Origin of the sequence: Peribacillus sp. YIM B13481 (assembly GCF_042787985.1) — a bacterium.
GTDB classification, from domain to species: Bacteria; Bacillota; Bacilli; order Bacillales; family DSM-1321; genus Peribacillus; species Peribacillus simplex_A.
On sequence record NZ_JBHZPE010000037.1, the window covers coordinates 1 to 51,168 of the forward strand.

Consider the following 51,168-nt stretch of genomic DNA (forward strand, 5'->3'; position numbering starts at 1 on the left):
TCCTTAGTGGTTGGTCGATGTGTACCCCCACAGTGGACTTTCACCACCTAGATAGTTGCCATGCCTGGCACACAAGAAAAAGTCTCCCCTATCCGGGAGGCTTTTAAATTTGGCCTATTTTTCTAACATGTTAAATACTTGCTCCACATCTTTATCACCCCGTCCTGATAAATTAACGATCAGGATATCATCTCTTGTTAACTCTTTTGCTAACTTCATGGCGTAAGCTAGAGCATGCGAGCTTTCGAGAGCTGGGATGATCCCCTCTGTTTTGGATAACACCTGAAAAGCCTCAAGAGCTTCTTCCCCTTTTACCGTCACATACTCCGCTCGTCCGCTATCTTTCAAAAAACTATGCTCGGGTCCAACACTTGGGTAATCCAAGCCGGCCGCTATGGAAAATGTCGGTTTTGGCTGCCCATGCTCATCCACTAACGTCAAACTTTTGAATCCGTGCAATACTGCCGGGACACCTTGCGAAATACTAGGGGCTTCAATTGGTTCTACACCAATTAAACGGACATTTTCTTCTTTGATATAATGTGCAAAAGCACCAATCGCATTGCTTCCCCCTCCTGCGCAAGCAATGATGGCAGTTGGGAGCTTTCCTTCCTTTTTAACGATCTGGCGTTTTGATTCTTCACTTATGATTGCTTGAAAATGCTTAACGATCGTTGGATAGGGATGCGGGCCCACTGCTGAACCAAGCAAGTAAAAAGTATTTTCATAGTTTTGCACCAAATCATTTAATGCCTCATCAACGGCATCCTTTAATCGCCCCTGTCCCTTTTCGACCGCTACAACTTTTGCACCCAACAATTCCATCCGAAAGACATTCAATGCCTGCCTCTCCGTATCCAGCTTACCCATATAGATTACACACTCTAAGCCGAACATCGCACATGCTGTTGCAGTCGCTACACCATGCTGTCCAGCGCCAGTTTCTGCGATGATGCGATTAGCACCCATCCGTTTAGCGAGCAGGATCTGTCCAATCGCATTATTAATTTTGTGAGCACCTGTATGATTCAAATCTTCACGCTTCAAATATATTTTTGCCCCGCCAATCTTTTTCGTTAAATTCTGTGCAAGGGTCAACGGGTTTTCGCGTCCGACATATTCTTTCAGATAATATTGAAACTCCTCAATGAATTCCGGGTCATCCTTATATTTCAGGAACTCCGTTTCTAAAATATCCATAACTTCCTGTAGTTCACCCGGTACAAAGCTCCCACCGAACTCACCAAAGTATCCCCTGCTCTTGATCTCACTCGTCATACTCTTCTCTACTCCTTTAAAAGGTATTTTTCTCCTCTAGTATATAGTAATTTTTTATATTTTTTCAAACTATTCTGTTTATTTGGTGAAAATCGAGTTTGTCTACAGTTTTTTTTGCTTGTACAATTTGAACGTTGATTTCCAATCCAGGCACTCGCTTTCCGCGGGCGGTCAGTGAGCCTCCTCGGCTTGCGCCTGTGTGGGTCTCCCCTAGACGCGCTTTTCCCGCAGGAGTCTCGTACCTTCCGCTCCAATCAACTTTGAGTATTAAAACTTAAGGTGATGAGGATGCTTTCTAAACATGATTTTATTCAGCGAGATCGATTTGAAATGCGCCAGTGCGAATAAGCGGAAATTTAAAAAAAAAATCGTTCGCAAGGAAACACGTGCGTATCAAGGACGACTTCAAGAAGAAATATATCAAACCGTGAAAACCATAATAAAAAACCTTTTCCACCGGATAAACTTAATAAGGAAGAAACCAAAGAAATTAAACAAAGTACAACTGACCGTGAGAGTGGTTACTATGTCAAAGATGAACGAACAAAACAGTTTGCCTATTCATTTGTGGCTACCGACCGCAACGGTTTTGTACTGGGGACAATTGTAACACCTGGACATGATAGTCACATCTTAGAGCCACTTGTTGGACAAGTAATTGAAAAAGCTGGAAAACCAAAAGCTTTTGCCGCAGATGCAGCTTATAAAACACCGGCGATTACAAGCTATCTATTTGGTAATAAAATAACACCGGCTTTACCGTATACACGTCCTCGAACAAAAGAAGGATTCTTCTGCAAATATAACTATGTTTACGATGAACATTTTGATTGTTACCTTTGCCCTTCGGGAGAGCTATTAAAGTACTCAACAACGAATAAAGAGGGCTATCGTGAGTACAAATCACCAAAACCCATTTTTATCAAAGTGTACCCAAAGTAAAGACCATCAAAAAGTAGTGACACGTCATATTTGGCAAGATTATATGGAAGAAGCAGATCATCTGCGTCATCATCAAGATGTAAAACCTATCTATGCGAAACGTAATGAAACGATTGAGCGTGTTTTCGCAGATGCAAAAGAAAACCATGGCATGCGTTGGACTACTTTAAGGGGACTTAAAAAATTGTCGATGCAGGCGATGCTCACTTTCGCTGCCATGAATAAAAAGAAGATGGCCAATTGGACATGGCTATGTCCAAAAATCGCCTAACATAGTAGGCTCGTAGAGATCCAATTCCTTAATATTGAGCAAAATTCAAAGGGAATTTCAAAAGGGGGTTCGGAATGTTTTAATTCCGAACCCCTTTTGTCTACAGACAGAGTGTCCCACATAAATGGGACACTCTGTCTCTCTTATAATTCCAATAAATGCGATCCGTCAAAGAAAAACAGGTAACGGCTGGTTACTTTCTTATTCAATATCCCTTCAACAGCCCTCGTATATAGCTGAAGCTGCATCCGGTATCGATCGGCAAGGATTTCTTTAGCCCCTTCATACCCGCTAGCAAAACGGCCAGTGATTGTATCCGTTTTATAATCGAGTAGCACAAGACCTTGTTCATCCTCAAAGATACAATCAATCACACCTTGGATAAGGATCTCCTCTTCGCCAGTTGCCCAATCGCTGTAAGCCTCTTTTGCAGGCACCGACATCGTAAATGGCACTTCACGGCGAATGCTCCCGGCCCTCTGCATTCTTTGGCCGATTTCACTGTCAAAGAAATCGACAATCGTTTCCGGATCCACAGCTTCTTTCTGTTCCTCCGTCAACAACTCTCGTTGAATCAAGTCTACCATCAGTTCCAGAATCGATTGAATGGTAATCTCTTTAGATAGATCAATATGCTGCATGACTAAATGTGTAATCGTACCCCTTTCAGCAGGTGTCAGTGACTTTTCTTGCATGAAAGTCGGACGCTTCGTGATGGGACGTTTAAATTTACGTAACAACTCCGTGGAGCTTTGCTCGTCCTTCAATTCATATTGACGTTTTAGTTCAGAAACGGATTGTTTGGAACGATACACCGTCGCCTCATGCTCGGGGTACTCCCATTCGAGCTGTTTTTTGATATCATCATAAAATTCGGAAACCATCGCGACCTTCTCTGATTTTTGGACATGATCGAGTATTTGCTCCTGTACCAGCGCCTCTTCCTCATCCAGGACAGCAAGTTCTTCACTCGGAATGACGGAAATGGACCAATTCGATGGATGCGACTCCATTTCCAAGCCAAGGCCTGCAGCACCAAGGGAATCCCGATGCCGGACAAGGGATGGACCAATCCAATCAAGATAGCTTTTTGCACCTGCCCGTACATAGTCCTTTAAAAGCCAATCTCCATGTGCCGCATTACTTTCCCAGTTCTGCTGCGTTTTTTCTGCATCATTGATGCTGGCAATTAAATAAAGCTTTTCTTTAGCTCTAGTAAGTGCCACGTAGAGGACACGCATCTCCTCGGCAATTAATTCAAGCTGCTTTTTTTTCTTAAAAGCCAATTGAGGGAGGGATGGATAAGTTATCCGTAATTCGGAATTCACATACTTAGCCGCAAAGCCATAATCCTTATCCAGTAAATACGGCTTGCGTATATCCATCATATTGAATTGCTTGGAAAGACCGGCAAGAAACACGATCGGGAACTCAAGACCCTTTGACGAGTGAATCGTCATCAGGCGGACTACATCTTCCTGTTCCCCTAAAGCCCGGGCTGCCCCTAGATCATCTCCACGTTCTTGCATCCTTTCTATGAAACGCAAGAAACGGAACAGACCGCGGAATGAACTTGCTTCATATTGCCTTGCCCTGTCATACAAAGCTCTTAAATTGGCCTGGCGCTGTTTACCACCTGGCATCCCTCCTGCAAAATCATAAAACTGCGTTTGGCGATATAGAAGCCAGATCAAATCTGATAATGCTTCCTGCCTGGCAAGCTTCCTCCACTTTACTAGCTTTTTATAAAAAGTTGAGGCTTTTTCATATAGCCCGGGATGTTCTTCCGGGTCACTCTTTCTGTAAAAATCAGCTAATGCTTCGTAATAGCTCCCTGTATGGAATAAACGCACCTGTGACATTTCTTCTTCATCCAGCCCGACTATAGGTGAACGGAGAACGGAAGCCAATGGGATATCCTGCTGCGGATTATCAATCACCTTCAATAAGGAAATCATGATGGCCACTTCGGTCGCTTCAAAATACCCTGTCGACAAATTGGCATAGACTGGAATCCCCTGCTTTTTAAATTCCTCCATGATTTGCGGTGCCCACGGCATCGAGCGAAGAAGAATGACCATGTCACGATATGTGGCAGATCTGTACTTTTTGGTTTTCGTATCATATATCCGATGCTTTTCGCCTATAGCCTTTTTAATGAGCTTAGCCATTTGCCTTGCTTCAAGCTGCGCTTTTTCAAGTTCCTCAGCCTCAAACCCGCCATCCGATCCTTCCATGTCCGAAAGGGCTCCCGAATCGGCTGTTCCATCAATTAAATGGAGTTCAATTGGGTTTGGATCGTCTTCGGGATATGGGGCACCTTTCTTCAATTGGGCATCTTCATCATAATCAATCTCACCGACTGTAATGCCCATCAACTGTTGAAACAAGAAGTTCGTCCCATCGAGAACTTCCTTTCGGCTCCTGAAATTGCGGTTTAAATCTATTTTAAGTCCGGACTCAACACCATCATGGGTAAAACGTGTGTATTTTCCAAGGAAGAGATTCGGTTCCGCAAGCCTAAAGCGGTAAATGGACTGCTTGACATCGCCTACCATAAACAGATTCCCATTATATTCGCCGTCAGCCGTCACCAGTTTTAAAATGGATTCCTGAACAAGGTTCGTATCCTGATACTCATCTACGAGAACCTCCTTGAACTGATTCCTGTATTCGAAAGCTGCCGCTGAAGGTTTTCGTTCGCCATCCACAATCTCCCCTGTCAAAATCCGAAGACAATAATGTTCCAAATCAGCAAAGTCCACTAAGTTCTTTTCTGCTTTTGCAGCAAAGAATCGATCGTCAAACTGTTTAACAAGCATTACAAGTGTATCGACATAACCCTTGAGCTCCCTTATATCGCGCAGATAGCTTTCCGGTTTTCGGGAAAATAACTCTTCCTGTAACGATTTGATGATCTTCTTCGCCTTATCGCGATACTTGGTAGCCTCATCCGATACTTCCTTGATAAAATCTTCACCAGTAAGCCGTTTTGCCGTTCCAAATTTCACGTTTTGGATTTCTTCATAAAGAGAATTCCAGGATTGGTCTTTCACTTCCGAAAGTTTAGCAACCAGGGTCAAATCGGCTAAATAGTTCTCAGCCCTTGGTGCCGGCCCCCCAGGGACTTTTGTCAACGCAAGCGACCGTTCCAATAAATCCCTGGCAGTGTCCAGTTGTAAACCAATATCGAATTTCAATGAATCGATAAACGAAAGGTCATCAATCCCATCATCATCAGCCAACTCATACATGCTTGCTGCACCATTGAGCCATCTGTCCGGATCAGGATTTGATTGCGAAAAATCATACAGCGATCGAACTATATTCTGAAGTGCATCATCATTTCGATCGCTCGTAAAAGCATCAACCAAATTAAAGAACTCATCATTATCATTTTGGCCATACTGTTCCTCGAAAAGTTCTTCCATCACTTCATCACGGAGTAGCTGGATCTCTGTAGAGTCTGCAATCCGGAAGCCTGGGTCGATTTCCGTCAGGTAATAATACTTCCGGATCACCTCTAAACAAAAGGAATGAAGTGTGGAAATTGAAGCGCGATTAATCAAGCTCAACTGCTTCCGCAAATGCTGTGAATGCGGATTTTCATTGATCGCTTTTTCTAATGCCTCGCTTACCCTATGGCGCATCTCGGCAGCCGAAGCATTGGTGAATGTAACGACGAGCAGTTCATCAACATCGATTGGATCTTCTTCTGAAATGACTTTTTGGATGATCCGATTGACCAGGACCGCAGTTTTCCCTGAACCTGCAGCCGCCGCAACCAGTATGTCCTGATCTTTAGCCCATATCGCCTTCCACTGATCTTCCGTCCAGGTCACGTCTCCTGGCAGAGCAGGGATTTTCGTTTTACTCATCGCTCTCCCCCTCCCCTCTTAATAGCTCAAGAACATCATTTTGTTTCTTCTGTGCTAAATTCCTAAATTGATTCTCCTCGAGTGACTGGTCGAATTGGCATACCGATTTAAAGGAACAGAAGGTGCACGGCGTTTTTTCCTTTAATTTATATGGCGTTATATCCACATCACCATCGACCATTCGATCACCAGCCTCCTGATAAACGCGGCGCACATGATGATTCAGAAGCGAAAACTCTTCCCTGCTGGCTACTTTGGAAGCCGCCAGGAGCGAACCATCCTTTTTAAATCCAGCTGGAATAATATCCGACTTACCTGAATTTTCAATATCAAGCGAAGTATCCATCATCTGAATGACATTTGAATGATCCAGTACAAGTCCATTCATTTTAAAACTTTTATAAATTTCTTCTTCAATTTTATCCAAACTGAGCATTCCCTTTGATTTGACAACAGGATTATGCACATGAAAATACAAAACGCCGGCTGGAATAGCTTCCTTTCCAATTAGCGACTTCGAATGGGTGACGACGATATCAAGGTATGTCAACATTTGCAGCGCAAGTCCATAATATACTTCACTCATGTTCAGTTCCTTTTCACTCGACTTATAATCGAGCACACGCAAATAGACACCCTCACCTTCTTCCGCTTTATCCACACGGTCAATCCGCCCGATCAATTCCATCTTCGTACCGTTTTTCAATGTGAAAGAAAGTGGCGGCAGCTCTCCATTTTTTCCGAATCCGAGTTCTAATCCAATTGGAGCAAAACCGCTCATCTTTGCATGTTCACTTAATACGATTGAGGCTCGTCCAATCACGTGTTCCAGTTTCCTGCGTAAATAGTGATGGCGGTTCGTACTTAACAAAATCTGATTTTGAAGTTTAGGAGCAAGTTTCTCCACAGCAATTCTAGCCAACTCCAAACATTGTTCCTTCGTCAAAGCAGACCAAGGAATATCATGTTCCTTTAAGTAATCCGAAATTATTTTCAACGCTCCGTGGAACATCTCACCAATATCCGGTGCATCCAAACGGAAAATTTGCCTTTCCCTCAATTTCAAGCCATGAGCGGCATAATGGGAAAACGGGCAGCTATTGAACATTTCCATCCGGGATACACTCGTAAGAATGCTCTCACCATATAATTGCTTGCTTGTTTCCTCTGATAATTTCTTTGTTCCATTTTGATAAAAAAGGCTCGATAAAACCTTGGTTGCTGAAGGACCGGCCTTTTCATCCTCCAAAATGGAATTATATACATCCCACCAAAGTGAATGGATTGGATAGTTCCTTTTTTTCAGCTGCAATTGGGCAGCGAGGTACGATAGTGCCACATCATAATTCGCCGCATATTTCACCTGTTCCTCAGCAGTCAGATCGGATGGATCGTTCATATAATACACATCGGAAACGTTAAGCAATACGTCCCTTACCCTTTTCAAATAGGATGAGGGTAAAAGTGCCTTTCCTTCCTCATCGGCAAGCGGATATGATAAATAAAGGGCCTCAGCAGGTGTAGTAAAAGCTTTATACGCAGTAAACTCCTCATCAAGGAGGCGCACCTTTGAATTTGGAGCAACATCAAGTCCACCAGCCAGCAGCACCTCACGATCACTATCTGAAAATATTCCGTCAGATAAAGCCTTTCCTGGCAAAACCCCTTCATTCAAGCCGATGACAAAAGCTGTCCTCACATCATCCAGGCGGGATAAATCGAGATTAGCTACTAGGACTTGGTCAATTGCCGGCGGTACCAAAGAATATTCAAGTGACTCCAGACCAGCTTCAATGACTACCGCAAACTGTTTCATGGAAAGCTCTTCCCCGCTCAGCAGTTCAACGAATTGGTCTAGTAAGTCGACAACCGCATTCCACGTTTGCTCATGCTCTCTAGCTGATACCAAATCACCCGCTTCTTCTGCCTCCTGTTTCAGTTTTTCCAATTTTTCCGGTACATGCAATTCCTCAAGATATAGATAAAGGGCCTCACACAATTCCCTGCCATTAGCTGCCTTTTTAACACGTTTTGATAGCTTCAAGATGGGCTCGGTAAATAATTGCTTCATCTCATTCAGCTCTTGCTCAAGCTTCATTTCCTTATCCGTCTGGTTTCGGTCCTCTAGTTCCAGTCCGCGGAAACGCCGGTAGGTCCAACGCTCTTTGGACGTCCACCTGCTTCCTTTAATTCCACGGGCCAGCACATAGTTTTCCAGCTTATCAACCTGTTCGCGCATTCTATCGTGATTTTTTTGCAGCGGAAATAGAAGCTCCGTCTTGATTGCACGAAATACCGGCTCATAACGCCAATATCCATTGATGATCTCCAAAGTCGAACGAATCAGTTCAATCAGAGGATGATTCAGCATGGTCCGTTTGGAATCGACGAACAAGGGGATTTGATAATCCCGAAAAACGGTTTGTAAAATATCTGTGTATGCCTCTCCATTTCGGACTAAAATCGCAATATCACGGAAACGGTGCTGTTTCTTTCTGACAAGCGTCAAGATGTCCCGGGCAACTCCTTCAATCTCAGCTCTGCGGTTAACTGCCTGGGCAATCGTTACATCAGGTGACTGCCCAAACGTCCGTGCAGGACGAATGGCAAAGTAAGTTTCCAGATGATTCAGGCCCGGACTCTTTCCAAACCTTTCCGTCCCTTTTAAGATTCGGTCTTCTGAAATGGGTATACCGTTCCTCAATCCAGCCTGATAAAGGTTATGATAAAGATTTCCCGTTTGCCTGAATAATTGCAAATCATCCGGAGCATATTGTCTGTAGGGCTGATCTAACGTCAGCGAGACCGTTACACTCCTGCACAGCTTCATCATTTCTTCCACAATCAACAATTCCTGTGGCGTCAAGCTATAAAAACCATCGATATAGATATCCGCATTCCTTATATATGAAGACTCAGACATTTTCTCGATAAGCAAAGTGAAATAGTCTTCGGAATCTAAATATTTGCCAACCATTTCATCCTCAAACGCCTGATAGACCAATTCAAGGTCATGAAGTTTATCCTGAATGCCGCTGCCGGAGGGTGATGTTTCGGTCAAATAGTTTTGAATGTCATCCGGTTTGATGCAATACTGCTTGAACTCAGCCAGCATAAGCTCCATCTGTGCAATGAACCCCTGCTTATCAGCAGATCGACGAAACATCTTTAACTCTTCTTTTTTATCCTCCATGATTTTCCTTATCAACATATTAACGCCAACGCTGTCCAAATGGAGCCGGCTCATTCCCCCAGTTTCCTGAAGAACGCGCCAAGCAAGCCTGCTAAAACTGAAAACCTGTGTACGGATCATTCCGGCAAGGCCTGGTGTTTTAATTAATTTATATTCAGATAGAAACGTCATCTGATCAGGAACGAGGTAGATAATTGGATTGCCTTCGGGATTTTCTGCCAATTTGGTGCGAATTTCGCCCAATATATTCGAAGTTTTCCCTGCACCCGATCTTCCCAGTAAAAAACGGAGTGACATCTCTTTTCCCCCTTATACAACATAATATCTAGATCCATCATACCAGAAATACTTTCGTCTTTTTGACTAGGTTTCTGTTTCCAATTAGATTTACATTCTATTATTTTACCGTTTCCCTTTAAAAAACACCAACCGTACGTTCGCGTTTCCTCCAAAAGAAAAAGCCCTGATAATTTTCGGGCTTCCTCAATCATTCACCTGTAAATTTATAATTGAACTCTTTGATCGGCCAATATCGAACATCGACTTTACCGACAACATTTTCAACTGGTATGTAACCAAAGTGACGGCTGTCCGCACTTTCAAGGCGATTGTCACCCATGACAAAAAGCTTGCCCTCCGGGACTGTTGTCATGCCCGTCAATTCCTTTAATGTAAAATCGCCCGTAAAATCCTGTCCCGGGAAACCTTCCTTGTATTTCTCAAGATAAGGCTCATCCACTTTCTCACCATTTACGTAAAGCCAATCATCTTTATAACGAATGCGGTCACCTGCAATCCCTATAACTCGCTTAACATAATCTTCCTGTGCATTCGCATGAAAAACTATAATGTCAAAACGGTTGATATCTTGAATCTGATAATGGATTTTATTCACGACAAGTTTATTACCGTCTTCAAGAGTCGGCTGCATCGAATCCCCTTCAACATCATAGCTTGAAAAGAAAAATGTACGGATTAAGATGTAAATAACAAAAGCTATCATGGCTGCTTTTATCCAATCGGACAAAGAATTCTTGTTTGTTTTTTCCATCTGGTTCAACCCCTACTACATTTATATACTAATTTATTGTCCTTCTTCTCTCTTCATGCTTTTATTTAATCGGACTTCCAGTCTTTTTCCCACATACCATAGGATAAAGATGACAATCCCAATAATGATCGTACGTACAGGCTTATGTATTAAGGATACCAAATCGTAACCTACGAAGCTGATCGTAAAAATCATCACCGCTTTCCCTCCAACGACTGCAAGTCCATATTGCAAGGGACTTACCTTTGAAAGTCCTGCCACGATATTCACGATGGCCGACGGTGTAAAAGGGAAGCAGAGCAGTATGAACAAAGGACCGAATCCATGGCTTTCCACCCAAACCATCAACCTCTGCACCTGCTTATGTTTTTGCAAAAATCGAAAAAACCTCATTTGACCATATCTTCTAATAACTAAAAAGATCAAAAAAGACCCCGCTACTGCACCAATCCAAGAAAATAAAAATCCCCACCAGAGACCAAAAGCCGTTGCATTTGCAAGCACGAACACCACTAAGGGTAAAAAGGGCAAAAAAGCTTCCAACATCGGCAGTAAGATTCCGGGAATTGGACCGAATGAGCGATATTGCTGAATGAGCGCCGATATATTATCAAGTGTAAACCACTCACGTATAGTATCCAAATCCATAATTATCTCCCTCGACATGCTACTATCAAAGCAGCATAAACTTATTAAAAACCGTTTACTTTAGATATATCACTTTCCCCTGAAATTGCAAGAATTATTATCCATATATCTTCATACTTTCCCTATCTCAGGAAAACATAATCTTGTTAACAAAAATTTCATCATTTCTCAAAACTTCTTGCATATAAACTGAAAATACATTAGGATAAACAAGCGGGAACAAACGTTCTATTTTTCACAAGATATACATATTAATATTAAAAACGTGCTTTTTTAGAAAGGAGCGGTCATGATGACCCGCATTCCAGAAGATGACCGAAATATGATTGAAAAAGCCATCTACCTCCCTATGGTTATTACAGTCTTAAACCGGGATCTCAAGGTCATCGAAATTAGTCCGTTTAAATTAAAAAGGCCCTATTCGGAACTAGTCGAGCATATATTAAAAGTCGTTCAGGACGATCTTGCCGAGGTACGGCGCTATTTGCGCAAGGAGAATATTAAAGTAAGTGAAATCAAACGTGATGAATCCTTCACGATGTACTGTTTTTTATATAAAGGATATGAAGAACATCATAATTATTTCAATCCCCGCCTTCGGAATAAAACGGAAGACTTGTTATGTTATTACTTTTTCGAAAAAAGTCACCATGCTAGGGATATTTAGCGGCTTATCCCTATGCTGCCATCCTCCATGTATGATTATCTGTTAATGATATAGATGCATTGGGGTGTAGGGAAAGTATGACCATTAAAAAACGCATCTCTTCTTTCCTGCTTCTTATAGATGAGTGAGTCAATTTATCATGACCAAGATCGATAAGGCTCACTACCCTCAACTATTGTCATAAACCGTTTGCACATTTAGCTGCTTACTGATTATGACAAACATTTTCGAGGACACAGTCTTAACGAATAATAGGCCGGGCTCGTATGCTCATATTTAATCGGTATTTTACTCACATCTTATTCTGTACATTTAATAAAACTATTCCCCAACACTATCATTTTAGAGTCAGCAAAACGTTTTTGCAAAAGATTGTTATAAGTCTATATTAGAGACAAATGAAAACGTTATCCTTTACCTTACTTTGGTCACGGCAGATGAATAAAACGGCAAATCAATATAATCTCTATCATTATGTATAAAAAGACCTTTGTGAAACATAGAGGTTATCTATTATATTGTGAAGTGAATAACTCACAAACTTATACTCCTTTGTTTAATCGTAAAATCATTGGATGTTAAAATAACCCTCCCTCAATTTAGAAAACTTAGGAGTAATCTATATTGTGGGCTGGAATTAATTATTTTTATAAAAGTACTAACGGTAATAATATTATTTGAAGAGGGAACATGGTAGGAGGGAAACATCACATTTACTAAAGAAAGGACTGAAAAAATTTAAAAAGAAATCGACGATTTATGGAAGTGTTATTTGAAGATTAATAATAGAGCCCTTCTCTTATGAGAAGGGCTTGCTTTAATTTTGACTAAATGCCGTTTGCATCCTTTACATTCCAGTCAGCACTGTTACGATTTTCACAGCCTGGATCCGCCTTCCTTCAATTGCTTGGTATATACTTTGACATTACCTCTGAAGCCTTGACTCCATTTGCCTCGGAGAACAGATAGAACGATTTCCTCTTTGTTTCCTCAATCCTCTGGATCAGTTTCGTTTTTAAAAAAGATGTCCGGTGCAGCTGGTTTTCAAAAGAACTGCATGATACTTCTATATCGATGGTTTGTCTATTCCTGAATGTGATGGTTGTATGTTTGGAATCCAGGCGATCATAGGATACCACATGCTCATGTGATAACCAGATGCATTGAGGACGCAACGGAGATGTAGTTGGAAAGAAGAAGATCGAACTGGTCGGATCAATTGCAATCGGTGCTTTATGTGTGATGTTTATGAGCTGTTTCGTGCCTTGTTTGCGTCCTTCATAACTTGATCCGAAAAACTCACAGCTTTTCTTTACTATTTCCAAAGGTTTAAACGGGGAGATGAACTCGTCCTCCATTTCAACGATACGGGCATATATTTTACTTCCATAATTAATTGGTGAAACCATTAGTGTATAGGGCGTGATTTCATATTCCTCGATGATTCCCTGACTGTTTTCCTTCATTTTCAATCCACCTCTTCCTCATTGCATTAAAAAGTAAAACTATAAACACCATTTTACTTTACCAAACCTTATACTCTTAATCGCTTGTACCCTTCCATTCCCCATTGTACAAAAAGGTGAAGGGAGATAGTAAATATATGCTAAATTCCTCACTATAATAGCACAACCTGTAAAGATAAAAAGCAAGTTCACAAAAAATTAAAAATTCTTTTAAAAAGTGGTCATTTCGTCATCTAAACGACACATTCTCTATTAAGTTTAAATTTTTTTGAATTTTCAGTTGATTTTATCCATTCAAATCCATATACTAATAAAAAGGGTCAGGGGTGGTAACTTTGAAAAATGAAAAATCTTATTCAGAGTCAGTGAAGTCCTTATCAATGAGCGAAATGAAAAACGATGCTGTGGTTCAGGAAATGTTAATTGATATGATTATTCTGGAATCCGTCCTTACTACCAAAAAGAATATCCTTGCGAAACAGATTGATGAAGCCCTGGATATGAAAAACAAACCTTTATTCCTAAAACTAAGTTCTGAAATGAACGTTTTACTGAAACAGTTTGGAAATTAAAATGAATGACTAAAAAACAGCCTGATAATCAAAACAGCCTCCCATAAAGTGGGAGGCTTTTCTTTTTATTATCACTCTTTATGAAACATCCCCATGACCTCGGCTGTTTCCGTTATATTGACAAAAGCATTGGGATCCACTTCTTTTATCATCGCTTTTACATCGGTTAATTGATAACGGGTAATGACTGTCATCATTACTTTACTCTTTTCTCCAGAGTATGCACCTTCACCATCCATGACTGTAATTCCTCGATATAGGTTGGTCAGGAGCTTCGTTTTCATTTCGTCACTCTTTTTCGTAACGATCATTAATGTTAATTTAATGTGATTGGAATGAATCGTATCAATCACCTTTCCTGCTGCATATATGGAAATCAGCGTATATAATGCGGCATCCCAACCAAAGATGAAGCCTGAGATAACCACCACTACTGCATTCATCACCGAAAGCAATGTACCAAGTGGAAAGTCGCTCTTCTTAGCCAAAAGCATGGCAATGATATCAAAACCGCCGGAAGATCCTGAAGCGCGAAAGATGATGCCTATACCGAATCCCGATATGATTCCGCCAAATAAAGAAGACAAAATCGGTTCAGTGGATATTCCATGTACCGGAATGAGATATAAACTGACTGATATCACGACAACTGAAAATATCGTATAGGTGATAAAGCGTCTTCCTAATTTCAGGTATCCAAGAATTAACAATGGCAGGTTCAATAGAAAATTCAATATCCCTGTGTTGACTGGAGTAATGATTCCGAACATAATCGCAAGTCCACTAAGTCCGCTGCTTAAAATTAAATGAGGTATCAAAAATAAGTTGTAGGCTACTGCAACAAGCACTGAGCCTATAGTGATGCAAAGTACATTATACATATCTGATCTCCTTAAAACGAACTGGGAATTTAATTTATTATATTAGAGAACCTAAGATTTTTAAAAATAATAGTTTTTTCTGAAAACGACATTTAAACTTCCACTTTCCTGGTATTAGGAAGAAAAAAAGCCAGCTGATTTTCAGCTGGCTTTCAATCACCCTTTGTATCTGCATTTTCAACCGTGGAAATCCGCTCGAGCATGGTTGGATGGGAATACCGCAGCCACTTTACCAGGAATGGCGGATTGACCTGGCTCAAACCCGACCTCGTGAGTTCCTGGAAGGTAGTGATTGCTGATTCTTTATCCCCGGTCATTTCAATGGCATAACGGTCAGCCCTCGTTTCTTGATATCTGGAAACATAATTGGACAGCGGACTGGCAGCAAACAGCAGAACAGACGTTATTAAAAGAAATAATGGAAGAGAAGAAATGTTATCAACCGTACGTACCTTTAACAGGTGGCCCCAGCGCCTTATGATATAATTCATGATTTTCGATGTCAGCCATAGACCGATTAAAGTCATTCCTATATAACCTGCAATCCCTATATAAATATGCTTTTCGACATAATGGGCCATTTCATGTGCCATGATGAAAAGGATTTCATCTTCCTTTAGCTTGTTCAGGGTCGTATCCCAAAGGACTATCCTAGAGTTGGAACCTATACCGTTCACGTATGCGTTCAAGGCATTTGTCTTTTCCGCCATATTTACTTCAAATACGTGTTCAGCCGGAATTTCAGCCTGTGAGGCAAGTGCCAATATTTCCGTTTCCAGCTCTTTATTTTTGAGCGGATAGAATTCATTATACAGCGGATCAATCAATACAGGCTGAACAAACATCAAGAACAAGGTAAATGGAATGGACAACATCCAAGCATAAAGCCACCACCTCTTCACACTTTTCTTCATTAACCAATATAAGACGGAAACGATGATGAACATCATTCCAAAATTCACCCAGAATTCGATGACTCCATCCTTCATCCACGAGGTGAAACTTTGTGTACTGATATGGTAACTTTTACTTATCCGATAACCAATGAAGCGGATTGGAAATAGTGCCAGGTAAGAAATCACAGAAAGCCAGAATAAGTAGATGCCCGTTTGGATCACTTTCCGTTTCGAAACCGCCAAAGATGACCTTTCAAAAACTTTTGAAAAGCCAAATAATAAAATGAAGAAATACAGCAGCCATTCATATGGCGTAGAAACGAAAAAAATAAAATTTCGCAGGCCTGAATATTCTTCGCTAAGCTTTAGTTCCCTAGCATTCAAAAATGTTGCAGGGTCTGCTGCAGTACCACGCAATGCTTCGGGAATGGAAGTATCCGCCCCGTAAAAAATATACCAATACATCACTGCTGCATAAAAGATAAATAATAGAATCGCTCTTCCTGCCCATTTTCTAACCATGATGCCCCTCCTTAAACGAATCTCCCTCTTATTAGTTTAATCCAAAATGGACAGGTTAGAACCCCATTTTCCTTCTATAATTATTTATTCCATAAATGTTCAAACAATCTTGATCATTAAATGCACGTCACGATGAAATAGTCTGGAAATACAAGGAGGCGGAACATAAAGCTTGTACCAGAGACATTTAAGATAAATAAAGCGGAGGATGGGAGGCATTACAAGGTATAGGTGAAGATATAAAAAGGATCGCAGACCCGTTCGATTTTCTTTTTCGAGATTAAGGCACCGCCTAATTTGTCCATACTGCCGCCACCCATATTTGCTTTAAGATGAAAATCGTCTCATCAAAGTCCTTGCGGTGAATATTAATCGATAAAGAATAAGGGTAAAAGGCCATTTTGAAACAAGCCGATTAACGGAGCGGAGGGCTTTAGTGGTCATCCCTTCATGATGCTATTTTTAAAACTATACAAAAGTGCCATAAGCTTCGGGCGATTCAGTTTTCTGTATACCCTGCACCGTGCCGATGGATAGAAAAAGTTTTTTGAAATTTGCTAATTCGTTTGGCATTCAGTGAGTAGAATAAGCAGTTCATGCTCGCGTTTGGAAAAAGACCCCTAATTTTTCTATTTCCTTGCCCGAAGATATTGGTGATTTTTCACCATCTGCTGCAGCTTCTTCAATAGAAAAGGTTTAAATGAAATAAAGATAAAATCAAAATTCAAACTGTAAAAGGCCATCACCCGTTTGCCTTCAGGATGATAGCCTTCTTTTTTGTTCCTCATCAATGAGTGTATCAAGTCTCATGATGCTTTCCTTTGCCCGGAGAAAATCAATCTTACGGTAATGGTGTTTTCCACCTTCTTCTTCATCTTTTTCGTCGGCCCATTTGACGACCTGCTGAAGCGGTGTTCGAATAATATCATTTGAAGGTAAAAACGAATCGGTGTGAAATAAAATGGCGAGGGAAATGGTCTTTGCCTTTATCGGGTTCTCTCCCAAACGGATTAACAGTTTATGTGCTCGTTCTGCGCCTTTAATAGGATGGATATCATTTTGTTTGTACAGATCATAATCCCACTTACCATTGCGATACCAGGTGAAATGGCCCATATCATGCAGAAGTCCTGCTTTAGCCGCAATATCAGGGTCTATCTTATATTCGTTTGCTAGGTGAAACGAATGATAGGCTACCGCAATCGCATGTGCCAGACCTGAACGGTTCAAGTATTTTTGAGCAATGGGATGTGTAAAAACATCTAAAAGCTTTACATCTCTCATCTAAACCCTCCTTACAATTATGTGGAAATTTTTAATGACAATCATAACTCTTTTCGAAACAAGAATCAAGGCTTTAAGCTACCCCGATATATTTTATGCAGCGAGATGCACATTGGTTGTACAAAAAAAGGACCATTGCAAGTTATAGGCAATGATCCTTTTGATTAACCAAATTCAGTTTTGTATTACATGGGTTTTTAAGGAACGCCGTAAAATTTTACCGGTTGTGTTTTTTGGCAATTCATCCAAAAACTCAATTTTTGCCGGAACCTTATATTTAGCCAAGTGTTCCATGCAATAGGCAAGTAGTTCTTCCTCGGTCAATGCACTGTTTTTCTTTACCACGAAGCAGTGAACAATTTCTCCCTGATTGGGATCCGGCACGCCTATAGCCGCTGCCTCAACTACTTCAGGATGGCCATACAGAATCTCTTCCACTTCACGTGGATAGACATTATAGCCACCGACGATGATGAGTTCCTTCTTACGGTCTACAATGAAAAGATACCCTTCATCATCCATCCTGGCTAAATCGCCTGTATATAACCAGCCATCTTTCAAGACCGCCGCCGATTCTTCAGGCATTTTATAATACCCCTTCATTACATTCGGACCTTTGACAATCAATTCCCCTACACCATTGATCGGCACTTCTTCCCCAAGCTCATTAACGACTTTGTTTTCCACTCTGAGGATGGAGGTTCCGATGGATCCTGCCTTCCTTGGACGATCCAAAGGATTGAAACAGGTAACAGGAGATGCTTCTGAAAAGCCATACCCTTCTGAAACCCTGACATTAAATTTCCGCTCGAATGATTCAAGCAGTGAAACTGGCATGGCGGATCCACCTGATATGCATATCCGCAATGACTTCAAAGCGTCTTCTTTTACATCTGGATATTGGAAAAGAAAATTATACATCGTAGGCACTCCAGCGAAAACGGTTGCATTATATTTTTTGATTTGACTGAATATTTCCTTTGGACTGAATTGCGGGACAATTAAAAGCGTACCTCCACTCAATAATGGGGCATTTACAACTACCGTTAAACTGAAAACATGGAACATTGGCAATGTCGTAATGACACGGTCATTTTCCGTGATTTTTAAATATTCACCAACATCATGTGCATTGGAGAATATATTGGTATGTGTGAGCATGGCCCCCTTTGGTTTTCCCGTTGTCCCGGAAGTATAGAGTATGATTGCCGTATCTTCAGGATCCAGTTCTGGTCCTTTATAGCCTTCATCCCCTTTCTCGACCATTTTTGTAAACGATTTCATTTTTGGGTAGATGTTCAATTTGCTAGTTTCCCCATTTTCCGGCTGTGTTTCACAAATTACATACATATCTACACTTGAGAGGATCGAGTTCATTTTCTCGAATAAGGGTAAAAGCTTATCTAATGCCACAACGACCTTTACATCGCCGTTATTCAGGATGTATCCAATCTCGTCAGGTGTGTAGATTGGATTTACGGGAATTACGGTCGCCCCTGTACGTAAAACTCCATACAACGAAATAATGAAATGTGGAGAATTGCCTAAAACCAGCGCAACATTATCACCTTTTGAAACACCCAGCCTATGTAATTCGTCTGCAAACTTCGAAACGGCTTTATCCAATTCCCCATATGAGGTGGATTGATCCATAAAATAAAAAGCTGGCTTGTCCGCCTTTCTTAAAGCAGTTTGATGAAGCTGTTCAGATAAATTCATCATTCTCCCTCCCCCCTGCAAATATAATGAATGAGTAATCATTCATTTTTATTATATTAAAAGAAAATGATTACAGCAACAATTTTATCCAAATTCAAGCAATTACTGTCATAATTAGACACAAAAACCGTCCTACTTAGTCAGGACGGCATTTCAGGCTTAATATATTAGGGCCAATATTTCTTCTTTCGTTACATTGCCAAAATAATGCCGAACATCTATCTCATCTAGTACATTGCTGATAGCTTTCTTTTCATAGCGTGATCCAGTAAGCTTCTGTTCAATATCCGCAACCTCTCCGACCCCGAAGAAGTCACCGTAGATTTTACAATGCTCAATGATTCCCCTGTTAACTTCAAGACGGATATCAACAGATCCCACCGAGAATCTATGCGAGTTTTGTAAGTTGAATTTAGGCGATTTTCCGTAGTTCCACTCCCAGTTTTGATACCTTTCTTCCGAGATTTTGTGAATTTTCTCCCAATCCGCCTCCGTTAAAACATACTCAGTGACCTCACCGCTTTCCTTAAAAATATTTTGCAGTAGGAATGAGCGGAATTCTTCAACAGACATCGGTTCTTTTAAAAAATCAGCGATATTACCGACGCGGCTTCTTATCGATTTAATCCCTTTAGACTCGATTTTATCTTTTTTCACTTTTAAAGCGGATACAATGTGATCCATTTCTGATTGAAACAACAATGTCCCATGACTGAACATTCTGCCCTTCGTTGAAAACATCGCGTTTCCGGAAATTTTCTTTCCTTCAGCCAGGATATCGTTACGTCCGCTTAATTCAGCTTGTATTCCTAGTTTTTCGAGCGTTTCCACGACAGGCTGGGTGAATTTCTTAAAATTATGGAAGCTATCCCCATCATCTCTCGTAATGAAACTGAAATTGAGATTCCCTAAATCATGATAAACCGCTCCACCCCCTGAAAGGCGGCGAACAACGGTAATGCCATTTCCATCTACATAATCGGCATTGATTTCTTCAATCGTATTTTGATTCCTTCCTATGATGATTGAAGGACGATTAATATAGAATAGAAGATAGGTCTCATCTATATTTAAATGTTTAAGCGCATATTCTTCGATGGCCAGATTAATTCTTGGATCCGTAATTCCATTATTATCAATAAAAAGCACAGTTGTTCCTCCTTGTAGACTTCATTCATACCATTAATATTTCATAGTTGGAATTCGAGATTGGTTTTAGCTACAGCTATTTCCCTTTTGAATACCTCGGATGCTTCTTTTTTAAGTTGATTAAGATCCCCATAATGAGGGAGATGAGTTAACAGCAAAAGCTGTACGTCGGCCTTGGCTGCTAGCATGCCAGCTTCTCTAGCCGTCATATGCCCTGCCTTTGAACCATCCATATCGCTGTAAAAGTTACTTTCACATAATAAAACATTTGCGTTTTTAGCGAAATCTGCAAGCTCATCCATATATGAACTGTCACCTGTGTAAACAATCGAATGATTTTCAGCTTCAATCCTCATAGCAAAACATGGTACTGGATGTTTCGTTTTCATGAACGTGAATGTACACGGTCCTATTGTTAAGGGTTCATCAGCAGAGTAGACTATTCCCTTTGTCACGTCTTTATAAGTTAACTTTCCAAATTCGGCTTCGTCTAAATCATGGCCATAAATAGGAATGGACCTTTTCTCGCTGCCCAATATCTGCTGTATGAGCGCGGCGTGTTGCAGGACACCAACATCCGCTATATGATCCGGATGGTAGTGAGATAATACAACTGCACCAAGATCCTCCGGCTTCATATGATTTTGCAACTGTGATAGAACACCGCTGCCACAATCAAGCAGAATGCGAAAATCTTCATATTCAAGCAAATAGCCGGAACTTGCCTCATTTTTAGCTGGATATCCGCCCCAGCAGCCAATTACGGTGATTTTCATACTTAGGCACTCCTTTTTTACTCAATGACTTCCCCATTAATATAAACTATTCTTACCCTTATTTCACCTTTTTCACTTATGTTATAAAACAAACATTGACACATCTACTCTGTTATAATACAATGTAATCATAGAAAAGCGAATAATAAAAATACAGGAGATGATGTTCATGATTCAAAGTAGCATTGAGTTCTTTAAAAACCTGCCTCCGAAACAATGCATGGAATGCGGAAAAAAAATCGAAGAACAGCACGAATGTTATGGAAACCACTGTGATCATTGCCTTTCTGGAGAGTAGTGTAGTGTTTTGTTTCACCATCCGCTTCCCAATTAGCAGGATGATCTCATATAAATTCAGTCTCGCAGCTGAAAACCATCCCAAATATAAAGAAGAGAAACCGATGATCGGTTTCTCTTCTTTATTTCGATTCATTGCATTTTAAGCCAAAAAAATAGAATTATCACGGAGTGGATAATCCTTTGAATAAATATATTTTAAATAGTTCAGCAATTTCCTCTTTTCCTAATGGGGCATGATTCCTTTCCCAATCAAAAATAAGGGCAAGGTACATCTTTAGCATCAGGAAAGCTGTTATCTCTGGATCACAAGGCTGTATATAGCCCTTATCAATCGCAATTTTAAGTTTTTCCTTAATGTAAGATACAATGGCTTCTTCCATTTCATTTATCATTTCCTGAACGGCCGGAGTACCAATTTCCCGCTCTTCCTGAAGAAGTTTTAAAGATAATTGATGTTCCTGCCTGAACTCCAGGATTCGATAAACAGCCCGATGCAGATTTTCAAAAAAGGATAGTTGTTCATCCAAAGATTGTTCCGCCTCATATTTCATTTCCTCTATCATCCGCTGAACGATTTCTTTAAACAGCTCTTCTTTATTTTTATAAAAGGTATAAATTGTACCTTTCCCCACATTGGCAATTTTAGCGACTTGATCCATCGTCGTTGCCTTATATCCAAAAAGTGAAAACGACTTGGTCGCAGCTTCTAGAATTAATTTTTTACGATCAACAGACATTTCCCACCTCATTTCTGACCAAACGGACAAAACGGTCATTAAGTTCAACAATATCATACCAAAAATTTTCAGTCTTTTCAATAAAACTTTCAATTTTCTAGGGAAATAATGGCCATCCTCATTACTGGACAGCCACTTTCCTAAAACAGGTTATAAAATTTCATCACCAGGATACGCTTTTCCAGATGTAGCTTATCTTTCAACTTCATTTAAAAAATATGTAAGGTCATCGCAATCATGGATGAACTGCATATCCCTTATTAACAAATCATTTTTCCTGTAATCTGTTTAAAATGATTGTGGCCAATGCATCGATGAATTCAGGTTTAACATTGGGCATATCCGGCCGGTAGTAACCTGCACCAATATCTTCCGTTACAACCTTACATTCATAATCGTTATCATAAAGGACTTCAAGATGCTCAGCAACAAAACCAACAGGTATATAAATGAAAGCTTTATAACCTTTTGCTTGATGAAGATCTCTGGTTAAGTCCTGTACATCCGGCCCTAACCATGGTTCAGGTGTTTGTCCAGCGCTTTGCCAGCCAACTGCGTAATTGGTAACCCCTGCGCCTTTTGCAATCATGTCTGCAGTTTCTTTCAGTTGATTTGGATATGGATCTCCTAATTGCAATATCTTTTCTGGGAGGCTATGCGCAGACACAATCAAAGCGTAATTATCGCGCTCTTCCGAGGTCATTTTCCCGATTACTTCTTTTAATTGGTCTACCCAATATTGAATGAATTTCGGCTCATCATACCAGCTTTCAACAGAAGTGATGGTCAGGTCACCCAATTTAGCGGCTTCATCCTGAGCACGTCCATTATAAGACTTCACGCTGAATGTTGAAAAGTGCGGTGCCAATACAATACTTACCGCTTCTTTGATACCATCATCATGCATTTGTTTCACTGCGTCTTCAACAAAAGGTTCAATATGTTTCAGTCCTAAATATGCCTTGAATTCAATTTCTTCCTGAACGGAATTCAATTGCTTTTCAAGGGTTTCAGCTTGTGCTGCAGTTATTTTTGCAAGCGGTGATAATCCACCGATCGCTTCATATCTGCCTTTTAGATCAGCAATCAATTCATCGCTTGGTCGTCTCCCATGACGAATATGTGTATAATATCTTTCAATATCCTCTTCAGTGTACGGAGTACCATAAGCCATGACTAGAAGGCCCATTTTTTTTCTTGACATCAAATTACACCTCTTTTAAAGATTTCGTTCTTTTATTGTGCATCCATTTAAGGATTCTTAGCAAATGGTTCGCTCACCTTACTTCATTTTTGATGAATATTCATGAATGAAGGCGGTCAGCCTTTTCAGTGTTTCAGGGTTTACGGAAGGGAAGACCCCATGTCCAAGATTAAAGATGTAGCCATCCTGTTCCATGCCCTGATCCAGGATCCTTTTCGTCCGATCTTCTATAACATCCCACGATGATAATAGCAGGGCAGGATCAAGGTTACCTTGAACCGTTTTCTGTATTCCCATTTGTCTTGCTTCTGTAATTGGAAGTCTCCAATCAAGCCCGACCACATCAATTGGAAGATCATTCCACTCGATTGCCAAGTGACTCGCACCGACCCCGAACATGATTAGCGGTACATTTTCTTCCCGTAATGAAGAAAAAATACGATTCATGATTGGCTTGATGAATACGCGGTAATCTTCAACGTTCAATGCACCCACCCATGAATCAAAGATTTGGATGGCTTTAACGCCAGCTTTAATTTGTGACTTGACATAGATGATGATCATATCGGCTAACTTATCCATTAAAGCAAACCACGCCACTGGCTCGGAATACATGAAAGCTTTCGTCTTATTGTAGTTTTTGGAAGGTCCGCCTTCAATCATGTATGAAGCAATGGTGAATGGTGCACCGGAAAAACCAATCAAAGGTACCGACAATTGTTCAGTGGTCAACATTTTAATCGTGTCCAACACATATGGGATGTCTTTCTCTGGGTCCAATTCACCTAACTTTTCAACATCTGTCAACGATTGGATCGGATTGGATATGACTGGACCGATTCCCGACTGTATCTCAACATCCACACCAATGGCTGGTAGCGGTGTCATAATATCTTTATATAAAATTGCAGCGTCTACATCATATTGCTCAACTGGCAATCTAGTCACATAAGCGCATAATTCCGGCTGATGAGTAATCTCAAAAAGGGAGTACTTCTCTTTCAATTTACGGTATTCCGGCTGTGAACGGCCAGCCTGGCGCATATACCAAACAGGCACATGATCCGTTTTCTCTCCTCTCGCAGCTTTTAAAAATGTATCATTCGTAATTTCCTTAGACATTAATATCCACCTTTCAAGCAATCACGTTTCTATTTTTATTCATTACTTACATAGAATATCAGAAGGATGTTGAATTTCAAATCGAATCTCCTTAAACTATAGCTTTTTCTATAATAGAAGTATAGCCAACATATTTATTTGTCAGGAAATCGACGTTTTTATAAAAATCTCACCGATTTCCAAGCCTTTTGGTTTGATTGGAAATGGTAAAAGCATTATTCATTGGGTAAAATGGGTATACAGTTACTATATAGAAATTGGAGGGGAATTTATGAATGTATTCATCACTACAGGCACCTACGATTTTTTGAAAATCAAAAAAGATAAGCACCCGAATGAAAAAATATTACTTATGCAGAATTCTGGCACTACAGTCCTTTTGCATGAAACATCAGGTAAAACGATCTTCAGCTCGCCACGTAAATATGAAGTAGTGGATGGGAAAGGACACCTTCAAGATCATGGATATGTAGTCATGAACAATATCCCTGTCAGTGAAGAAGGACGGCCGGTATTCGAACATCGTTTTAAAAAAAGGGCCGGTTTCATTGAAAATGAACCAGGTTTCGTCGCCCTCCGTATCCTGAGGCCAATCAACTCTGAAACTTATGTAATCTTAACGATTTGGGAGAAACAAGCTGACTTTATGAGCTGGCAGAAATCCAGTTCCTATCAGGAGGCCCATAACAGCGACACAAAAGCTACTATTACGAATTCCAGTCAGAAGATGTTTTCTGGTGAAGCCTATGTAACGCAGTATACATTGGTGAAGGATCCCCAAGAATAATCTTTTCCTGATCAATAAGAGTCCCATCCTCTCAAGGATGGGACTTTTCGGTTTCAGAGCGTTATTTTGGACGTCCAAATTATGAAAAGAATGTATTAAGCCAATAAACAATCCGACAAATTCCTTCTTTATTTCCGGGGAAATGTAACAGATATATACAAAGATCTCATGTTTTTTTATAAATGCTCCTCCGTCTTACGAACTTATACAAATTAATCAAGGTTAAACTGTATGCAGCTCCTAATGCATAACCTGCCAAAATATCAGTTGGAAAATGAACGTTCATGGCGATCCGGCTTATCCCGATTAGCAGAACCAGACAAACGAAACCGATTCCCATTACCCATTTCAATGAGTTACCTTTAACTTCTTTTAGAATGAAATAAGCAACCATACTGAAGAAAATAAGTCCTAACATTGCGTGGCCACTTGGAAAACTGTAGCCACCTGTCTCCAGCAAATGGTTCTCAGGACGCACCCTTTGAGTATGATTTTTTATCCACTCGTTTAAAACATCGCCGCCAGCCATTCCGATAGAAAAGACGGCCATGGGCAAATAATTCTTCTTTATTATCCATAAATACAGGACACATAGTAGGCTTACAATTCCAATGACCTTGGATTTACCAAGATAGGTAATAGACTTGAAGAAAGTGAACGGAATAGTATTCTCACCCACGGCAAAAAGTTCTGCAATATACGTATCGAACGCTAGCGTTTTCTCACTCTGGACTTCATGCATCAAAAAAAAGAATAGCAACAGGCAAAGTAAAACCACAGCCATCCAAGAATATTTAATCATTCATACAACTCTCCTCAAGGTATTTAATTCACTTTGGATTATTCAGAATATGATATACTATTTACAATTAAACCAATCATTGGGAGGTGCAAAATGATACAGCGATTACACGATCTTATAGATGGTTCTTATGAAGAAATGGTTTCAATCAGGCGTTATCTTCACCAACATCCTGAGCTTTCTTTTCAAGAGACCCAAACGGCTGCCTTCATCGCTGAATATTATGAAAAACTTGGAATCGAACATCAGAAAAATGTAGGCGGTAATGGTGTTATTGCTAAGATTACTGGCAGTAAGCCTGGTAAAACGGTAGCAATGCGCGCTGATTTCGACGCCTTACCGATTCAAGATGAAAAAGAAGTTGCCTATAAATCAACCGTATCCGGGGTCATGCATGCGTGCGGACATGATGGCCATACAGCGACTCTCCTGGTTCTTGCAAAAAATCTGAATGCCCTGAAGGATGAGCTCGAAGGCCAATATATATTTATCCACCAGCATGCTGAAGAATATGCTCCAGGGGGCGCCAAACCGATGATTGATGCGGGTTGCCTTGATGGAGTGGATGTAATTTTCGGCACCCATTTATGGGCTACGGTCCCTACTGGAACAGTCCAATACGCTTATGGACCTCTAATGGCTGCTGCTGACCGATTTGAGATCATCATTCAAGGGCAGGGTGGACATGGAGCACAGCCTCATAAAACCCGCGATGCAATCGTAGTCGGCTCTCAGCTAGTCATGGCCCTACAGCAAATCGTAAGCCGCCGCCTTAATCCAATAGATTCTGCAGTCATTACCGTTGGTTCCTTTGTAGCCGATAATGCCTTTAACGTCATTGCAGATAAGGCAAAAATTATCGGGACCGTCCGTACTTTCAAGGAAGATGTCCGTTCATTTATAAGGGAAGAAATAGAGCGGATTGTTAAAGGAACCTGCCTAGCTGCGGACTGCACCTATGAATATCGATACGTTCAAGGCTATCCGGCTGTCATCCCACACGATGAGGAAACTAAATTCATGATTGAAAGCACTGAGTCCATCAAGGAAGTTTTGGTTACAGAGGAAATTGACCCGGATATGACAGGTGAAGATTTTTCTTATTATTTACAAAATGTGAAAGGTACATTCTTCTTTACAGGAGCCAGGCCAAAGAATGAACATACATACCCGCATCATCATCCTTTGTTCGATTTCGATGAAAAAGCGATGCTCATTGCAGCCAAAATATTAGGCACTGCTGCTGTAACCTATCATAATAAGGAACAATCATCCCCAAAGGTGAATGAATCTTTATTGCGGTAATGATAAAGGGACGGGTTTCCCGTCCCTTACTCTTTTAGAAGTCTGATTCGGTAACAATTGACAGCCGTCTCCCCAAGTTGTTCCAACAAATGATGGTTGGCATATGCACCGACAGCTGCCCCAAACCCTGGGACTAGCTGGAACATTTTAATGACATCGATGTGATCGCGATATTCCTGCTGAAATTCTTGCCAGTCTATTTCCGGCCATTTCCCTGAATCCCATTCTTCTATTACCCGTAATGTTTCCAGTTTTTTTCCCTCGCTCGAAAATGCCATCTGAAAGATATGGAGTATGAACAGGCGTTCCTCATATTTATTTGGATCAAAACCATATATACGGGATATTTCGAATAATAACTTCATCTTGATGCTAAGCAGTAATGGGAAATCAGCCAATCCAATTAAAAGCCCTGCCGCTCCGGTTCCCACACCTTCTATAACGGCTGTTTTCCGATAGGCCGTTACAGTTTCCGCAACCCATTCTTCTTTTTGCTGCAAGGATAGAAACGCTACATTTTTTTCTTTAGACATATATTTCGAACCTGATAATACGGCCTCAATCATCCCTTTAATACTATCAGTAATCATTTTGTGCACTCGTTCCGGAATATAACTATTCATTTTGATTTGCGCCTTTTTGGACATCCGCTCAAGCCTGCCGGATTTCTTGGCTACTTTCTTTTTCCATGATACTAGTTCCGATAATGCCTTTTGTCCATATTCATCCATCAATAACACCTCCATTAAATATGTATATACCCCCTACGAGGCTTTTAGTTTCAATTTTCATTTCTTAAAAGAAAAAGCTGATTTTATGAAAAATCAGCTTCTGATTAAAAGTTTTTAATTTTCTTTGTTGCATAATTTTTAAAACCGAATAAGAATACAAGTCCCATTGCCAGTGCGGCTAAGGCGGACATCCATTCCCCTTTCACTAGCAGGACCAAGCAGAAGACCAGGTCCTCAAATAATAGGAAAAAGGAAATTAGCTTTATGACTGCAGATTCTCTCATTTTTGCTGGCAATGGATAAAGTGAGACCCACACTTTCCATTCATGAGCCTTCCAAACCGGTAACAATTGCAGGGCTGTCATAAACAGGAACATAAAAGTTACAATTAAATGTGCCCATATGTTAGTGAATACACTTAAAATAACGGAGCCAATGATAGTTAAACGAAAACAAAGTCCCACATAATCATTGGATCGCAACAAAGTACGGGCGTAAAGATAGGTATACGTTGATTTTTCACCATATGGAATGAATGATAAAAGCCAGTCCATCCATTTCCTTCTTGCTACCTTCCCTTTCAAATGGGGAACATCAGTAAACATGTTCGCTATTCGATAAAAAGAATTCATCCGCTTATTTTCCAGTTCCACCAGCCGCTCCCACTTCAACACAAAATCTTTAGTTGCGCTCCGGTAATACATGTAAAGCCCTAACAATAATAAAATGGTTATAAGTGCAAACAGTATATTTGCCCTTGAACAGATGAAATAGAGCATCACACCATTAAGTAAAAAGCGGATTAAGGAGTCCCACTTGCTCACTGATGTATCTTGATATTTCAATACTTGCCAACGCATGGTTAAATTCAAAAACTTCAAAATAAGCAATACAACCAGGATGATTCCAAAGTCTGTACCTCCTGCACCCGTAACCTTCGTATACATTGGAATAAATGCAATTAGGACAACCAGAAGGATAAAGCCCTGCATGACCCAACTTAATACCAGAGAATTCTTGAAATAGCTTTTCAACTTCGTTTCAAGCGGAAGTAAGAATACCGTATCAGGTTCTTTCAAAAAAGTATTTATCGGGCTTCTGGTTATAATCAACGATAAAACAAAGGCCATGATCATTTCAGCCGGGAAATCACTTTTTAACGTCTTCACCCAATCGCTGTAATAATAAGCTAAACCACCAAGAACCAATACCATGACAAAAACCAGATGGCCGTTAAAAATGTAACGAAGATATTTTTGCGTTTCATTTATATAGCCTAAATATCTTTCCTTCCAGAGATTTTGACTATTCATGACCGATTTCTTCTTTCGTCAATTGAACATATAAATCGTCAAGAGTTGCCCCCGGCATGGAAAATTGTTCACGAAGCTGTTCAAGATTGCCTTTTGCCCGAATCTCCCCATTATGCAGGATGATGAAAGAATCACAATACCGCTCGGCTGTAGCCAGTATGTGTGTTGACATTAAAATTCCCGCTCCGCTCTCTTTCATTTTCCTCATCAAATCAAGCAGGGATTGAATGCCTAATGGATCAAGACCTACGAAGGGTTCGTCGACGATATATAAAGACGGCTGTACTAAAAAGGCGCACATTATCATGACCTTTTGCTTCATTCCTTTTGAAAAATGCGCCGGAAACCATTTAAGTCTTTTCTCCATATGAAATTCCTTTAACAGAACGTCCATCCTTTCTTTATATGTGGATTCCTCCAAACCATGCGCCATGGCCGTCAGCTTTAAATGCTCCTCAAGTGTAAGCTCATCATACAAGATTGGAGTTTCTGGAACATAAGTGAATTGCTTACGATATGTATCCGGGTCCTGGGCAAGTGTTTTGCCATGAATCGAAACACTTCCGCCTTTCGGCTCCATGAGTCCGATGATATGTTTAATCGTCGTACTTTTCCCAGCCCCGTTGAGCCCGATTAACCCTACTAACTCATTTGGTTGAATGTCAAAGCTAATTCCCTTTAGAACGGGCGTTTTCGTGTAACCGCCAACTAATTGCTTGATTTCCAATAAGGACATATAAACGATCCTTTCTATATAGAGGTTCTTATTTCCATTTTATCAAATTATCCTGCTTTTATATAGTCGAGTGTTCCCGGAACAAAATTTCCATAAATAACTAATTATATTTTTCCTGCTTGGTGGTCATCATAAATAAGGAAGAAGGGGTTAGTCATTACGTGTGATTCACATCATATTGTAAATGAGGTGTCAGTTAAAGACGTATTACACTGAAATACCCAAATGTTTTATTACAAATGATTCACATCATATTGTAAATGAGGTGTCAGTTAAAGACGTAAAACTGAATTAAACCAGAAGCTTCATTTAAAAAAATCGTTTCGAGCAAGGAGATGGTTCTCTTGCACGTAAAAGCAGAAAAATCATTCAATAATTATCAATTATGCTTTGTAAGTTGATGAAACTTTAAAGATATAGGAGATGGTTGCTTTGAATGGAAAATCTCTAATCAGATAATAACCGTATTTTACTAAAATGTAGATGAGGTGTTTGTCGCAGAGAATTTATGCTAATGCGAATTTTGAAGCCCCCCCCCTTTTTCAAACAAGCAGGGTGCAACTTAATGTTGCATCCTGTTTTTATGATTTTTCCTTTTCCCAAGGATTCATGCTATGGTACGATTAACCAAATACATTAACTTCTAAAGGAGCGTTTTTTAATGAGTGATTGCATTTTCTGCAAAATAATCGATGGAGAAATACCAAGTACCAAAGTCTTCGAAAATGAACATGTACTGGCCTTTCTAGATATCAGTCAAGTAACAAAAGGCCATACCCTGGTAATACCTAAAGTACATAAGGAAAATCTATATGAGTTGACACCTGAAATTGCCAAGAATCTTTTTGAGGTGGTACCTGAAATTGCCCGTGCTATGAAACAGGAATTCCAACCTGTAGGCCTGAATCTTTTAAATAATAACGGGGAAGCCGCAGGACAGTCCGTTTTCCATTTTCATATGCATTTAATTCCTCGGCATGGGGAAGGTGACGGCTTTGGGGCTGTTTGGAAAACGAATACACGCGACTATACACCCGATGACCTGAAACAAATCGCTGACTCCATCGCACAGCATATTAAGTGAAATTTACGCTACCTGTAAAGGATTATTATCCACCTCCTAACTATTGGAATATTACAACTTACGTTCAACGATTTCTCTAAAATAGCTCAGTTATACGTGACAAAAAACACCCTAAATAGGTCCTCGCTTAAAGTGAGGGACCTATTTTTTTCCTCTTCTTCTATTACTTCCTATTTCATTTTTTTTATCTACCTAAAATTCTAAATTTTTCTCCTATTGAAATTAGTTTTCTGGTAGGATATAAATAGATTTAAACACTTTAACACATAGACGTATTAGGAGGAAAAAATTTGAAACGTGCACGCAATTTTAACGCTGGGCCAGCTGCCCTTCCCTTAGAAGTTTTACAAAGAGCCCAAAACGAATGGCTGAATATTGAGGATTCCGGAATGTCCGTCATGGAACTAAGCCATAGAAGTTCGGAATTCGAAAAAATTCATAACCATGCCATTCAATCATTAAAAGACCTTATGGAAATTCCTGAAAATTATGAAGTCCTTCTACTGCAAGGAGGAGCAAGTCTACAATTTTCCATGATTCCCATGAACATTTTGAATGATGGAAAAAGGGCAGATTATGTCCTTACTGGTTCTTGGTCGGAAAAAGCATTAAAAGAAGCAAAAAAGGTTGGTAAAACGGCAGTAGTAGCTTCATCCAAAGATGAAAAATATACATTCATCCCTAAAGTTGCAGACATCGAATTGAATGATGATGCTGCATATCTTCATATCACAAGCAATAATACGATTTACGGAACACAATGGAAAGAATTCCCGGAAACTGGAAACATTCCTTTAGTAGCTGATATGTCAAGTGATATTCTCAGCAAAAAAATTGATGTTAGTAAATTCGGAATCATATATGCAGGTGCACAAAAGAATTTAGGTCCTTCGGGAATCACAGTCGTTATCATCCGTAAGGATTTAATAACGGATAATGAAAAAATCCCATCCATGATGAACTATTCTATCCATTCGAAAAATGATTCGTTATATAACACTCCTCCGACATTGGCAATTTACTTATTGTCCCTTGTGTTGGATTGGGCAAAAGAACAGGGTGGCGTGGAAAAGATTGCTGAAATCAATGAAGAAAAAGCAAAAGTCATTTACGATGCCATCGACGGCAGTAATGGCTTTTATAAAGGCCATGCCCTATCAGACAGCCGTTCATTCATGAATGTAACCTTCACGCTTCCGTCTGAAGAAGCTGAAGTTCAATTCCTTAAAGAAGTGAAGCAAGCCGGATTCGTAGGACTGAACGGTCACCGTTCTATCGGTGGCTGCAGAGCATCCATCTATAATGCTGTCCCTTTATCCCATTGTCAGGAGCTTGCGGATTTCATGAAGAAATTCCAGGAATCGTATAAAGCTAAGGAAGCTCAAACTCTTTAATTCAAACAAATATACCTTCTAAAAAAATAGGTCTTATGATATACTATTTTAAACTTCTTGCAACAGGCAATAGTGCATTGTTGAAGAAAAGATGTTAGTTGAGATGAGAATAGGAGAGATGAGTAAATGAAAACGAAAACCCTTGTGTCACTGTCCCTATTAATCGGGATTGGGGCTGCCCTGCATTTTATCATTCCTGGATTCTTCCTTGGAATGAAACCGGATATGATGCTGTTGATGATGTTTTTGGCGATCACGCTGTTTCCCGCGAAGAAGAATGTATTCATTGTCGCCTTGGCTGCTGGAGCCATCTCTGCCATGACAACTACATTTCCTGGTGGACAGATTCCAAATATCATAGACAAATTGGCAACAGCCTTTCTGTTTTACCTTTTATTCATCAGTCTTAAGAAATTTTCAACGTCCGTTGTCACGGTTAGTGTCTTGACTGCCGTAGGAACAATAATTTCCGGTGCTGTCTTCCTTGGTTCGGCTTATTATATCGTTTCCCTTCCAGGGCCTTTCGTTGCACTTTTCGGCGCTGTTGTGCTTCCTGCCGTACTGCTAAATACAGTTGCGATGGTCATCATTTATCCAATTGTGAACGGCATCGTAAGAAAATCTAATATACCCATTAATGCTTAAGCAGCAGGATCATCATATTTAAAAAAGCACCGGAATGTCCGGTGCTTTTTTTTCCACTCTTATGAATCTGGAGTCTAATCAGAATCATCCTCCAAGGATCAATGAATCAATATCCACATAAACCAAATCAAAAGCAGTAACCCTCCGGGAAGACCCATAGCGAAGGCTCTAGCCTGGAGCACCCTCTTAGGCGGATAGATGCCAGGAGTTTTTGCTTTTCGTAGAAAATACCCCATTCCACACAAGCATATCAGGCCTAATGAAAAAATGATTTTCATTATTAACCCACCAGTGCCATCCATGTTCCGACAGCTTGTTTTTACTATCTATATGCTGTTCTTTCCTTTATATGAAGCATTTTTAATAAAGCTTCAAGTTATTTTTAAATATTATATATTTACTATCTAAGTTTAAAAAAATATTTTTGTGATATAAAGATAAAATGGTCTATACTCTTCCATAGGAATGAAAATTATGGTATTTTGATATCAATAGTATTTCTATCCCTATTTATCATAATTTCCAATTGATGCTTTTTTCAGCAGGGATTTAGACCATGTAAAGCGAAAACAATATTATAAAATGAGGTGATCCTAATGAAAGCAAAATCATTACTAATTGGCTTTTTAACCGGAACGGTCGTAGCGGGTGCAGCAACCTTACTTTCTACTCCAAGTTCAGGTAAAGACTTACGGACCCGCATCAAAACGAATACGGAAGAAATTAAGAATACAATTGATGAGTTAAAGGTGAAAATGCTAAATATTAAAGATGACACGATGGAAGCTACACAAATCAGCAAAGAAACGGTAAAAGCCTTCATTTCGGATGTTCAGGTCGTCATCGAGAACTGGAAGCAGGAAATCGAACCCAATAAGAATGAATTATTGAAGAACGTTCAAGAAATTGAAAATTCTTTAAAAGAATTGGAAAGGGTAATCCCTGCTTCCAAAAATTAATACACACAAGCTTGGTTCTCCATTTTTACCAATAAATCACATGGTTTATTGGAGTGAAATGGAGAATTCAATTAAAAAAAATAAAATTTTCTAAAAATTTCGCAAATATTTTCTTTATTAATTTTTATTTTATTGTCATAATAAATATACAGAATCTTATAAGTAGGTGAGCCCATAATATGCAGAATAAAAATTATTCTATGAAAGAAGCAATGATTTTTAGTCAACGAATTGCACAATTAAGCAAAGCATTATGGAAATCGATTGAAAAAGATTGGCAGCAATGGATTAAGCCCTATGATTTAAATATCAATGAGCACCATATTCTTTGGATTGCCTACCATCTTAATGGCTCTTCCATTTCAGATGTTGCAAAATTTGGGGTCATGCATGTTTCTACGGCATTTAATTTTTCAAAAAAATTAGAAGAACGCGGGTTTTTAACTTTTTCAAAGAAAGAAAATGACAAAAGGAATACGTATATAGAGATCACCCCAGAAGGTGAAAAGCTTCTACTTGATTTAATGGAGACATATGACCCAAGTAAGAACTCTGCTTTCTCAGGTGCACTTCCACTTCGTGAGCTTTATGGGAAGTTTCCGGATATGATTGAAATGATGGCTGTCATACGTAATATATACGGTGAAGATTTCATGCAAATCTTTGAACGATCCTTCGATAACATTGATCAGGAATTTACTGACGTGGAGGGTAAAATCACAAAAAAAAAGATAGAGAAAGAAACTGAACCAGTTTAATCTCACACTCTATCCATTTCCTTCATGAATGATACATATAAACCTTGTGAGAGGCATGCATCAATGCATTCCTTTATGGTTATTCTTGGATTAACCTTTCTTTCAAATTGATTAAAAAGCGGTCGAAAGTTCATGTAACCTTCCGCTTTTTCTATTTCGTAGCGCTTGCTCAAGATATCACATGTTTCTAATAACTCTTCCGCTTCCTTCTTCGTGAAATTTTTTTCCACAAAAAGAAAGTCCAACTTGGCCTCCGGATTACGTATCATGTTTAATAAAAGCCTTTGATGAAAACGGAGTATTTCTATTTCTTCATTTATATTATTCATACATCATTAATCCCCAATCAATCATTCAATTTTATCATAAAAGACTTAAAACCAATCAGATTTTCACGTTCAAAAAAATCAGCCAAATCCATGTCCAAAACCCGGCCTTAAACGTCTTTAATATTCATCCACTCTAAAGTGATTATTATCATAAAACTTAATCCAAGAATTCTATTGCTTTTTCCACCCATTCATCGTAATGTATGTAGGTAAATTCAACGGTCTTTGGAGGGCTGATTCTAAATGAATTCGTGGAAAACAATTGACGTGGCAAAACAATATGGGAATTGCCGTCTGATCTTATTTTCAGTTTTTACTATATTGATGTCTTTTGTTCTGATCTATACATTATTAAGTGTCTTTTCATCCCATGTTGTTTTGTATGACGATCAAACAATGGTATTTTTTAGCCTATTGCTCTTATTATATCCTGTTCACAAACTATTACACTATTTACCTTTACGATTTTTATGTAAAAAAGTAAAAACTTCTTGGTCCTTGAAGTGGAAACTTGTGCTTACATGCAGGGTCAATGTGCATTATCCGATTCGAAAGCACCTCTATCTCTTGACCCTTGTGTTACCTTTCTTCATTATGTCTGTCATATTGATTGGTTGTGCCCTTAGTTTTCCACATTACATCCATTATTTCACTATTTTATTATCCCTGCACACTGGATTATGCGTGTCGGATTTTATTTATATAAAAAACCTGGTTGGTTCCCCAGGACATTCATATATCGAAGAACATCTAGAAGGGTACGATATACTTATTCAAAAGTGATTCCTTATCTATTCATAAAGATGCCTGATAAGATTTTTAGGTATCTTTTTTCATTATAATTTGGTATCGTATTTATACATGATGTTTTGCAAGGAGGGATTTTAGGTTTTGATCTCGTTCTGGTTTATTATTTTTGCTATTTTGATTCTTTATAATATTAATAGAATGACAAACTCTTTATGCATTCAAAAAGAAATTGCTGAAGACCGGCAGCCTAAAGTATTCAGGATCATTAATGTTTTAATTACTATTATGTTATTATCCTCCTATATTGAAATTTTGTATACGTAGAGATAAGCAACAAATGATGGCCATCATTTGTTACATACATTGGTGATACCCGGCGCATTATCCACATAAAGAAAAAGGGCGAAGCGGTCAGCTTCGCCTTTTGTTTATGAGTTTATAACCAAGAAGCTCCAATGATGATTAACAGGATGAAAAGAACGACAATTAGAGCAAAGCCTCCACCTATTCCTCCAGACATTGATCTTCCTCCCTTCCATTCTTAAGTAATAGCATTTTCATGCACACTCTTATATCCGCCAAAAGGAATCCATTCCTTTCATAGCTTGATAATCAATTCAATCTTTTTTGTAGCGGCTACCCTATCCTATTCAACTCCACGGCAAAAGGAGTGGGCTCTTTCCATTATTAATATTGCGAACTATTAGCAAAAGGATGCTCCTACAATTATTAATAAAATGAATAACACCACTAACAAAGCGAAACCTCCGTTAAATCCATTACTCATTATGCTACCTCCTTTTGGATGTCCTCGATTTATCATATGTAATGGTTCTTTATCTGGGTAGGCGTTCACCCATTTTCCAAAAATTCTTATTCAAACACCAATATATTATTTTTTGTAAACTAACCAGAATATGTTATAGTTAATTTTGTGGAAATACGAAGAATAGCAAACCAGAAACTTAAAACTAGGAGTTGTTTTTATGAAGAAATGGGCATTATCGATTGCTGTTACTGCAGGGCTGATCGGACTTACAGCATGCAACAGCGACAAGGAAGCAGTCGTGGAAACTAAAGCGGGAGATATATCTAAAGAAGAACTTTACAATGTAATGAAAGACCGTTATGGTGATGCCGTCCTTCAAGAACTTATTTATGAAAAAGTTCTTTCCGAGAAATATACAGTAACGGATAAGGAAGTAAAAGCTAAAACGGACGAGCTTAAAAAACAAATGGGTGAAAATTTCCAAACTGCCCTGGCCTCTTCCGGATATAAGAGCGAAGATGATCTTAAACGTGCACTTAAAATCGGCATGCTTCAAGAAAAAGCAGCCGTTGCTGATATTAAAGTAAAAGAAGCTGACGTAAAAAAAGCTTATGAAGACTATAAACCACAAATCAAAGCGAGACATATTCTTGTAAAAGACAAAAAAACCGCTGACGAAGTTGAAGCTAAATTGGCCAAAGGCGAAGACTTCGCTAAACTTGCAAAAGAATATTCAACAGACACAGGCACAGCTCAAAAAGGCGGGGAGCTAGGCTGGTTCGGTCAAGGTGAAATGGTTCCTGCATTTGAAGAACAAGCTTACAAAATGAAGAAAAATGAAATCAGCAAACCGATTAAATCCGATTATGGCTACCACATCATCCAACTTCTTGATACAAAAGAAAAGAAACCATATAAAGATATGAAAAAAGATCTTGAGTATAAGTTGAAAGTCGCTCAAATTGACCAAGCTAAAGTTCAAGATATTTTGAATTCAGAAGTCAAAAAAGCTGACGTGAAGATTAAAGATAAAGATCTAAAAGATGCCATCACTTCTGGTGACGCAACTAAAGCTGAAAAATAATTGGATAGTAAAAAGCGACAGGCCATTGGCCTGTCGCTTTTTTTCTCATCATTCAAGCTATGCTCCCTGATTTATATCCTTTTTACGCCTTTCACGCTCTTCTTCCATACGTTCAATGTACTTCTGACCTTCCTTCTCAATCCATGCATCATCTATGAGGCGTTCCTGCCTAGCGGTCCAAATTGACATGACTGCACTGACGATTATTCCAATAAACACGAACCAGATCCAAATTGGCATGTCCATTCCCTCCCAAAAAATCTACTATACATTTAATAGAGGATATGCGTGAACAAAAAAAATATGCTTCTTTCTCCATCGAGAAAGAAGCATATTCATTAAAATGTTGGTTTATAGAATGAACGATTATCGAGCGCAAAGACTCTTTCCGTAAATTCACCCGGTTTCACTTTTTCCAAGGCGCGGTCCATCATATTTATCTTGGCATCCATATTATCAATATAATGTAACACTTCCGCTTCCCTCACCATTGGCGGTTTGGGGCTGCCCCATTCCGCTTTACCATGATGGCTTAATATCAAGTGCTTTAGAATCATGATTTCTTCTGCTTCAATGCCTAATTCCTCTGCAGCTTTACCGACTTCATTTACCATGATGGTGATATGCCCCAACAAGTTCCCTTCGACAGTATAAACAGTCGACACAGGCCCAGATAGCTCATGTACCTTTCCAAGATCATGCAGGATGACTCCTGCATACAAAAGATCCCTGTTGAGCGAGGGATATAGTGTTGAAATGGCCTTAGCCAGCCCTAACATCGATACCACGTGATAGGCAAGTCCCGACATATACTCATGATGGTTCTTGGTGGCAGCAGGAAACGTCAGGAATTCATTCTGGTATTTTTTAATGAGGTGCCTAGTCACCCTTTGGATATTCGGATTCCTCATTTCAAAAATGAATTGAGTGATGGTTTCCATCATTTCTTCTTGACTTAAAGGCGCCGTTTGAATTAAATCGGCTTTCGTGACGCCATCGGCATCTGATGTAAGTCTAATATTACGGATTTTCAATTGGCTGCGTCCCCGATAATTCTGGACTTCCCCCTGGACTTTCACCGTAGCTTCCGCACTGTATGTTTTCTCATCAGCCTCGGAAACATCCCATAGCTTTGCTTCGATTTCCCCGGTTTTATCACACAAAATCAATGTTAAAAACGGCTTTCCATTACTTGCAACCGCTTTTGTACTCGTTTTAATATACATATATATATCTACTACTTCACCAATTCCGTAGTGTATGATCCCATTTCCCATGCGACTGCCCCCGTTCAATTAAATATCAACATTATAACATATCAATCTAGTTAGTGCGTTTAGTTTTCGTTAATAAGTGACAGACAATTGAAAGGAAAAGACTAAGCTGCCGTCACTTTCACCCCACAGGAAAACCAGGCTTGAAATCAAGCCTGGTTTTCCATTCAGATCTATTTCAACAGTTCTTGTTCGGACAATACGCACACTTATCCTGGCCCTCAATTCGGAAATATAAACAGCATGTCACCCGTTTATAAGGATTCATGGACTCCGGAACATTTTTTTCCCCAATGAATCTTTTAAAAGGTGAACGTGTTTCAATATTCACCCATGTTTCATCTTCAAGCAGCCTTTCAATGTCCCTTCCAACCCGCGTCTTTATATCTGTCTGCTTCAGTAACTCGCTATACATCCAGACCGTGTAGCTCCAAATATTTTCCCAAAGTACAAGTCTCGATATTTTAGTAGTTCCGGAAAATGTGCGAATGGCATCCGCTCCAAAGCTGCTTAATATGGAATGTAGGGCAGAAGAGCTTTCCTTTTCCGGAACATTGCTCCACCTGTTAATTTTCAGCAAAAAATCTGGAAGCCAATGTTCATCTTCTGGATCATCCAAAACGCCAATGTCCTGAAGTGTGCCTTCCCAGATAAGACGATGTTTGCTGAACATGTAAAATTGTGCCGTGACAAAAAAAGCATAACGTCTGAACCACATTGAAATTGCTATTCTTGACGTTTCCGCCCCAGACCGGGCTTGTGCATACTCAATCAGCTCATCAACATGATTGAAAGTCTTGGAAACCTTGGCATCATCTCGAAACGATATGCGATATCCTTGAAGCTCTTTTTCAATAGATGGTGAGAGGTTATGCATTGGCTAGCGCTTTCACCTGACTTCGAGCGTAACGGCCTTTACCAAACGGGATGCACATGGGACTGCCGAAAATTGGATCAAAAGAAATTTGACACTCCATGCCGAATACATGCTGCACCAAGTCAGGCGTGATGATATCCTCTGGCCGACCTTGAGCATGTATCGCTCCGTCTTTAAGTGCCACCAGGTTATCCGCATAACGGCAAGCTAAATTCAAATCATGAAGCACCATCACGATCGTTCTGTTCTCAAACTCATTCAACTCGAACAATAAGTCCAAAATCTCGATTTGGTGGGTCATATCAAGATATGTAGTCGGTTCATCCAACAAAATGATGTCCGTATCCTGAGCCAGAGTCATCGCTATCCATGCGCGTTGCTTCTGACCTCCCGATAATTCATCGACTGCACGATCTTTCATTTCAGTCAGGTTCGTTGCTTCAATTGCCTTTTGAACTTTTTCTTCATCCATGGAGCTCCACTGTTTTAACCAACTTTGATAAGGATATCTTCCTTGTTTAACAAGTTGATAGATTGTGAGTCCTTCAGGAGCAACAGGCGACTGCGGAAGGATCGCCATCTTTCTTGCTACATCCTTCGATGACATGGTTGAAATCGCTTTGCCTTCAAGTAAAACTGAGCCGGATTGAGGTTTTAACAAGCGGGCAACCGACCTTAGCAGTGTTGATTTTCCACATCCATTAGCACCGATGAACACGGTGATCTCCCCATCGGGTATTTTTATATTCATATCATTTATAATTAATTTATCACCATAACCGAGCGATAGAGACTGTGTGTTAATAGCTGGTCGCATTAAAATACTCCCCTTTTAGTCTAATAATACTAGTTTAATGAAAATGATTCTCACTGTCAATCTTAAAAAAGAATATATCCAAAATTTCGTGTCCCATTCCTCTCAAATGAATCATAAGGTGTCACTCAATTAAAGATATAGCTTTCTTTGGAAACATTAATGTAAAAAAATCCAGTCCATTACCCTATCATTACCACTTGCCTTTAGCTTCCGCACAAACGATTCATTAGTACATGTTCACCCTTTAGGGCAATCACCTGTTTGAACTTTCAAACTCCATTTAGATAAAAAAAACCCTCCATTTGGAGAGCTTTTTAACCGACCAGCAGGCGGTTAGTACAATGTGCCAGGGATTCATCTCTAATGAAGGTAAATAAATCCTGATCGATAAAAGGGACTAATCCTTCTGCGATGTTCCAGGCATTGACCTCTATTTGATAAAGGATTTCTGATTTTCCTGTATTGTATAGCTCCTCACTCAGCAAAGCAAGGTCGGGGTCTAACGCGTGTCCCATCTCATGTGTGAGAATCACCCATGTATATTCCTCGAGCCTCTGAAGCGAGCCTAGGGAGCGTTCACACTGAATTTCGATATCTCTCCTATACAAAGTGATCGTATGCCCTTCGGCAGAATATTTTCCCCCAACACATCGTCTATCAGGAAACTCCTTTTCGATGATTAACTCTAGGGAAGAATCATGGTGGCCTATAAACTCATTCATATTCAATGACTTCACTCTCTTTTTTATAGTTTAAATCCCATTATATTTTGGGGATGATCAAATCATTCCTATTTTGGCGCAATACGGGACTGGATAGATGAATTACTTGATTTTCAGTAAAGTGTTCCACTACATGTCGATGACACGTAAAAAAGAAAATTTGCCGCTTTTCCGATACCTTTTTCAATAACTCAAGCGTCCGTTTTGTCCTTTCCTCATCAAAATTGACGAAACTATCATCAATGATGAGAGGGAATGAATCATTTTCAAAAGTATGATCAGCAAGTGCGAGCCTTAGGGAAACATATATTTGCTCTGCTGTCCCGCGGCTGACCTCTTCAACCCTGAAACTCAAGCCATCACTTCGCTGTACCCAAATTCCTTCTCCCGACTGGTCAAGGATGATTTTTCGATAGCTTCCATTCGTTAAAAAGGCAAAATGCCGCTCTGCATCGGCGATGACCTTCGGAAGGCGTTCCCTTTTATATCGGTCCAAGGTTTTATTCAATAAGCTTTTGGCTATTGCCAATTTCGCCCATTCCTTTGCTTCTTCGTTAAACGCAGCCCTGTCTTCATAAAAACGATGAAGTAGGTCATCATGAATCCCTGAAGCTTCAAGCTGTTTTATCCTATGCTTCGCATCCGACTGTTTCTCTAATAAAAGTGATTTCACCTTTACAGAATCCTTCCGTTTCCGTTCCAAGTTTTCAAATGTATATGTGGTGATCCCCTGTTTTAGGTAAGTTTGGATTTGATCAGGCAGCATTCTCGATTGTCCAATTTGAATGGTAATCAAATCAAGTTGTTTTTGGAAAGTGATTTTCTTTTCGGACAAGGCGGCGTCATGTCTGAACTCTTCCTCACCCTTTACATTCGCTATCTCAAAAAGCTGTTCCATTTCCGCATCGAGATAGTCTTTTTCCATCGTCAACTGCTCGATTTCGTTCGCCAAACGACTCCGTTCCTGCATCCATTGCGTTAATTGAACGGAGAATTCAACCGTTTTATTCATTTCCCGTTTCAAAAGGCTAATCGCTTCCCGCCATGTGGCAGGTTCGAAATCAAGGCTGTATGCAAAATGAAATAAAGCCTTCGATTTACCTTCAAACTCTGTATGTAGAAATTGGAACCGCTTGATTGTTTCATATTTTCTGTCAACGGCTTCCTTCCATTTCTCAAGCAGTTCAAATACAGATTCAAGATTGTATTCCATTCCGGGATAAGACATGCCCCAACCGCTTAGAATGCCTCTCACCTCTTTTTCCAATCGGTCCCTGCCAGCTTCCCAAGCGGTATATTCCTGAATCGTCGATTCAAACGCTTCCTCTCTTTCTTCATACTTGAACCTTTCACTTTCAAGCCGCCTTTGGAGACGTCGGTCCAGTTCAAGCAACTGTCCTATCGACTCCCCTTCATTCACTCGATTGGTTTCACTTCCAATTGCAGCCCTTTTCCTTTTCATCACATCCAATTGCCGGATATACCCTGACAATATATCATCACCTTTGAAGAGGGACCTGGAAACCGCAAACAGAACAGCCATGGCTAGAAGTATAATTCCCAACAAAATCTGTTCACTGAAATAACTTCCAATCGCACCTAAACAAAGAAGTACTATTAAACTGCCATTCATGATAAGTGAACGTTTACGGTTATGCGCTTCCTTCTTTCTCTGTAAAGCCAATTGCTTTTCAAGCTCGAGTATTTGTTCATCAAGAATAAGGGATTGTGCTGCTTCAAATTCGGTGTTATTCTGCTTGTTGTATAAGGACTCCAGCTCGATTCTTTTTTCATCTGGCAGTAACTGGGCCTTTATCTCCTTCAAGCGGGATTCTGTAGCTTCCAGACTTCCCTTTTGCTGTCCATATTTCTCATCAAGCTGTTTTTTATCATTTTGAAGTTGATGCTTTTCCCTCTCCGTCCTTTTGACCTTTTCCTTCATAAAACTACTGATATCAAGTTTTCTTATTTCATCATCAGAAACATCCAAGAATAATTGCTGCTTCACCTTTTCGATATTCTTTTCTTCCATCAGCCTATCATGTTCCGCTCTTCTTATATCCAGCTCAAGCTTCTCCAGCAATGTTCCTTGATCGATAGCATGCTCAATCTGATCTTTATGTTCCTTGATGAAAGGATTGATTTCGATTTCCGTGAGATTCCCTTCAAGTTTGGCCATCTTATCCGTCAATGCGGCCAGTTGGGCTTTCATGGGCATTCCAACTGCCTGAAACTGTTCAAGTCTTTTTAAACCATCGACAGGAAAACTTACATCCTTGATTTTACTTATTTCGGTTTCAAGGTCCTCCTGTTCTTCAACCAAGGGCTTAATTCGCAGAAAAGTACTCACGTTAACAAGGTTTTCTTCAATCTCTTGAATATCTATCGTGACTTTAGAGAGCTCCTCCTTAAGTTTTGCTTCTTCCTGAAGTAATGCCGTATATGACTGCTGTTCTTCTTCTGATGCTTTTACCTTTTTCTGCAATTCCTTAAGTTCTTTCAACCTCACATTCAGTAAAGGCTTTTGGCCTGATGGCTTGAACCTTAAATCAAGCTCCTTTTGCAATTTCGTTTCGGCTTCAAGAAGTTTATCATTCCCAATAAGCCCAGCTGAAAGCAGATATTTACTCATGGTCCCTTCACTTAGTGTATGTAATCCCTGCAGACCTTGAAGGTCGAAAGAAAAAATGGCTTGGTAATAGTTTTTATCAACGCCATGGAGAATTTCATTCAATTCTTCCTCACCGCCAACCCTTCCATCTTCGAAGGTCAATTTCACATCACCAGTAGCTTTTCCCTTCACACGCTCAATGACGATTTCCCCATCATTTTTTGTTATGAGACTGAGCCTTCCCCCATATTTGGCATGCATTTTGGGCTCGTAACGCGGTTCGTTTTGAACCTTTGTCGGAAAACCAAACAGCATACTATGAATGAAGGACATGATCGTTGACTTGCCCGATTCATTTTCCCCAAAGAAAACCTGCAGCTGTCCCAATTCAGGAAAACGCTGATTTTCCAGTTTGCCGTAACCATAAACATGGAGGTCTTTAATAATCAAATCCGTTCCTCCTCCCTACATTCATTTATTCGCTTCAAAAACTTGCAAAAGCCATCTTTCCGCTTCATCCAAAAGCTCCCTCTGCTCTTCCGGCTCTATTGAATCAAGAAACCTTCTTGCACCCGGATGAATATAAAGCGGGGCCAGAGCAGCATCCGTATCATCAAATTCAGATGCAAGCATCGATACCTCAGCCATAAAGGGCGATATTCTTTCATTTGACCTAATCATCGGCATGGAATGGATGACTTTGATTTTATACACCCAGATAAACGATTCTCCTTGCTCCTCATCCTGCAAAATCTGGTTTAATTCCTCAAGATATTCCCCGGAAGGGCCTGCTGCGTCACCTGCATCCAGCTTCAATTCCAAAAGAAAGCTTCTCCCATCGAAACCCTTCTGTTCAACTACTTCCTTGCATTGTTTGAGCAGGGCATCAAATCCACCTTCCGCGGATATTTCAATTGTTTCGCTTTCCCATATCACCTCAGAGGTCTCAATAAAGGAACGGCGCTTCGTGTCTCCGTCAAATTCGACGAGAAGGCACCCTTTAACGCCAGATTCCTTTCGATTCCTGCCTTGAATATTCCCTGGGTAAATCACCAGCGGATCTTCTGATACTACCTGATGTTTATGAATATGGCCTAATGCCCAGTAATCGAAATCTTTAGCAGCTAGTTCCTTCAATGAAAAAGGGGCGTATGGGCTATGTTCGGAATTGCCTTCCAAATTCCCATGAAGCAGACCTATATGATAATCGGCCCCTTCAGCTTTTATGTAGGTTTCAATCATTCTCTCCCTTACGTGACGGCGTGGATAACTGAATCCATAAAGGTGGACAGTCGTCCCATCGATTTTTTCAAACCGTTTCACTTCCGTTTTCCCTGAAAATACGTGGACATTATCCGGCAGCTCCACAGTAGTCCATGAGCCGCTGAGATGATCATGGTTACCATGAATGATATAAGCAGGGATCTGATGCTGCTGGAGTTTTTCCATTTCAGCTCGAAACCGGACCTGTGTCCGGAGACTCCGATTTTCCCCATCAAATAGATCCCCCGATAACACGATAAAGTCAACCTGATGGGAAATTGCTTCATTAATGATAGTTTTAAAAGCTTTAAACGGACTGTCCCTTAATCCCTTTAATATAGATGTCGGCATATCCTTCAACCCTGAAAAGGGACTATCCAAATGGAGATCTGCCGCATGAATGAACTTCACACCGCTCAAAGTTATCACCTCGATTTCTTTAAACATACATTTAATTTTAACACGTACAGAACATACTTTCCCATACATTATTATTTTAATCCGGCATTTGGTACCTGGTTATTCCAGTATGGGCAAATTCATTAGGAAAAAGACCGAATGGCGTGAACATTGTTTCATGCACGGCATTCGGTCTTTTCTTTATTTAAAAATATCCATACTTAAATATCGTTCACCATTATCCGGTGCAATGCATAATACTCGTTTGCCACTTCCAAGACGACGGGCTTCCTGCAGGGCAGTCCAAACAGAAGCACCTCCTGAAGGTCCAATCAATATACCTTCCTTTGAAGCCAAATCCTTCATGGTGGAAATCGCATCTTCATCTGCCGCTTGAACGATTTCATCAAATACCTCTGTATTTAAAATATTGGGGATAAAACCAGGGCTCGTACCCACTAACTTATGAGGACCAGGCTTTCCGCCGGAAAGAACTGGGGAACCCTTAGGCTCGACAACGACAACCTTTAACTCCGGCAGATGCTCTTTTAAGGCTTCACCTGTACCGGTTATCGTTCCTCCCGTTCCAGCAGTAGCGACAAACACATCCAGGTTTCCATCCATCTGATCCAAAATCTCGACTGCTGTCGTCACTCTGTGAATATCAGGATTGGCTTGGTTTTCGAATTGCTGCGGAATAAAGCTATTAGGAATCTCTGCTGCAAGTTCCTCAGCTTTACGAATGGCTCCAGGCATCCTCTCGGATGCAGGGGTGAGGACAACTTCCGCTCCGTATGCCTTTAAGATATTGATTCTTTCTTTCGACATATTATCCGGCATGACCATAATGGCACGATACCCCTTTGCAGCGGCATTCATAGCAAGTCCAATTCCTGTATTCCCTGATGTTGGTTCAATGATCGTGGCCCCGGATTGAATGATACCATCCAATTCAGCCTGCCTAATTAAGTTGAAGGCAGCCCGATCTTTTACGCTGCGGCTCGGATTGAAATATTCAAGTTTCACAAATACTTCAGCGTCACCCTCCGCTGTTAAATGATTAATCCTTACAACAGGTGTATCTCCTATCAATTCAGTGATATTATTAACGATTTTTACCGTCATTCAAAAAATCCCCCTTCGATCCATACACTTCCTACCTTTTACTCAGGTTTATTATATCATTTATGATTTTTCATTTTAAGGAGAGAATTCCTCTAGTATAAATAGGTTTTGTTTTCATTCTTTCCAAACTTAAAGGAAGAAACCATTAAATTAGTTCGATATAGTTATTTCCCATCATTCTCCAAGATATTTTGCTACTTATCAATATTCCCTGTCTTAATACATTCCCCACATAACAATAGTCAAAATTGACAGATAATGATAAGATTTTTATAACAGTACCTATCTTTAGAAAATAGACAGAATTATATTTGAAAAGGGAGTTTTTGAAAATGAGCAAAATATACAAATTAACCGTTTTTGAACCATCAGGGGAAAAACTATTGGATGAATCATTTACAGCCGAGGATGATGAACAAGCAAAAGAATTGGGACAAAATCTATTGAATGAAAAAAATTATCAAGATCATACACATCGCTGTACATCACCTTCAGGCGCGCTATTGCTGTTTCATCGCTGATTGAAACTGGAAGCGCCATCATTTAGTGCGTGATCCAGTTTTTCACATCCTCCTTTTAAACTATATAGAGAAAGGCCGTCACTTTAGGCACTTATTTTAAGTGCTCAGACTGTAGACAAACTTGATCTGACCCAATAAAGTTAGACAAATAGTTTAAGCAGGTTCTAAAACCTGAGTTCGGTATTCTATCGGACTCAGGTCTTTTAATTTTACCTTCATTCGTTTGTGGTTATAGTAATGAATATAATCATCTAATTTCTTTTCAAAGTGCTCCATGCTTTCAAACTCTTGGAGATAAAGCCATTCGGATTTTAACAAGCCAAAGAAGTTTTCCATGACTGCGTTATCTAAACAATTTCCCTTACGGGACATGCTTTGTATAATGTGGGAATCTTTTAACGTTTTTTGATACTTCTTCATTTGATAATGCCACCCTTGATCAGATTGGAGGATGACTGTATCTTCTGGTTTTAGGTGTTTAATCGCCTCATCTAACATATCTCCAACAAGTTTATAAACGTGCCGTTTCAAACTAATATCTCTTTTTAAAAATGTGATTAAGCTTACTTTAAATAAAAAAATCCGACCAATTGAGGTCGGATTTTTTTTATAATGTTTTAGCAGTATCCGCCATATCCGCCGCCGTATCCGCCGCCGTACCCGCCGGCACAACTACATCCAACAATGATTAAGAGTATAAACAATACGACTATAAAGGCGAAACCTCCACCAAATCCAATACCGCCACCGCCACAACTATTGCCACAACCTGACATATCTAAACATCTCCTTTTTGTTAAGGAAGAACTCAAATGGGTTATATAATCTTATGCCCTAATCTGGAAAAAGTTACTGATTGGCAAGCCTTTTAAATGTGCGATTCTTTACATTTAAATTAGAGAAAAAAAGGTTAAAGAAATAAAAAGAAAAATTAAAATTAAAGGAACTGACAGATAGGGGTAAATTCTTTAACCCATTTATAAATTGTTACGTCTGATACACCATATCCGCCCCTTAATTCTCTTACTGAATTACCCGAGTGATAAAGATCTACAATGTTCTTCTTGAATTCATTATTATATTTCTTCCCTGTATTCTAACGTTCCAATACGAACACGTCCTCTCAAAAATCATTGTAAGGACTTAACTAAAATACGTCCATGAAACTATACTAACTCCAACCTCTCCCCTTTTTAAAAAAGAATGCACAACACCGATGCTCTCACAAAGGAATCATACGTTTGGATTGTCAAACTAAATCAAACAACTTTTTTAAGGGATAATTTTTTATATTCTAGAGGACTTAAGTAGCCAAGAGTGGCGAACTCAGTCTTAATGATTTTAAAGGTCGCTTCCGCGACAGCGTTATCATAGGGGCAACCTTTCATACTTAGTGAACGACCAATCTCAAATATGTTTAACGTTTCGTCAATCAGTTTGTTTTTAAATTCATTTCCTCGATCTGTGTGGAAGAGCTGAATATCACGGAGGTTCCCTTTTATAGATGCAAACGCTCTTGCCACAAGCTTCACGTCCTTGATAGGTCCTGTGTTAATCCAATGATTTCACGATTAAAGAGATCGACAAAGTCACAAATGTAATGCCATTTATTTTTGACTTTGACATATGTTAAATCGCTGACCACTACTTTTTCCTCTTCTTCTTGAAGGAATTCCCAATTTAATGCCGAATAAGATTGATTGTTCTATATTAGTCTCTCCAGCAAGAATACGGTCAGGGTCTAAATTTGAAATGATTAAGAATATTTATCTTCCTTTAATCCTGTTCAATACTACTTCATCTGAAAAATATTTCAATAAAATTAAACATTATGTCAACTAATAGTATGAAAGAAATTGATAAACCCATTATTGGAGATATATTTAAATTTATTAAACTTGAACAAGAAATGCCTAAATTAATGGAGAAGAAGGAATTAATGCATTCCAGCTGTCCAACTTTGATTATCGCAGGAGAAAAAGATATCTTTTTCCCAGCCAATCGATTAAACAAAGTAGCGAGAGAAATCTATCAAATTTAATAGCATTCAAAACATTGGATATGGGACATTTTCCTTCTGAAGAACAATCAATAGAAATTAACAATGAAATTAGAGAATTTTTAAATACTCACTACGAATATCGAGTTAAATAGTATTCGAGTACACCAGATTATAAAACTTATATGCTTATTCCAGAAAAGGGCGCTTTCCGGAGTAACGAAAAAAGTCCAATTTCTCAATTTAAATGCTGAGAAATTGGACTTTTTTATATTTACTTATAGTGCAAAATAACGCTTAAAATAGATGAAAATAACTCATAAAGTGACATACAGTCATTTTCCGATGAAGTTCGGTTTTCTTTTTTCGACGAAAGCTTTTATTCCTTCTTGGTGGTCCGCTGTTTGACGCATTTTCATTTGAGCAGCTTTTTCAATCTCAAGGATCTTAATTAATAGCGGGCGATTTTTTTCACTAAGAATCTTTTTCGTTTTAATCATGGCCTGAACCGGGCTTTGCAGCCATGATTGCACCTTCTTCTCTACCGCATGTTCCAAGGTTCCGTCTGCCACTTCATGAATGAGGCCCTTTGCTTTTGCTTCAAGCGCTGTAAGCACTTTACCTTCCCAGATCAATTCTTTCGCACCTACTTCACCAAGACGGCGTTCAAGGAAAAAGTGTCCGCCGCCATCAGGGATTAATCCAATCCCGATAAAATTCATCGCAACCTTACTGTCCGAATCGGCAATAAGGTGATCGGTTGCAAGAGCTATACTCAACCCAAGCCCTGCAGCTGCACCATGAATGGCACTGATGGTCAATTTAGGCATGAAGTATAGAGTGGTCACCAATTCACTGATTCCATCCATCAGTTCATCGAAAGCGTTTTCTTTTCCAGGCGCGAGCATCATCTTAATGTCACCACCTGCGGAAAATGCTTTCCCATTCCCTTTTATAATGACGACGTCCACTTTATCATTCTCACTTACTTCCTTAAGGGCATTAATGAAATCATGCAGCATTACCGGATTTAAAGAATTCATGGCCTCTGGACGGTTCATTGCAACAGTAGCGGTCCGGTCCGAATATGTGACTAAAACAGTGCCTGCAGGTAATGTCGATTCAATACTCAATTTATTTCCTCCTCTTTTGTTCTATGAATCTATTATATAGTTTTGATGAGTTGTCAGAATAGAGCGAAAAGTTTCAATTAAACAAACATATTATCACTTCTTGATATATTTATCCTGAAGCTGATCTCGCAAAGCCCTTTTCAAGAACTTCCCAACACCCGTTTTCGGAATATCTTCCAAAAAGACCACTTCATCCGGCAGCCACCATTTTGCAAATTGCGGCTTTAAAAATTCGATGATGTCTTCTTGGGACACCTGCCCCTTGTATTCGTCTTTCAAAACAACACAAGCAATCGGTCGTTCCTGCCATTTTTCGTGAGGCACTGCAATCACCGCCGCCTCAAAGACTCCTTCATTGGCCATTAATGCATTCTCTATATCAACGGAAGAAATCCACTCACCGCCGCTTTTAATCAAGTCTTTAG

At 39.7% G+C, this 51,168-nt stretch carries 49 protein-coding genes and 4 pseudogenes; 16 read left to right on the forward strand and 37 right to left on the reverse strand.

Annotation, left to right across the window (positions count from 1 at the left end; translation table 11 throughout):
- Window positions 1-114: 114 nt before the first annotated feature.
- Complete coding sequence (gene trpB / locus ACFX4X_RS18310; protein ID WP_377385190.1) at window positions 115-1,278, reverse strand: tryptophan synthase subunit beta; 1,164 nt, start codon at window positions 1,276-1,278, stop codon at window positions 115-117.
- Window positions 1,279-1,612: 334 nt separating this feature from the next.
- Here trpB and ACFX4X_RS18315 point away from each other — a divergent pair.
- Window positions 1,613-2,491, forward strand: a pseudogene (locus ACFX4X_RS18315) (transposase); the annotation flags it as partial.
- Window positions 2,492-2,634: 143 nt separating this feature from the next.
- Here the strand turns inward: ACFX4X_RS18315 and addA are convergent.
- The 4 genes from addA to ACFX4X_RS18335 all read right to left on the reverse strand — a co-directional run bounded on the left by addA (window position 2,635) and on the right by ACFX4X_RS18335 (window position 11,261).
- Complete coding sequence (gene addA, locus ACFX4X_RS18320) at window positions 2,635-6,369, reverse strand: helicase-exonuclease AddAB subunit AddA (protein ID WP_377385192.1); 3,735 nt, start codon at window positions 6,367-6,369, stop codon at window positions 2,635-2,637.
- Complete coding sequence (addB, locus tag ACFX4X_RS18325; RefSeq protein ID WP_377385194.1) at window positions 6,362-9,859, reverse strand: helicase-exonuclease AddAB subunit AddB; 3,498 nt, start codon at window positions 9,857-9,859, stop codon at window positions 6,362-6,364. The genes addA and addB overlap by 8 nt, the downstream gene beginning before the upstream one ends.
- A gap of 190 nt (window positions 9,860-10,049) precedes the next feature.
- Complete coding sequence (lepB, locus tag ACFX4X_RS18330) at window positions 10,050-10,613, reverse strand: signal peptidase I (RefSeq protein WP_284471490.1); 564 nt, start codon at window positions 10,611-10,613, stop codon at window positions 10,050-10,052.
- 33 nt (window positions 10,614-10,646) lie between these two features.
- A complete protein-coding gene (locus ACFX4X_RS18335; RefSeq protein ID WP_289320835.1) occupies window positions 10,647-11,261 on the reverse strand; it encodes a TVP38/TMEM64 family protein in 615 nt (204 codons plus the stop codon).
- Between the two features lie 292 nt (window positions 11,262-11,553).
- Between ACFX4X_RS18335 and ACFX4X_RS18340 the strand changes: the two genes are divergently transcribed.
- Window positions 11,554-11,928: a YhjD family protein gene (locus ACFX4X_RS18340; RefSeq protein ID WP_061462043.1), complete on the forward strand. Its 375-nt coding sequence runs from the start codon at window positions 11,554-11,556 to the stop codon at window positions 11,926-11,928.
- 899 nt (window positions 11,929-12,827) lie between these two features.
- Here the strand turns inward: ACFX4X_RS18340 and ACFX4X_RS18345 are convergent.
- A complete protein-coding gene (locus ACFX4X_RS18345) occupies window positions 12,828-13,394 on the reverse strand; it encodes a competence protein ComK (RefSeq protein WP_061462042.1) in 567 nt (188 codons plus the stop codon).
- Between the two features lie 335 nt (window positions 13,395-13,729).
- Between ACFX4X_RS18345 and ACFX4X_RS18350 the strand changes: the two genes are divergently transcribed.
- Complete coding sequence (locus ACFX4X_RS18350; protein ID WP_061462041.1) at window positions 13,730-13,966, forward strand: IDEAL domain-containing protein; 237 nt, start codon at window positions 13,730-13,732, stop codon at window positions 13,964-13,966.
- Between the two features lie 71 nt (window positions 13,967-14,037).
- Here the strand turns inward: ACFX4X_RS18350 and ACFX4X_RS18355 are convergent, their stop codons facing one another.
- The 6 genes from ACFX4X_RS18355 to ACFX4X_RS18380 form a co-directional block, all read right to left on the reverse strand.
- On the reverse strand, window positions 14,038-14,847 hold the full coding sequence (locus tag ACFX4X_RS18355) for a YitT family protein (protein WP_061462040.1): 810 nt from the start codon (window positions 14,845-14,847) through the stop codon (window positions 14,038-14,040).
- 152 nt (window positions 14,848-14,999) lie between these two features.
- The gene (locus tag ACFX4X_RS18360; RefSeq protein ID WP_377385197.1) at window positions 15,000-16,265 is read right to left on the reverse strand and encodes a M48 family metallopeptidase; all 1,266 of its coding nucleotides are present in this window, start codon (window positions 16,263-16,265) and stop codon (window positions 15,000-15,002) included.
- A 756-nt stretch (window positions 16,266-17,021) separates the two neighbouring features.
- Entirely contained in the window at window positions 17,022-17,549 is a 528-nt protein-coding gene (locus ACFX4X_RS18365; protein WP_061462037.1) for an HD domain-containing protein, read from the reverse strand.
- Window positions 17,550-17,723: 174 nt separating this feature from the next.
- On the reverse strand, window positions 17,724-19,268 hold the full coding sequence (locus ACFX4X_RS18370; RefSeq protein WP_377385222.1) for a fatty acid--CoA ligase family protein: 1,545 nt from the start codon (window positions 19,266-19,268) through the stop codon (window positions 17,724-17,726).
- A gap of 159 nt (window positions 19,269-19,427) precedes the next feature.
- The gene (lplA, locus tag ACFX4X_RS18375; protein WP_284471493.1) at window positions 19,428-20,417 is read right to left on the reverse strand and encodes a lipoate--protein ligase; all 990 of its coding nucleotides are present in this window, start codon (window positions 20,415-20,417) and stop codon (window positions 19,428-19,430) included.
- Between the two features lie 41 nt (window positions 20,418-20,458).
- Window positions 20,459-21,193: an MBL fold metallo-hydrolase gene (locus ACFX4X_RS18380; protein ID WP_377385200.1), complete on the reverse strand. Its 735-nt coding sequence runs from the start codon at window positions 21,191-21,193 to the stop codon at window positions 20,459-20,461.
- A gap of 169 nt (window positions 21,194-21,362) precedes the next feature.
- Between ACFX4X_RS18380 and yhfH the strand changes: the two genes are divergently transcribed.
- Window positions 21,363-21,491: a protein YhfH gene (gene yhfH, locus ACFX4X_RS18385; RefSeq protein WP_081108720.1), complete on the forward strand. Its 129-nt coding sequence runs from the start codon at window positions 21,363-21,365 to the stop codon at window positions 21,489-21,491.
- A gap of 163 nt (window positions 21,492-21,654) precedes the next feature.
- On the opposite strand, the gene ACFX4X_RS18390 is transcribed toward yhfH, so the two are convergent.
- The 3 genes from ACFX4X_RS18390 to hemE all read right to left on the reverse strand — a co-directional run bounded on the left by ACFX4X_RS18390 (window position 21,655) and on the right by hemE (window position 24,556).
- Window positions 21,655-22,230 (reverse strand): TetR/AcrR family transcriptional regulator, encoded by a 576-nt coding sequence (locus ACFX4X_RS18390; protein WP_317778478.1) that lies wholly within the window; start codon window positions 22,228-22,230, stop codon window positions 21,655-21,657.
- Window positions 22,231-22,498: 268 nt separating this feature from the next.
- Window positions 22,499-23,434, reverse strand: coding sequence for a ferrochelatase (hemH, locus tag ACFX4X_RS18395; RefSeq protein ID WP_284471496.1), 936 nt, complete (start codon window positions 23,432-23,434; stop codon window positions 22,499-22,501).
- Window positions 23,435-23,512: 78 nt separating this feature from the next.
- A complete protein-coding gene (hemE, locus tag ACFX4X_RS18400) occupies window positions 23,513-24,556 on the reverse strand; it encodes a uroporphyrinogen decarboxylase (RefSeq protein ID WP_377385203.1) in 1,044 nt (347 codons plus the stop codon).
- A gap of 271 nt (window positions 24,557-24,827) precedes the next feature.
- On the opposite strand from hemE, the gene ACFX4X_RS18405 reads away from it, so the two are divergent.
- Window positions 24,828-25,343: an antibiotic biosynthesis monooxygenase family protein gene (locus ACFX4X_RS18405; protein WP_284471497.1), complete on the forward strand. Its 516-nt coding sequence runs from the start codon at window positions 24,828-24,830 to the stop codon at window positions 25,341-25,343.
- Between the two features lie 166 nt (window positions 25,344-25,509).
- Here ACFX4X_RS18405 and ACFX4X_RS18410 read toward each other — a convergent pair whose 3' ends face one another.
- Window positions 25,510-26,145, reverse strand: coding sequence for a phosphatase PAP2 family protein (locus ACFX4X_RS18410; RefSeq protein WP_284471498.1), 636 nt, complete (start codon window positions 26,143-26,145; stop codon window positions 25,510-25,512).
- A gap of 93 nt (window positions 26,146-26,238) precedes the next feature.
- On the opposite strand from ACFX4X_RS18410, the gene ACFX4X_RS18415 reads away from it, so the two are divergent.
- Window positions 26,239-27,450, forward strand: coding sequence for a M20 family metallopeptidase (locus ACFX4X_RS18415; RefSeq protein ID WP_284471499.1), 1,212 nt, complete (start codon window positions 26,239-26,241; stop codon window positions 27,448-27,450).
- A 26-nt stretch (window positions 27,451-27,476) separates the two neighbouring features.
- Here ACFX4X_RS18415 and ACFX4X_RS18420 read toward each other — a convergent pair whose 3' ends face one another.
- From ACFX4X_RS18420 to ACFX4X_RS18430, 3 genes are all read right to left on the reverse strand, one after another.
- Window positions 27,477-28,181, reverse strand: a complete 705-nt coding sequence (locus ACFX4X_RS18420) for an EcsC family protein (protein ID WP_377385205.1) — start codon at window positions 28,179-28,181, stop codon at window positions 27,477-27,479.
- A gap of 104 nt (window positions 28,182-28,285) precedes the next feature.
- Window positions 28,286-29,494, reverse strand: a complete 1,209-nt coding sequence (locus ACFX4X_RS18425; protein WP_377385207.1) for an ABC transporter permease — start codon at window positions 29,492-29,494, stop codon at window positions 28,286-28,288.
- The gene (locus ACFX4X_RS18430; RefSeq protein ID WP_061462026.1) at window positions 29,487-30,230 is read right to left on the reverse strand and encodes an ABC transporter ATP-binding protein; all 744 of its coding nucleotides are present in this window, start codon (window positions 30,228-30,230) and stop codon (window positions 29,487-29,489) included. The genes ACFX4X_RS18425 and ACFX4X_RS18430 overlap by 8 nt, the downstream gene beginning before the upstream one ends.
- Window positions 30,231-30,891: 661 nt before the next feature.
- On the opposite strand from ACFX4X_RS18430, the gene ACFX4X_RS18435 reads away from it, so the two are divergent.
- The 3 genes from ACFX4X_RS18435 to ACFX4X_RS18445 all read left to right on the forward strand — a co-directional run bounded on the left by ACFX4X_RS18435 (window position 30,892) and on the right by ACFX4X_RS18445 (window position 33,353).
- Entirely contained in the window at window positions 30,892-31,314 is a 423-nt protein-coding gene (locus ACFX4X_RS18435) for an HIT family protein (protein ID WP_089364647.1), read from the forward strand.
- A 290-nt stretch (window positions 31,315-31,604) separates the two neighbouring features.
- Window positions 31,605-32,708 (forward strand): 3-phosphoserine/phosphohydroxythreonine transaminase, encoded by a 1,104-nt coding sequence (serC, locus tag ACFX4X_RS18440; RefSeq protein WP_089364648.1) that lies wholly within the window; start codon window positions 31,605-31,607, stop codon window positions 32,706-32,708.
- A 126-nt stretch (window positions 32,709-32,834) separates the two neighbouring features.
- Window positions 32,835-33,353 carry a tryptophan transporter gene (locus ACFX4X_RS18445; RefSeq protein WP_061462023.1) on the forward strand — a complete coding sequence of 173 codons (519 nt, stop codon included), beginning with the start codon at window positions 32,835-32,837 and terminating at the stop codon, window positions 33,351-33,353.
- A 98-nt stretch (window positions 33,354-33,451) separates the two neighbouring features.
- Here ACFX4X_RS18445 and yhzF read toward each other — a convergent pair whose 3' ends face one another.
- Complete coding sequence (gene yhzF / locus ACFX4X_RS25555; RefSeq protein WP_483878261.1) at window positions 33,452-33,655, reverse strand: membrane protein YhzF; 204 nt, start codon at window positions 33,653-33,655, stop codon at window positions 33,452-33,454.
- A gap of 294 nt (window positions 33,656-33,949) precedes the next feature.
- Here yhzF and ACFX4X_RS18450 point away from each other — a divergent pair, with 294 nt between their 5' ends.
- A complete protein-coding gene (locus ACFX4X_RS18450; protein ID WP_284471502.1) occupies window positions 33,950-34,312 on the forward strand; it encodes a YtxH domain-containing protein in 363 nt (120 codons plus the stop codon).
- Window positions 34,313-34,491: 179 nt separating this feature from the next.
- The gene (locus ACFX4X_RS18455) at window positions 34,492-35,070 is read left to right on the forward strand and encodes an HTH-type transcriptional regulator Hpr (RefSeq protein WP_061462020.1); all 579 of its coding nucleotides are present in this window, start codon (window positions 34,492-34,494) and stop codon (window positions 35,068-35,070) included.
- A gap of 2 nt (window positions 35,071-35,072) precedes the next feature.
- Here the strand turns inward: ACFX4X_RS18455 and ACFX4X_RS18460 are convergent, their stop codons facing one another.
- A complete protein-coding gene (locus ACFX4X_RS18460; protein ID WP_284471503.1) occupies window positions 35,073-35,399 on the reverse strand; it encodes a DUF1878 family protein in 327 nt (108 codons plus the stop codon).
- A gap of 396 nt (window positions 35,400-35,795) precedes the next feature.
- On the opposite strand from ACFX4X_RS18460, the gene ACFX4X_RS18465 reads away from it, so the two are divergent.
- On the forward strand, window positions 35,796-36,182 hold the full coding sequence (locus ACFX4X_RS18465; protein WP_377385223.1) for a DUF3267 domain-containing protein: 387 nt from the start codon (window positions 35,796-35,798) through the stop codon (window positions 36,180-36,182).
- Between the two features lie 108 nt (window positions 36,183-36,290).
- Window positions 36,291-36,473 (forward strand): hypothetical protein, encoded by a 183-nt coding sequence (locus tag ACFX4X_RS18470; RefSeq protein WP_061462017.1) that lies wholly within the window; start codon window positions 36,291-36,293, stop codon window positions 36,471-36,473.
- Window positions 36,474-36,585: 112 nt separating this feature from the next.
- On the opposite strand, the gene ACFX4X_RS18475 is transcribed toward ACFX4X_RS18470, so the two are convergent.
- Both ACFX4X_RS18475 and ACFX4X_RS18480 read right to left on the reverse strand, forming a co-directional pair.
- Window positions 36,586-36,669 (reverse strand): YjcZ family sporulation protein, encoded by an 84-nt coding sequence (locus ACFX4X_RS18475; RefSeq protein WP_061462016.1) that lies wholly within the window; start codon window positions 36,667-36,669, stop codon window positions 36,586-36,588.
- A gap of 183 nt (window positions 36,670-36,852) precedes the next feature.
- Window positions 36,853-36,936: a YjcZ family sporulation protein gene (locus ACFX4X_RS18480; protein WP_061462015.1), complete on the reverse strand. Its 84-nt coding sequence runs from the start codon at window positions 36,934-36,936 to the stop codon at window positions 36,853-36,855.
- Between the two features lie 199 nt (window positions 36,937-37,135).
- Between ACFX4X_RS18480 and ACFX4X_RS18485 the strand changes: the two genes are divergently transcribed.
- Window positions 37,136-38,002, forward strand: a complete 867-nt coding sequence (locus ACFX4X_RS18485) for a peptidylprolyl isomerase (RefSeq protein ID WP_284471504.1) — start codon at window positions 37,136-37,138, stop codon at window positions 38,000-38,002.
- A gap of 57 nt (window positions 38,003-38,059) precedes the next feature.
- Here the strand turns inward: ACFX4X_RS18485 and ACFX4X_RS18490 are convergent, their stop codons facing one another.
- The 8 genes from ACFX4X_RS18490 to cysK form a co-directional block, all read right to left on the reverse strand.
- Window positions 38,060-38,242, reverse strand: a complete 183-nt coding sequence (locus tag ACFX4X_RS18490; protein WP_053344914.1) for a sporulation YhaL family protein — start codon at window positions 38,240-38,242, stop codon at window positions 38,060-38,062.
- A 98-nt stretch (window positions 38,243-38,340) separates the two neighbouring features.
- Window positions 38,341-39,279 carry a 3'-5' exoribonuclease YhaM gene (gene yhaM / locus ACFX4X_RS18495; RefSeq protein WP_061462013.1) on the reverse strand — a complete coding sequence of 313 codons (939 nt, stop codon included), beginning with the start codon at window positions 39,277-39,279 and terminating at the stop codon, window positions 38,341-38,343.
- Between the two features lie 175 nt (window positions 39,280-39,454).
- Window positions 39,455-40,153: a (2Fe-2S)-binding protein gene (locus ACFX4X_RS18500; RefSeq protein WP_377385211.1), complete on the reverse strand. Its 699-nt coding sequence runs from the start codon at window positions 40,151-40,153 to the stop codon at window positions 39,455-39,457.
- A complete protein-coding gene (locus ACFX4X_RS18505; protein WP_377385213.1) occupies window positions 40,146-40,970 on the reverse strand; it encodes an ABC transporter ATP-binding protein in 825 nt (274 codons plus the stop codon). Before ACFX4X_RS18505 ends, ACFX4X_RS18500 begins: the two co-directional genes overlap by 8 nt.
- Before the next feature lie 314 nt (window positions 40,971-41,284).
- Window positions 41,285-41,692, reverse strand: coding sequence for a hypothetical protein (locus tag ACFX4X_RS18510; protein ID WP_377385215.1), 408 nt, complete (start codon window positions 41,690-41,692; stop codon window positions 41,285-41,287).
- A 40-nt stretch (window positions 41,693-41,732) separates the two neighbouring features.
- Window positions 41,733-44,753, reverse strand: coding sequence for an ATP-binding protein (locus tag ACFX4X_RS18515; RefSeq protein ID WP_377385217.1), 3,021 nt, complete (start codon window positions 44,751-44,753; stop codon window positions 41,733-41,735).
- A gap of 21 nt (window positions 44,754-44,774) precedes the next feature.
- On the reverse strand, window positions 44,775-45,977 hold the full coding sequence (locus tag ACFX4X_RS18520) for a metallophosphoesterase family protein (protein WP_284472110.1): 1,203 nt from the start codon (window positions 45,975-45,977) through the stop codon (window positions 44,775-44,777).
- 189 nt (window positions 45,978-46,166) lie between these two features.
- Window positions 46,167-47,090, reverse strand: a complete 924-nt coding sequence (cysK, locus tag ACFX4X_RS18525) for a cysteine synthase A (protein WP_089364653.1) — start codon at window positions 47,088-47,090, stop codon at window positions 46,167-46,169.
- A gap of 332 nt (window positions 47,091-47,422) precedes the next feature.
- Here cysK and ACFX4X_RS18530 point away from each other — a divergent pair, with 332 nt between their 5' ends.
- Window positions 47,423-47,611, forward strand: coding sequence for a YhzD family protein (locus ACFX4X_RS18530; RefSeq protein WP_089364654.1), 189 nt, complete (start codon window positions 47,423-47,425; stop codon window positions 47,609-47,611).
- Window positions 47,612-47,764: 153 nt separating this feature from the next.
- On the opposite strand, the pseudogene ACFX4X_RS18535 reads toward ACFX4X_RS18530, so the two are convergent.
- From ACFX4X_RS18535 to ACFX4X_RS18550, 4 genes and pseudogenes are all read right to left on the reverse strand, one after another.
- Window positions 47,765-48,136 (reverse strand): annotated as a pseudogene (locus ACFX4X_RS18535) (transposase); the annotation flags it as partial.
- A 92-nt stretch (window positions 48,137-48,228) separates the two neighbouring features.
- Window positions 48,229-48,387 (reverse strand): YjcZ family sporulation protein, encoded by a 159-nt coding sequence (locus ACFX4X_RS18540; protein ID WP_081108718.1) that lies wholly within the window; start codon window positions 48,385-48,387, stop codon window positions 48,229-48,231.
- Window positions 48,388-48,563: 176 nt separating this feature from the next.
- Window positions 48,564-48,698, reverse strand: a pseudogene (locus ACFX4X_RS18545) (transposase); the annotation flags it as partial.
- A 172-nt stretch (window positions 48,699-48,870) separates the two neighbouring features.
- Window positions 48,871-49,286 (reverse strand): annotated as a pseudogene (locus tag ACFX4X_RS18550) (transposase); the annotation flags it as partial.
- A gap of 156 nt (window positions 49,287-49,442) precedes the next feature.
- Here ACFX4X_RS18550 and ACFX4X_RS18555 point away from each other — a divergent pair.
- On the forward strand, window positions 49,443-49,652 hold the full coding sequence (locus tag ACFX4X_RS18555) for a hypothetical protein (RefSeq protein ID WP_377385220.1): 210 nt from the start codon (window positions 49,443-49,445) through the stop codon (window positions 49,650-49,652).
- Between the two features lie 293 nt (window positions 49,653-49,945).
- Here ACFX4X_RS18555 and ACFX4X_RS18560 read toward each other — a convergent pair whose 3' ends face one another.
- Window positions 49,946-50,737, reverse strand: coding sequence for an enoyl-CoA hydratase (locus tag ACFX4X_RS18560; protein ID WP_375166309.1), 792 nt, complete (start codon window positions 50,735-50,737; stop codon window positions 49,946-49,948).
- 99 nt (window positions 50,738-50,836) lie between these two features.
- Window positions 50,837-51,168 (reverse strand): AMP-binding enzyme (locus ACFX4X_RS18565; protein ID WP_483878229.1); only part of this gene is annotated, 332 nt, incomplete at its 5' end.

What these genes read in the sequence shown, in the direction of transcription:
- trpB (WP_377385190.1), bottom strand. Translation starts at nt 1,278, where the DNA reads ATGACGAGTGAGATCAAGAGCAGGGGATACTTTGGTGAGTTCGGTGGG.
- addA (WP_377385192.1), bottom strand. Translation starts at nt 6,369, where the DNA reads ATGAGTAAAACGAAAATCCCTGCTCTGCCAGGAGACGTGACCTGGACG.
- addB (WP_377385194.1), bottom strand. Translation starts at nt 9,859, where the DNA reads ATGTCACTCCGTTTTTTACTGGGAAGATCGGGTGCAGGGAAAACTTCG.
- lepB (WP_284471490.1), bottom strand. Translation starts at nt 10,613, where the DNA reads ATGGAAAAAACAAACAAGAATTCTTTGTCCGATTGGATAAAAGCAGCC.
- ACFX4X_RS18335 (WP_289320835.1), bottom strand. Translation starts at nt 11,261, where the DNA reads ATGGATTTGGATACTATACGTGAGTGGTTTACACTTGATAATATATCG.
- ACFX4X_RS18340 (WP_061462043.1), top strand. Translation starts at nt 11,554, where the DNA reads ATGACCCGCATTCCAGAAGATGACCGAAATATGATTGAAAAAGCCATC.
- ACFX4X_RS18345 (WP_061462042.1), bottom strand. Translation starts at nt 13,394, where the DNA reads ATGAAGGAAAACAGTCAGGGAATCATCGAGGAATATGAAATCACGCCC.
- ACFX4X_RS18355 (WP_061462040.1), bottom strand. Translation starts at nt 14,847, where the DNA reads ATGTATAATGTACTTTGCATCACTATAGGCTCAGTGCTTGTTGCAGTA.
- ACFX4X_RS18360 (WP_377385197.1), bottom strand. Translation starts at nt 16,265, where the DNA reads ATGGTTAGAAAATGGGCAGGAAGAGCGATTCTATTATTTATCTTTTAT.
- ACFX4X_RS18365 (WP_061462037.1), bottom strand. Translation starts at nt 17,549, where the DNA reads ATGAGAGATGTAAAGCTTTTAGATGTTTTTACACATCCCATTGCTCAA.
- ACFX4X_RS18370 (WP_377385222.1), bottom strand. Translation starts at nt 19,268, where the DNA reads ATGAATTTATCTGAACAGCTTCATCAAACTGCTTTAAGAAAGGCGGAC.
- ACFX4X_RS18380 (WP_377385200.1), bottom strand. Translation starts at nt 21,193, where the DNA reads ATGAAAATCACCGTAATTGGCTGCTGGGGCGGATATCCAGCTAAAAAT.
- yhfH (WP_081108720.1), top strand. Translation starts at nt 21,363, where the DNA reads ATGATTCAAAGTAGCATTGAGTTCTTTAAAAACCTGCCTCCGAAACAA.
- ACFX4X_RS18390 (WP_317778478.1), bottom strand. Translation starts at nt 22,230, where the DNA reads ATGTCTGTTGATCGTAAAAAATTAATTCTAGAAGCTGCGACCAAGTCG.
- hemH (WP_284471496.1), bottom strand. Translation starts at nt 23,434, where the DNA reads ATGTCAAGAAAAAAAATGGGCCTTCTAGTCATGGCTTATGGTACTCCG.
- hemE (WP_377385203.1), bottom strand. Translation starts at nt 24,556, where the DNA reads ATGTCTAAGGAAATTACGAATGATACATTTTTAAAAGCTGCGAGAGGA.
- ACFX4X_RS18405 (WP_284471497.1), top strand. Translation starts at nt 24,828, where the DNA reads ATGAATGTATTCATCACTACAGGCACCTACGATTTTTTGAAAATCAAA.
- ACFX4X_RS18410 (WP_284471498.1), bottom strand. Translation starts at nt 26,145, where the DNA reads ATGATTAAATATTCTTGGATGGCTGTGGTTTTACTTTGCCTGTTGCTA.
- ACFX4X_RS18415 (WP_284471499.1), top strand. Translation starts at nt 26,239, where the DNA reads ATGATACAGCGATTACACGATCTTATAGATGGTTCTTATGAAGAAATG.
- ACFX4X_RS18420 (WP_377385205.1), bottom strand. Translation starts at nt 28,181, where the DNA reads ATGGATGAATATGGACAAAAGGCATTATCGGAACTAGTATCATGGAAA.
- ACFX4X_RS18425 (WP_377385207.1), bottom strand. Translation starts at nt 29,494, where the DNA reads ATGAATAGTCAAAATCTCTGGAAGGAAAGATATTTAGGCTATATAAAT.
- ACFX4X_RS18430 (WP_061462026.1), bottom strand. Translation starts at nt 30,230, where the DNA reads ATGTCCTTATTGGAAATCAAGCAATTAGTTGGCGGTTACACGAAAACG.
- ACFX4X_RS18435 (WP_089364647.1), top strand. Translation starts at nt 30,892, where the DNA reads ATGAGTGATTGCATTTTCTGCAAAATAATCGATGGAGAAATACCAAGT.
- ACFX4X_RS18445 (WP_061462023.1), top strand. Translation starts at nt 32,835, where the DNA reads ATGAAAACGAAAACCCTTGTGTCACTGTCCCTATTAATCGGGATTGGG.
- yhzF (WP_483878261.1), bottom strand. Translation starts at nt 33,655, where the DNA reads ATGGATGGCACTGGTGGGTTAATAATGAAAATCATTTTTTCATTAGGC.
- ACFX4X_RS18450 (WP_284471502.1), top strand. Translation starts at nt 33,950, where the DNA reads ATGAAAGCAAAATCATTACTAATTGGCTTTTTAACCGGAACGGTCGTA.
- ACFX4X_RS18455 (WP_061462020.1), top strand. Translation starts at nt 34,492, where the DNA reads ATGCAGAATAAAAATTATTCTATGAAAGAAGCAATGATTTTTAGTCAA.
- ACFX4X_RS18460 (WP_284471503.1), bottom strand. Translation starts at nt 35,399, where the DNA reads ATGAATAATATAAATGAAGAAATAGAAATACTCCGTTTTCATCAAAGG.
- ACFX4X_RS18465 (WP_377385223.1), top strand. Translation starts at nt 35,796, where the DNA reads ATGGTATTTTTTAGCCTATTGCTCTTATTATATCCTGTTCACAAACTA.
- ACFX4X_RS18475 (WP_061462016.1), bottom strand. Translation starts at nt 36,669, where the DNA reads ATGTCTGGAGGAATAGGTGGAGGCTTTGCTCTAATTGTCGTTCTTTTC.
- ACFX4X_RS18480 (WP_061462015.1), bottom strand. Translation starts at nt 36,936, where the DNA reads ATGAGTAATGGATTTAACGGAGGTTTCGCTTTGTTAGTGGTGTTATTC.
- ACFX4X_RS18485 (WP_284471504.1), top strand. Translation starts at nt 37,136, where the DNA reads ATGAAGAAATGGGCATTATCGATTGCTGTTACTGCAGGGCTGATCGGA.
- ACFX4X_RS18490 (WP_053344914.1), bottom strand. Translation starts at nt 38,242, where the DNA reads ATGCCAATTTGGATCTGGTTCGTGTTTATTGGAATAATCGTCAGTGCA.
- yhaM (WP_061462013.1), bottom strand. Translation starts at nt 39,279, where the DNA reads ATGGGAAATGGGATCATACACTACGGAATTGGTGAAGTAGTAGATATA.
- ACFX4X_RS18500 (WP_377385211.1), bottom strand. Translation starts at nt 40,153, where the DNA reads ATGCATAACCTCTCACCATCTATTGAAAAAGAGCTTCAAGGATATCGC.
- ACFX4X_RS18505 (WP_377385213.1), bottom strand. Translation starts at nt 40,970, where the DNA reads ATGCGACCAGCTATTAACACACAGTCTCTATCGCTCGGTTATGGTGAT.
- ACFX4X_RS18510 (WP_377385215.1), bottom strand. Translation starts at nt 41,692, where the DNA reads ATGAATGAGTTTATAGGCCACCATGATTCTTCCCTAGAGTTAATCATC.
- cysK (WP_089364653.1), bottom strand. Translation starts at nt 47,090, where the DNA reads ATGACGGTAAAAATCGTTAATAATATCACTGAATTGATAGGAGATACA.
- ACFX4X_RS18530 (WP_089364654.1), top strand. Translation starts at nt 47,423, where the DNA reads ATGAGCAAAATATACAAATTAACCGTTTTTGAACCATCAGGGGAAAAA.
- ACFX4X_RS18540 (WP_081108718.1), bottom strand. Translation starts at nt 48,387, where the DNA reads ATGTCAGGTTGTGGCAATAGTTGTGGCGGTGGCGGTATTGGATTTGGT.
- ACFX4X_RS18555 (WP_377385220.1), top strand. Translation starts at nt 49,443, where the DNA reads ATGTCAACTAATAGTATGAAAGAAATTGATAAACCCATTATTGGAGAT.